Raw genomic sequence first — 57,333 nt, forward strand, 5'->3', positions numbered from 1 at the left:
CTCGGTCACGCGAACGATCACGACCGCGATCCAGCTCGAGGCGCGCCAGGGGCGGTTCGAAACGGCGATGATCCTCGGGGCGATACTCGTCGTCCTCGTGTTGCTGGTCAACGCGATCGTGGTCCGACTCGGCAGCGGAGGTGGGCGGTACGGATGACGCTCGAAGCGATCGACGTCCACCACAGCTACGGGTACGAGACGGTCTTCGAGGGCGTCTCGCTGTCGGTGACGCCCGGAGAGGTCGTCGCGATCATCGGCCCCTCCGGCGTCGGAAAGTCGACGCTCCTCCGACTGCTCGCGCTCTTCGACGCGCCCGACGACGGCGCGATCGTCTACGACGACGACCCCGTCTGGGAGGTCTCGGATCAGCGACGTCTCGAGTATCGCCGCCGGATCGGCATGGTGTTCCAGGACGCCAGCCTCTTCGACGCAAGCGTCCGTCGCAACGCCGAGTACGGGCTTCGCGTCCGCCAGTCGTGGCGCGAGCGCCTTCGCCACGAACTCGGGGGACTCGTCGGGAAGGAAAACGGCACCGGCGCCGCGGTCGACGCCCTCGAGACCGTCGGGCTTCGCGAGCAAGCCGAACAGGACGCCTCGTCGCTCTCGGGCGGCGAGGCCCAGCGCGTCGCCTTCGCCCGCGCGCTCGCGTACGATCCGGACGTCCTCCTCCTCGACGAGCCGACGTCCGACCTCGACCCGCGGAACACGGCCGTGCTCGAAGACGCCGTCCTCGAGGCCCGCGACCGAGACATCGGGGTCGTCATCGCGACCCACGACATGCACCAGGCCGAACGGATCGCCGACCGCGTCGGCGTCCTTCTCGGCGACGAAATCATCGAAGTCGGGCCGACCGAGCGGGTGTTCGAGGACCCCGTCGACGACCGAACCCGGAAATTTATCTCCGGAGAGCTGATATACTGAACGAACGCAGCCGATAAACGCCGCCAGACGGCGTTTCCCGAGGAGACCACCGATGACGATCGAACGAGATTACAGCCCGAAACTCGCCGTCGAGGACGTGACGATCGACCGCCGCGACGTCGAGATGCTCGACGCGATCGATCGCTACGGCTCGATGCACAAAGCGGCCGACGAGCTGGGCCGGTCGTACGCCCGCGTCCAGAACCGCGTCGTCGAGATCGAAGACGCCGTCGGACCGATCACTGAGCGCACGCGCGGCGGCAGCGGCGGCGGCGGCACCGAACTCACGCAGACCGCCCGCGAACTTCGCCAGCAGTTCGACCGTCACGACGCCGAACTCGACGGCGTCGCGCAGGTGACGGAGTCCGTCTTTTCCGGCACCGTCCGCGACCGAACCGGGGAACTCGCCACCGTCGAAACGCCGATCGGCCCGATTCTGGCGCTGGTTCCGGAGGGAGCGAGCAGCGTGCAGCTCACCGTCCGCTCCGACGCCGTCGTCCTCACCGACCCGAGCGAGGCGCCGCGGGCCGACGACACCAGCCTCCGAAATCAGTTCACGGGCCGAATCGAACGGCTCGAGCCGGGCGATGCGATCGCGAGAGTGACGGTTCGGCTCGGTGGTGACGAGGAACGCGACGGCGAGCAGACGATTCAGGCCCTGATCACGGCCTCGAGTGCGGAGCGGTTAGCCCTCGAGTCGGGGCAGTCGATCACGGTTTCGTTCAAGGCGACGGCCGCGAGGGGCGTTCCGGTCGATCCGGGTTCGGCGGAGTGAGGCAACCGCTTTTCTCCGGGTAGATTCTACTTCTCGGCTCGAACTCGAGAGGCGAGATGAGGACAGTTTCGACGCTGTGACTCGAGCGCTTGCTCGGCGGAAAACGGTACATCTGGATTTGAACGACGTTGAGACGGTCACGATCGCGACGCTCGCGGGCTGTGACCGTTCTACTTTACATTCAGGCCGCACGATTCGCTCGCGAAATTGTTCGCGAAGAAGTGTCCGTCTGGGATTTGAACCCGATGCAAATCCTCGCTTCGCTCGGATTTCCGTGCTTCAACTCCCAGAACGTGCGCGCTTCGCTCGCTCGCAAAAACTCGCTCGCTGTAGTGCTCCGTCTGGGATTTGAACCCAGGTCATCGGCTCGAAAGGCCGAAATGATTGGCCGGACTACACCAACGGAGCGCTTACGTCGTTCGCACACCGAGCCTCGACAGACGTCGTCTGTCTCGACAACGGAGCGTGCGTCGAACGCATTCAGTGATTGCTGGGGGCTAGTAAAAAACGTTCCGTTCCGCGGCCGCAGTGGTAGGGACTGGCGTGCTATAGTAACAACTGAAACTGTTCACACACCAATCGCACAGCGCTCGTGCGATTGGGTGTGCACTGACTTTCAGTGCACGCCTAATCGCCGGATAGCGTTGCGATTAGTGTGTAACTCGTTTCAGTGGCTACTATAGGAACCCTCCGTCACCGTCGAAATTCGACGACTCGCTCGAGCGAACCGTGCGGCGACTTCTCAACGCTTTTCACCCCGCACGACGACGCATCTGGCATGAAATACGTTCGATTCCGCGATCCGGCGGGTGCGATCCGACGCGGCGAGTACGAGAGCGGCCACGTCCACTTCGGCAACGAGAGCTACGCGCTCGACGACGACGCGATCGACGTCTTGCCGCCGTGTGACCCCTCGAAGATCGTCTGTATCGGCCGCAACTACGCCGACCACGCCGACGAGATGGGCTCGGAACTCCCGGATCGACCGATGCTGTTCCTGAAGGGACCGAACACGGTCGCGAGCCACGGCGACACGATCACGACGCCGGCCGGTAAGGACCGCATCGACTACGAGGCCGAACTGGCGGTCGTCATCGGCGAGCAGTGTCGCCACGTCCCCGTCGCGGACGCGATGGACGTCGTCGAAGGATTCACCTGCCTCAACGACGTTTCGAACCGCGAAGACCAGCAAGACGAGCGCAACTGGATCCGCGGAAAGGCCTTCGACGGCGCCGCGCCGATGGGGCCGCTGCTCGCGACTCCTGACGAGGTTCCCGAAGACGCCAGCGTCCAGTCGCGAGTCAACGGCGAACTCAAACAGGACGGCCACCGCGAACAGCTCATCTTCCCCATCCCGGAGCTGATCGCCGAGATCACGACCTACATGACCCTCGAGGAAGGCGACGTGATCGCGACGGGCACGCCCGAGGGCGTCGGCCCGCTCGAGGACGGCGACGAGGTCGAAATCGAGGTCGAAGGCGTCGGCACGCTCGAGCACACGGTCCGGATTCCCTGATCGGACCGGTTCAGTCTCGGGAAGACCGATCGTTTCGAACCTTTTTCGAATCACTCGCGCGAAGTCACCGGCATGACCGTTCGATTCGGTGCGGTGACCGTCGACTGGCTCGGCCTCGCGACGATCCGACTCGAGGGACGGACCGGCGCGGTGATCTATATGGACCCGGGACCGGAGGCGTACGACGTCCTCGAGGAGAGCCCGCGGGACGGCGACCTGATCCTCGTCAGTCACGACCACCACTACGATCCGGACTCGATCCGGCGCGTGGCCCACGAGGACGCCATCGTCGTGGTTCACGAGTCGATCGACGCCCGCGAGATCGATCGGGTCGACGAACGACCCGAGGACCTCCCCTACGAGGTCGAGCGCGTCCGCGCCGACGAGTCGTTCGTCCTCGGTCCGCTCGACCTGTTCACCACGCCCGCGTACAACGACCCCGCGGGGCCACACGTCGACGAGCGCGGCAAGCCCTACCACCCCGAAGGTCGGGGCTGTGGCTTCGGCGTGACCGTCGACGGCGTCACGGCCTTCTGGCCCGGCGACACCGACGTCCTCGAGTATCACGAAGAGCTACGCGTTGACCTCTTCCTGCCGCCGATCGGCGGGACGTACACGATGGATCGTCGCGAAGCCGCGGCCCTCGCCGAGCGACTCGAGCCGGATCTCGTTCTCCCCGTTCACTACGATACGTTCGACGAAATCGAGGTCGACGCCGACGCCTTCGTCGTCGACGTTGCAAACCGGGCGATTCCGGTCGTATTGGACGAACGCTGAGTCGCCGACGGTACTGCCGGTTTGTGAACGCTTTCACGGATCTCCATCGAGTAGTTGGCGTGTGAGCTTCCGTTCGCCCACAGCACTGTCACGGGTTTGGACGAACCCTTACTACCGTCGGTGGCTGCTGTGGGGGATCCTCGCCGCGTCGTTCCTGCTCGTCAGCATCTACCGACTGTCGACGGCGGTTATTGCGGGGCAGTTGATGGACGCGTTCGAGATCACGGGTGCAGAGCTGGGGCTGTTACACGCGGCGTTTTTCGTCATCTACTCACTGATGCAGATTCCGGTGGGCATCCTCGTGGACCGAATCGGTGCTCGGCGGACAGCGGCGGTGGGGGCCGTGGTGATGAACGTCGGTGCGGTCTGGTTCGCGCTCGCCGGTGGCTACGGCGGGGCACTCGCCGGCCGGTTTCTCATCGGACTCGGCGGCAGCGTGATCTTCGTCGCGATGCTCCGGTTTTGTGCGAACTGGTACCGAACCGACGAGTTCGCGACGATGAACGGACTGTGTTTCGCCGTCGGCGGTGTCGGCGGCATCATCGCGACGACGCCGTTCGCCGTTGCGGTCGACGTCGCGGGGTGGCGGACGGCGGTACTCGGGTTGGGCGCCGCGGGTCTCGTCGTCGCAGCCGCCACCTTCGTCTTCGTTCGCGATTCCGCCGAACGGGCCGGCTTGCCGGCTATCGACGGCGTTCCCGAGCAGTCGATGTTGACGATCCCGGAGGTCCGACAGTTCACGGCCCGCATCGTTACCGATCGCATGACCTGGGTTGTCTCGCTTCTGCTCTACTGTACCGGCGGGGTGAACCTGACGCTCGTGGGACTGTGGGGAATTCCCTACGTCGTTCAGACGTACGACGTCTCGGTGACGACGGCCTCGACGATCACGCTCTGTGGCGGCGTCGGTCTCGTCGTCGGACCGCCGGCCGTCGGTCGGCTTTCGGATCGCCTCGAGCGCGATACCGAATTTATCGTCGCCGGCACCGCCATCTACACCGTCGCGCTGGGGTTTCTCGCCGTCGCCGGTGATCCGCCGCTCGTGACCGTCGGTGCCGTGTTCTTCCTGACGGGCGCCCTGTTCGGTACGTTTGCGCTCACCTACCCGCTAGTCCAGACCCGGTACGACGAGCGAGCCAGCGGGATCGCGATCGGGGCGATCAACGGGGCCTCGTTTTTCGGCGCCGCCACGTTTCCGACGCTCATGGGGTGGGCACTCGACGCGTACTGGACCGGCGAGTTCATCGACGGCGCCCGCGTGTACACCGAAACCGGGTATCGAATCGCGTTCGTCATCGGGACCGTCGCCGGGTTCGTGGCGCTTTGCTGTGCCGTCTGGATTCACGTCACCGATCACGAGTAGCGACCGACCGGTAGCGAGTCGCGCCTGACCGCAATGTTTCGGCCGCTCCGGACGGCTTCGGCGGGAAACGCTGATTCGGCCAAACCTCCCGACCTCGGCCGCGGGAAATCGGCCCCACGTATTAGTGTCACTGCGACGAACAAGGTCGCATGGACGAGGACCCCCGCTCGAGTCGGGCGGGCGAGTCGCCACGCTACTGCTCGCAGTGTGGCTCCGCCCTCGAGTCGGCGATGAACTACTGTCCGAACTGCGGGACTCCCGTCGGCGCCGACGAGGGAACCGGCGTCTCGAAGACGCACTCGAGCGACGGCGAGCGATCGGCCGACGAAACGACCGACCGCGACCGCGACGTCCTCGAGTACCGGATCGCCGAGGCGATGCGAGACGGCTGGGAACTCGAGCACGATTTCGGCGACCACGCGGTGATGATCCGCCGGACGGTCGGCGATCTCGACGAACACGTGGCCGTCGCGATACTGACGATCTGGTTTACGATGGGGATGGGCAACGTCGCCTGGGGCGCGTATCGCTACTTCGGCAGCCCCGAGCGGATCGTCCTCCGTGCCGACGGTATCGAGGGGAAAATCGATGACGACGACGACGCCTCGAGATCCGTTCTTCTCGGACGAATCACCGCCGTGTTCTGCTGGCTCGTGGCCGCAGCCGTGGCTGCGGTCGCTGTTCAGTTCGGGGTGGCCGGGATCGGCTACCTGTTTCTCGCACTCGCCCTCGCGTTCGCGATCATGGGAACCGTTTCGCTCCCGTCGGTCAACCGCCGCCTCGAGGGCCGTCGATCGATCACGGCCAACGGTCGCGTTCGGTCGGTCGACGAGCGAACCGTCGTCGACTACGATCGGCCGTGTTCGGCCTGCGGAGCCGCTGTCGGCCGCGGGCTCGAGCGAACCTACCGCAAGGAGTTCTGTCTGCTCGGCGTCCCGCTCTCGCGTTCGGAGGGCCGAAACTACTACTGTCGGGAGTGTGCCACCGGTGCGGACGCGTCGGTTCGCTCGCGGACCGCAGAAGGGAAGTCCGCGGCTGATTTCGAATCGTCGCGGTCGCTCGAGACCGACGCGAATCGGAACCGGGAGACGGAAGCAGAGACGGAACGGGAGTCGTCGTAGTTCGATTCCGCAGGCGGTCTCCGGGTCGGGTGCTCATACCGGGTATCGAAGCGCGGTTGAACGACTGGGACTCGGTGCTCAGATTCCAGGCGACGGGACCCTTCGGCGCCGTACCGCCGATCCGAAGCGAGTGCCGGCGACGGAAACAGTAGCGGTGGTCGACGTCACGTCACGTCGAACGTGCGACGGACTCCGCTACGACATCGGCCGAATCACTCGTCGTCGGGATGGGCGATCTCGAGTTCGAAGTCGTCCTCGGGGAAGGCGACGCAAGTCAGCACCCAGCCGTCCTCGATCTGGTCGTCCTCGAGGTACTCGTTGCCATCGTGGGTGACGACGTCGTTGGCGTCGCCGTCGTACCTGGCGGTACAGTCTCCACAGGAACCGACCTCACAGGCGTACGGAATTTCGACGTCGGCGTCGAGTGCCGGCTGGAGGATGTCCTCGTCGGATGCGACCTCGACTGTCTCGTCTTCTTCGGGGAACTCGATCTCGTAGACGTCGGCGGCCTCGTCCGCGTCGTCGTTCTCGCCCAGACAGCCCGCGACTGCGACGGCGCCAGCGCCACCGACCGCGGCCAGCAACTGGCGCCGATCGGCCGTCGGCATGTCGCTCGGAACGGTGACTTTCGTGCGCGATCGGTCCGACGTCTCGTCTCCGGGGCAGGTCGGCCTGTCACTCATAGGCATTACCCACACCCATTTCGGTCATAAATGTTGTCAGTTGGTATACAAGTGCTGCTCTCGAACGGCTACAGCGCCTCGAGGAACGCGGGTTCGACGATACGGGGCTCGCGTGCCGCGTGGCTCATCGACTGGAACGCCGGGCTCGATAGCCGTCTAGATAACGTCCATCTCACTGAGTCGTTCGGGCAGATACGTGTCAGTCACGAAGTCCAGACCGTGAGACGCCAGCGACTGCTGTTCGGACTTCTTCTCGATCTCGAGTTGCAACTCGATCTGTTCCTCCCAGTAGTCGGTCTGGAAGCGGGGGTCCTCGAGTTCGCTTTCCAGGGCGTTGACGTCCGAGTCGGAGAGGGGATCGGTCGGCAGTTCGTACTCGACGATGTCGGCGGGCTGGATGCCGATGAACTTGGCTTCCGGCGTCGCGAGATACTCCGAGAGGTGAGCGGACTTGATCGAGCCGTAGGCGACCGAGCCGTAGATGCGGTACGACCACGGGTCGCCGTCCGTAAAGACGGTAACGGGCAGGCCGAGTTCGTCGTGGAGACGCTTGGTGATCCGTCTCGTGGCGCGGGCGGGCTGGCCCTTGAGGTGGACGATCAGGGCGTTGTACTCGTCGTCGAAGCCGTTCTCGACGAGTCGGTCCCGCATCCCACCGGTCTCGACGGCCAGGATGAAGTCGGCGTCCGTATCGAGGAACTCGATCGTGTCGGGGTTGTTCGGAATCTGGTAGCCGCCTTCGCCGACGTCTTCCTGGCAGTGGATCTCGCGTTCGCCCCGTCGCGTCTGCTCGCGGAGGTGTAACGGCCCCATGATCGTCGCGCCCGACTCCTCCGGGCGCATGTGGAAGTCCTCGCGGGTGACTCCCGAAACGATTTCGAGGTCCTCGACCATGCTGTTGGACTCGTCCTGATCGTTGAACTGGGCCTCGTCGTTGTCCCAGCTCTCCGAGAGGTAGTAGAGTTCACGCAGGGTCGACGAGCGGTCTTCCTCGAGTTGTTCGGCGAGGAAGTCGATGGTGTAGACGGCCTTCAGAAGCTTTCGGGCGCCGCGGACGGAGTTGGCCGACCGGGTCGATTCGCGGTCGCCGTAGACCCAGACTTTCTCGTCCTCGTCGTACTCGATGTTGTTCTTCGTCCGCGTGGGGACGGACATGTGGGGGATCTCGCCCAGTTCGAACTGGTCGTAAAACTGTGCCGCGAGATCGATCAACTGCTCTCGTGCTTGCTCTTCGTCTGCGCTCATTGTTTTACGGTAAGTTTCTCAGTTTCGACGCCCTTGACGTCCAGATCGAAGTCGGCGTCGTCGGCCACTTCGTACTCGAGCGTCGCGTCTTCGTCACTCGAGACGTCCGGTTCCCACTTGACGAACCACTCGCCGTCCATCTCGACGATCGTCGCGTCGTCGGGGAGGTTCGTCGGCTCGGCGGTGACGATGTCGGTGATCTCGAGTGATTCGTTCGTACTCGAGTTGTTCTCGACGACGATCGAGACGGCCTGTCCGTCGCCGTTCTGTTCGACCTCGCGCTCGACGAGGACGTTGTTCATGATGCGGGCGATAGCGTCGTCGATGTCGGGTTCGTCGCGGCCCGTAACCTCGGCGACCTTCGTCGCCATCTCGGGGAGGATCTTCCCGAGGACGTTCTGTTTCTTCCGGCGCTGTTGCATCGAGCGACGCTTGTTCAGGTAGCTCTTGAGTTCGCGGGCGGCCTCGCGAATCGCGAGTTCGATCTCGTCTTCGATCGCCGGCACGTTCGCGACGGCGTCTTTCGACTCGCTGGTGAAGGGGACGTTCGTCGAGGCGACGTGGATCATGATGACGGCCGGCCCCTTCGGCAGGCCGGAGCCGCCGGGCTGGTCGAGGCCGTAGTTGCGCCAGCCGATCGACTTGACGACGTCCGTCGTCGCACACGCGCCGCGCTGGTAGACCAGCGGGACGCGGTTTGCAAAGCGCATGACGTCGACGCCGCCTTCGGCCTCTAAGTCGCCGCCGTAGGCGATGCCGGCCTCGACGATGAACGGGTCGCCGCCGTGGACTTCGGCGTCGCGGGTCGCGGAGGCGTAGAAGTCGGCCTCGAACTCCTTTTCTAAGCCGGCCGAGATGAGGTCCGCCGAGATGGGCGCGAGACAGCGCGTCGGCGGCGCCATGATATCGGTCGCGCGCATCCCGTCGACGAGTTCGCTCGAGGCGTCGCGGTCGCCGTCGAGTTCGCGGACGAGCGGCGGGTCGTCGGGGACGGTCGCCATGACGGACCAGATCGCGTCGACGACGTTCTCGCGGGCGGTGTCGCCGAAGCTGACGTCGTCGTACTCCTCGGTGAGGTCCGCGGCGCGGTCGACGTGGTCCTCGAGTCGGCCGTGCGTGAGACGATGGCGGACGTTGCCGTCGCCGTCGTCATCGTCGCCTTCGAGTTCGTCTTCGAACTTCGCCGCGAGCCGCTCGGCGAAGGCGTGGATCACCTCGTCGTCCTTGCGCGTGCTCGTCGCCTCGTCGGCGAGGTCGTAGAGGTCGGCAACGAGCCGGGATTCGGCGGGGTCGTCGGCCGCGTCGGCTTCGACGGCGCCGTCCTCGTGGCTCGCGTGTCGCTTCGCTCCCGCTCGCCCGTCCGAGGACTCACTTCGTTCGTCCTCGCGGGCGTCGATCAACTCGAGCCAGACCGCGTCGACGGCGTTCTTGCGGACGGTGTCGCCGAAGGTCGTGTCGTGTTCGGCCTCGACGTCTTCGGCTGCCGTATCGACTGCCTCGAGCAGTTCGTGGTGGGCGATGCGGTCGGTGTCGGCGACCGCCTCGGCGATGGCCGCGGCGAAGGCGGCCGTCGCGTCGGCGCCTTTGTTCGACGTGGCGGCAGATACTGCGGCCTCGAGGTCGACGTTCTCGTGGTCGGAGGGCGGGCGCCAGCGCATCTCGCGGCCGTAGTGGCGGTCGCGGAACTCGTCGATGATCGAATCGGCGGTCTTCTTTCCGACGCGGGTGAACTCCTCCTGGAGGAACCCCGAGACGGTCTGGGAGTCCGTCGCCGTCAACATCTTCATCACGGTGCCGAGTTCGACGCCGTGGGGATGGGGACGGATCTCCTCGGTCTCCTCGGGGAGCTGGTCGGTCGCACGCTCGAACTTGAAGTGAGCCGTGGGTTCGCGCAGCTCAAGGCGGGCGTGGGGGTTGACGACCGCGGTGTGTTTGATGTAGTCGTGGAGTTGCTGGCGGGCGCGCATGTTCGCTTCCATCTCGAGTTCGATGCGCGTGCCGTGCGGGCGGTCCCAGGTAGTGGTCTCGTCGACGCTGATCTCGGGTTCGTTCTCGTCGGTGTCGACGATGAGTTCGAAGTACTGGGCCTCGCTCGCCCCCTGCGGGCGGCTCGTGATCTTCGCCGGCTTCCCGCTCGTCAGCTGGGAGTAGAGGACGGCCGCGGAGATGCCGATCCCCTGCTGACCGCGGGACTGTTCGCGCGCGTGGAAGCGAGAGCCGTAGAGCAGTTTCCCGAAGACCTTCGGCAGCGATTCCTTCGTGATCCCGGGACCGTTGTCCTCGACGATCAGGCGATAGTAGTCGCCAGCTTCCTGAATCTCGACGTAGATATCCGGGAGAATTCCGGCTTCTTCGGCGGCGTCTAAGGCGTTGTCGACGGCCTCCTTGACGGCCGTGACGAGGCCTCGAGCGCCGCTGTCGAAACCGAGCATGTGCTTGTTCTTCTCGAAGAACTCGGCGATGGAGATCGCCTGCTGGTTTTCGGCCAGCTCCTCGGCGATCCCCGGTTCGTCACCGAGTGTCGACTGAAACGACGTCATTGTCCCCCCATACTAACGGCGGGGCTAAAAGGTGTACGCTACCGCAGTGAAAGTGGACTCCGCTCGAGACGGTTCGCCGTCTGCCACTACTGACGAACGCACGCGCGGCCGTACCGTCGGAAAATCGCCACACGAGGCCGTGTGGGATCCCTCACCGCCATCCCGGAGGTGTAATATCGCTATCCAATTGCTATTTCCACACTTGATCGAGCTACATAGTTAGAAATTTAGCATATTAACTGTGGAATTAGCAGAGTTCCGAGACAGCAGTGGGAAAAAGCCAAATTATTGGAGTTCATCTGCGAAAGGGAGTGATGGATCTCGACGAGACGAACAAGGCCGTACTGTATCTCCTCCAGGAGGACGCGCGACGGATCACCACGCAGGAGATGGCCGACCAGATCGGCGTCTCGGCAAGCACGGTCCGAAACCGGATCGAGGAACTCGAGGAAAACGGAATCATCCGCGGCTACCATCCCGACGTGGACTACGACAAGGCGGGACTACAACTGCACGTGCTGTTTATCTGTTCCGCGCCGAACCCGGAGCGCGAGCGACTCGCCAACGAGGCCCGCGAGGTCAGCGGCGTCGTCACGATCCAGGAGGTACTCAACGGGAAAGACAACGTCCAGATCGAGGCCGTCGGAACCGACACCGACGATATCGCGCGGGTTAGCGACGAACTGAGCGCTCTCGGATTCGACGTCGTCAACTCGAAGATTCTGAAGAGCTTCCACAAACAGCCGTTCGACCACTTCGGAAAGCACCTCGTCGACGACGGTGGCGGCGATGAGTGACCGAATTGGGACGATCGAGTTCGATGCCAACCGCAGACGGTATCGGGTGCAGTACGATCCGGACGCCCTGGCACCGAGCGCCGCCGTCGTCGAGGTTCTCCAGACGATTTTCGACGACGAACGGGCGGACGAACCGCTCTACGACGTCGTCGATCCGGACGCGCTCGACCGACTCCTCGAGCCCCACCCGCGGCGCGACCGCAACGGCCACCGTTCGGTTTCGTTTCCGGTCCACGGTGCGGTGGTGACCGTGACGAGCGACGGGCGACTAACGATTCAATCGAACGCCGATGCCGAGTGCGGGTCGAACTCGGGCCCGTGAGCGCCGTCATACGGTTTACTGTAAGTCAGTTCCGGCGCAACAGCGACCCGCATGGCGGTTGCGCCGGTAAATCGTTAAGTAATCCGTATCACTCCTCGATAGGCGGCCAGTGCCACGCGTCGGCGCGCACGACACCGAGCAGCTTTCGCCGTCGTTCCGAACGGGTGGCAAGCGCCTCGGCGAACTCCTCGTCGGCGACGGTCGGGATCTCGTCCTCGCGAACGTGCGCTAACTCCGGCGCCGGCGGCACCTCGTCGGCGGGGTCGATAAACGCCGTCTCGAGCGTATCGAGGTAGCTATCGACGCTCGAGCGGGCGTCTTCGATCTGGGTTGGGTTTGGCTGTGCGTCCTCCGAAACCCCGTGGCGGAAGATCGTCAGCGCCTCGTCGAAGATGGGAACGGCTATCGCCGACGCTCGCGAGGCCCGTTCGCTGTGGTAGTAGTGGAGGATCGGGTAGGCCTTGTGCTGGTCGGCCAGCAGCGAGAGCCGGTCGGCCAGCGAGTTCATCGGGAGATCGATTCCGCGGAATTCCTCGTCGTCGCCGGCCCAGCTCGCGCGGACGAACGCTTCGCTTCGCTCGCCGAGTCCGGTGACGTCGCTCGCGAACGATCGCTTCTCGGAGACCGCGCCGAGGACGGTGAGGACGTAGGAGACGCCGAGCGTCACGAACGCCATTCCCGTCGCCGTCGTGAACGAGCTGGCGATCTCCCAGGTTCCGGTCGTCGGCGAGTAGTCGCCGTTCCCGTTGGTGAACATCGTGTAGGCGACGTAGTAGAACCGACCCGACCAGTCGGCGGGCTCGCCGGTCTGGGGGCTGATCAGGGCGGTTTGGCCGCCCGCGAACAGCAGCGTCCAGCCGAGCCACAGCAGCGCGATCCACATCGCGAGCGTGAGCGTGAGGATAAGCGGGCCCGCAGTGCTCAGCGTCCGTCGATCGCTGCTTACGGCCCGCAGCCCGCGCCACGTCACGGTCGTCAATCGCCCCGAGAGCGGTCCGGAGCCGCCGTCGACCCACAGCGTCGTCCAGAGGATGTCGACGATGACCGCGACGAGCACGACGATTCCGGCGACCAGATACAGCGGTTGCATTGCGTTCGGCTACGCCGCCGAGCCCCGTCAACGACGACCCGGTCACTGACACGGATTTTTGAGGGCGCAGGGGTCCGACCGGCGCCCTTTTAGTCGTGGCTCTCGTTTCGACGACGTTCACAGGTCCCTCATGAGCAACACTGCCCCCACTCCCCCCACTGACGTACTCGGCCTCGAAAGCCCCATCGAGGCCCTCCAGTCGAGCGACGAGTTCCGCGGTCCCGTCGAACAACTCGATGGCAACCACTGCAACGATCACTTCGCGCTCCTCTACGAGGACGAGGCCGAACAGTTCGCCGCCGCAGTTCCGTTCGTTCGACAGGGACTCGAACGCGGCGAACAGTGTCTGTACGTCGTCGCCGAGAACGCGCGCACCGACGTCGAGACCGCGATGCGCGAGGGTGGCATCGACGTCGACGCGGCACTCGAGACGGGCGCGCTCGCGTTCGCGACCATCGACGAGACGTACCTTTCGAACGGGACGTTCGACGCCGACGGGATGATGGAGTACTACGAGGCGGCCGTCAACGAGGCGGCGGCGGAGTTCGGCGCGTTTCGGCTGGCCGCCGAGATGTCGTGGATCCTCGAGGGGGACGTCACGACCGAGGAGTGTATGCGCTACGAAAGCAAGGTCAACGAACTGTTCGACGAGGAAGACGCCATCGCGCTCTGTCAGTACGACCTGACGGCCTTTTCGGCGGAGACGATCTGCGACGTCGTCCGGGTGCATCCGCACCTCATCTACGACTCCACAGTCTGTCACAACTTCTACTATATCCCGCCGGAGGAGTTTTGCGGACCGGAGCGACCGGCGCGCGAACTCGAGCGGATGCTCGGAACGCTACTCGGGCGGACGGAAGCGAAGACCGAACTCCGCGAACAGGAGCGGTTCCTGCAGCAACAAACCGAAATTACGTCGGATCCGAACCGGCCGTTCGAGGAGAAACTGCAGGCGCTGTTCGACCTCGGGAGCGACCGCTTTGGACTCGAGCTCGGGGCCATCGCCCGGGTCGACCCCGATTCGGACCGGTTCGAAATCGAGTATGCGAGCGACGACCACGACCGCTTCGAACCCGGCGTTGCGCTCCCGCTGTCGGAGACCTACTGCGCGGCGACGGTCGAGCGACGGAGCGACACCGCGAGCCTGACGGATCCGATCGACGCGGGCTACGAACACGTCACCGTTCACCGGAACTTCGGTCTCGAGGCCTATCTCGGCACCCACGTCGAGGTCGAGGGCGGCGCCGACCGGACGTTCTTCTTCGCGAGCGCCGAGCCGCGGAACCGAGGCTTCTCGGACGACGAGCACACCTTCCTCCGCCTGCTGGGCCAGTGGGTCCGCTACGAACTCGAACAACACCGCCGCGAACGCGACCTCGAGCGAACGATCGATCGGCTCGAGGACTCGAACGAACGACTCGAGCGGTTCGCGTACGCCGCCAGTCACGACCTCCAGGAACCCCTTCGAATGGTGTCGACGTACCTGCAGTTAGTCGACGGCCGCACGCGCGGAACCCTCGACGAGGAGACCCGCGAGTTCCTCGCGTTCGCCGTCGACGGCGCCGAACGGATGCGCGAAATGATCGACGCGCTGCTCGCGTACTCCCGCGTCGAGACGCGCGGAACGCCCTTCGAGACGGTCGATCTGAACGACGTCCTCGACGAGGTCCTCGAGGATCTCACCTTTCGAATCGAGGAGAGCGACGCCGAGATTATCGTCGAATCACTGCCCCAGGTCGAGGGAGACAGGAGCCAACTTCGACAGGTGTTTCAGAACCTGCTCGACAACGCGATCGAATACTGCGGCGACGAGCCGCCGCAGGTGACCGTCCGCGCCGAATCGAACGGCGACGTGTGCACTATCGAGGTTCACGATCGCGGAATCGGGATCGCTCCCGAGAACACGGGTCGCGTGTTCGAAGTATTCGAACGGCTACACGACCGCACGGAGTACGACGGGACGGGAATCGGTCTCGCGCTCTGTCAGCGGATCGTCGAACGCCACGACGGTCGCATCTGGGTCGACGCCGAACTCGGCGAGGGGGCGACGTTTTCGCTCTCGCTTCCGGCGGCGTGACCGTCGGTTCTGACAGGCCGAACGAACCGCCGTGTGCCACCGATTCGACCGTGAATTCGGGACAGTCGTTCCGGGAGATCGGAACGGTGGCCCACTCCTGGTTCGGTTTTAACCACCCCGCCCGATGTGTCCTCGAGGTAGCCTCGAACGAGTGAAACGTTACTTCGACTTTAGAAACGGCTAACCGAGTATCAATCAGACGAGTAACCGAATTATAAATGCCAGTTTGCTTTTCGATCATATCCCGACCGATTCATATACGATCACCACCTGGGGTCGATATGGCGAGCGACCGAGTACGCGCACAGTCGGTTCCAGATGGGATGCCGGTTCCGTTCGATTCGACGGACAAGGTAAGCCCAACAGAGACGACCCCCGCAGTCACGGCGTCGAATGCTACAGGCAGCTGGTTGGATGCACCACGTAAACCCACGCGGTTCCGATGACACGCTCGTTCAGCAACCGCGACCGAAGCCAGAGTCGAGACGAACGGGTCGACGTCCTCTTTGGGGCTCCGGACGACGACTACGCGCGACCGTTTACCGACGCACTCGAGGCGGCGGATACCTCGGCTCGAGTGACCGTCTCCAACGACAGCGAGGCGGTACTCGAGGCGATCGCTGGGGACATCGATGCGAACGAACATCCGCGACCAGACGTCGTCGTCGTCGATCTCGAACTCTTTCGTCCGGACAGCCTCGAGCGGCTCGCGGAGTGCAGAGCTCGCCCTGAGAACCGACACGTTCCGCTTCTCGTAATCGCGGACGGGGACGAAACCGACGTCGCTCGATCGTACGAATTCGGCGCGAACGCCTACGTGGAGAAGCCAGAGGAGCCAGCCGAGTTCGCCAGTTTCGCTCGATCGTTCGGCGATTTCTGGCTCTCGACCGTTCAGCTGCCAACCAGGGACTGAAACGGCGGAAACAGCCGGAAACAGGCGGTGACTCGGCGTCGGAACCGAAACTCCCGGACCGTCGTTATTCGCTCCCGTTCTCGACGATGTCTGCCAGCACCCTTCCGATCTCCTGGTTCGTCTCCGGACTGTAGTGGCCGCCCTCGCCGCGTTCGACGTACAGCGACTCCACGTCGTCGCCGGGGTCTAGATGCCGGGCCATGTCGACCGTCTCGAGGGTGTCGTATTTCTCGTCGAGTCGGTCGACGAGGTCGCCGTAGATCGGACCGTGTTCTGACTCGTACTTCGCGTAGCGAAGCTGCTGGACCATCGCGAAGACGGGCGTGAATCCCTGTTGTTCGGCGTAGTCGACGAACTCTTCGATGAGCGCGTCGAACAGCGGTTCGTGGGTGTCGAACAGCCGCTCGTGGTAGCGCACGCGGGGCTGTTCCATCCGCAGCGCCGACTGCGTCTGGGCCTCGTCGAAGTCGACTCCCGGAATCGAGCGGCCGGCGCGGCGTTCGAGTTCCTTACCCCCAGTGATCGCGGCGTACTTGAGATACTCCGGATCGTCGAAGAGATCCGTCGTGTAGGGAAACGACGCGTAGTGGGGCTTGAACCAGTGGTCGTAGTGGAAGTCGTACTCCCGGAGGAAGTCGGCTTTCGACTCGAGGTCGAGCAGGTCTTCTTTCTCGTCGACGGGGCTGTCGATTCGCTCGAGGTCGCCGTCTTCCAGGACGTACCGCGGCTTGACGGCGAGAATGTTCCCGAACTCCTGGTAGTGTTTCCAGACGGAGAGGATTCGGGCGATCGAGGAGGCGGTGACGACCATGAAGACGTAGTCGGTCTCCTCCTCGGGGTACTGGCGCTTGAGCCGCATCAGCGACTGGTCGAGCCCGTAGTTGCCGCCGCCGTAGTTGGCGACGTGGGTGTCGAGTTCCTCGGCCATGTAGTGCTGGAACGTCTCGTCGTCGTTGACCTCTCGACAGAAACAGTAGGAGTCGCCGTACGTCGAGACGGTGACGTCGGCGTCTTCCTCCCGGTCGTTAGCCGGGCAGACCCGACTCCCGTACTCGTCGGTCGAGTAGGTGACGACCGTCCGCACCTCCTCCCCCGGAAGGTGGTCGCCGGTGTCTTTTTGTTTCTCGCGGTTCGGCTGGGGACACCAGCCGAGTTCCGGGTCGAAGCTGCTGAACTTCCCCAGCAGTTCCCGATCGATTCCGGGAAACTCCTCGGTCGCGACGGCCGGGATCCGCTTGAGCGACTGATACGAGAGTGCCTCGATAGCGATCACCAGTACGACGATCGCGATAGCGAGCACAGCGAGTGGAAGCATTCGCTCGGCGCTACCACAACGGGCGATAAGTGAATTGTGGTGTATTCACGGCCTTCAACGTGTAAGACGCGAATAATCGGGCGATTCGGTTGTCCAGTTGATGCGTACAGCGACCGTCGTCGACGTCACCGAACGACCGTTACCGGGACCGCCGAGTGTCTGACGACGACCTCCGCGACGCTCCCGAGCAGGATCCGTCTGACCCCCGAGCGGCCGCGACTGCCCATGACGACGTGGTCGATCGACTCGTTCTCGGCGAACTCGATGATTTCCTGGGCGGGAGAGCCGATCCGCGTGCGGGTCTCGAGCGGAACGTCGCGCTCTCTCGCGATCGTCTCGGGGACCGTAAGCTGCTCGTCGACGTCCTCGAAGACCTCGTCGAGTGCGGCCCGGCTCTCCTCGTCGTCTGCGCTGTTGGGGATAAACGGCAGCGCGGTCGTGTCGACGACCGTCAGCGCGACGAACTCCCCGTCGGGAAAGAGGTCGATGGCGTACTCGAGAGCGTCGTGGGCGGGCTCGGAGTCGTCGAAGGGGACGAGGACGCGTGCTGGCATGGGTACGGTTCGCTATCGGTCCACAGCAACTTCAGTATACTACCGTCGCTGGCGTCGGTCGCCGCCGGTCACAGTGCGAGGTACGGTCCGACGCCGATGAGCACGACGCCGAGTGCGACCTTCAGGCGCTCGGGATCGATCAGGTGGGCGACTTTCCAGCCCATGATCACGCCCAGCAACAGCGGGAGGCCGATGACGACCGCCAGCGGGAGGATCACGGACCCCTGCAGCGCGTAGCCGCCGGCCGCGAACGCCGCGATGAAAATCGACTGTACCTGCGCGACGGCGACGGCGAGCAACATCGGGACGCCGACCAGTACCAGCGCCGGGACGGCGAGGACGGGTCCGCCGATCCCGAGCAGACCGCTGGCGACTCCGAGTCCGAACCCGAGCCCGCCGAGGGCGAACTGTCCCTCGCGCTCGAGCGGATCGAGATCGTACAGCGGGGTGAACCCGCGGCGTTCGCGATACAGAATAATGGCGCCGACGGCCATCGAAACGCCGCCCAGCAGAACCCCGAAGAGCGTCTGCGAGACGAACGCGTTGACGTAGGCGCCGGCGACCGCACCGAGGATGCTCGAGACGGAGAGAACGAGGGCGATCGCACGGCTCTCACCCGTTTGCATCTCGCCGGAGTGGAGGTAGGCTGCACTGCCGACGAGTCCGGTGACGATGAACGTCGCGTGGGCCGTCCCGGCGACCTCGCTCGCGGTGAGCGGCGTCAGCGAGTAGAGCGCGATGGTAACGAAGATCCCGCCCGGCCCGATCGTCGTGATTCCGATCCCGGCGAAAAACGAGAGGGAGACGAGCAACAGGACCAGCGCGGGATCGAACGGAAATCCGAGCATCGGTTCGTGACACTCAGTTGTCCCCGTCGCTTCCACTAACTCTTCTGATTTCGACGCTTTCGGGTCAGCTATTGATCAAATCCGAACGCACACTCAGTCGCTCGTCAGTAACCGACGACTGAAGCCACGAAGTCGTCAGTGAACGCTCCGTTTATCGTCGAAATGAAGAATCGCCGCGGGACGTTAGATCAGGTTCACGATCGACTGCACCAGCGATTCGGCGGTGAAGATCGACGTCACGAACATCATGACGACGATGGTGGCGAACACCGCCTGCTCGAGACGCGAGGGCTCGAGGTAGTGCCGGACGGCGAAGAACAGCGCCAGCGCCGTCAGCGGCAGTCCGATGACGCCGTTGACCGCGGGCATCATGAGCGCCAGACTAACCGGGGTGAATCCGGTAAACGCGAGGATCGGAATCGCGAGCAGGACCGAGAGGCCGATCAGGAAGTGAACGGTCCGTCGGAAGTGGACGTCGCCGAACTTCGTCGAGATGCCGTACGACTGGGGCACCATGAAGCCGGCGGCGAACAGCGTCCCGGTGGCGCTGGTGAACGAGGCCGCGCCGACGGCGAGGATGAAGGCGCCGAGCACCCACGAGCCGACCATGTCGACGAGCGGATCGGCGGGAGCCAGGAACGTCAGTTCGCCGTCCGGAGAGGCGATGGCAGCGGCGATAATAACCGTGAGGCTAAGCGCGACGACGGCCGCGAGCCCGACGGTGTGGTCCTTGCGGTACCGGGAGACGTCGGACCACGACTTCTCGTGTTGCATGCTCGTCTGGATGAAGAAGTTCGGGTAGTAGACCGTCGTCCCGAGCAGCGCGATGATCATCGTCATGTACTCGAACTCGTTGATGATGCCGGGGACGAAGCCGGTCGCCACCGCACCAACCTCGGGCCCGAGATTCGCCGTGATGACGATATACGAGGCGAAGATCGCGAGGACGAGCGCCGCGATGACGCCTTCGACGCGGCTGTACACCCGCAGTTCGACGAGTGCGATCCCCAGTGCGGCCGAGATGATGATCCCGACGTACAGGTTCGAAAGCGGCGTGAGATAGATGAGTGCCGCACCCGCGAGCGCGTAGTTCGCGACGCTCCAGAACTGCATGATGAACGATATCCCTAGCGAAAACGCCTTTCCCGCCCGCTCGCCGACGGCGGAAGAGATGTACGTCATCAGCGGCTGATCGACGGCCGCCAGTCTGGCCGACATTTCGTGCATGACGAGGCCGATGCCCAGTCCGAGCGGCATGACCCACAGGAGCGCGAACCCGTACAGCATCCCCGTTTCCGTCAGAATGTACACCGATCCGGCACCGAAAATATTGGCAGCGAACAGCAGTCCGAGACCGTACTGATGAATAGTCTCCTTTGCCTGCTCGGGAACGAAGTCGACCGTCGTGTTCGCTTCCGACATTAGGATCCCACCCACCCGGTCACGTCTTGATTCGAGGTCTCCGTGGTCGTTTCTGCGACCGTCGACGCGCGAATGGCCGGTGAATCAACCTCCATCAGTTCTTTCCTGTCTCGCATATCTGTCCAATCGACCGTCTCCTGTTTCCGGAATTGGCTTGAGATGGCAATCGTTGCACAGGCCGGCCGCGCTTTTTTACCGCCGTGATATCCCCGGCTGGCTGGCTGCAATAGGCTGCAGAACCGTTTACCAGCCGCCTCGAGTAGGATGTCTATGTCCAATCGACGAACGTTTCTCGAGCGGTTCGGCTCGGAGTCGGCGGCGACGGGCGTCATCGGAGCGAACGCGCCGACGCGCGACGGCATCGGCGCCGCCGAACAGAACGAGTACAGCCCGCGTTCGACGGGCGAGTTCGACTACCCCTGGCAGTTCGTCGGCCGCCGGTCGGCCGTGATGGCCCGCAACGGAATGGTCGCGACGAGCCATCCCCTCGCCGCCCAGACCGGGGCGCGAATCCTCCAGCAGGGCGGGAACGCGGCCGACGCGGCGGTCGCCGTCGCGGTCGAACTCTCGTTCGTCGAACCCCACATGACGAGCATCGGCGGCGACGTCGTCGCGCTCACGCACTTCGACGGCGAGTTCACAGCCCTCAACGGGAGCGGCTACGCGCCCGAGAAGGCGACCGTCGAACGCTACCGGGAACTGACCGACGAGACCGACGAGGACGGCACGCCCGTCGTCCCCTCCTACGGTCCGCTTTCGGTCACCGTTCCCGGCGCGGTCGACGCCCTCTACCGACTCGCGGATCGGTACGGATCGCTCGACTTTGCCACTCTGCTCGAGCCGACGATCGATCACGCCCGGCAGGGGGTGCCGGTCACCGAGTACATCGCCTCCCAGTGGGAGGCCGCCGCGCCGCCGGTCGCCCAGTTCGACTCCTTCCGGGAGACGTTCCTCGTGGACGGGGAGACGCCGCCGCCCGAGTCCGTGTTTACCAACCGGGATCTCGCCGACTCACTCGAGCGAATCGCTCACGAGGGGATCGAGACCATGTACGGCGGGCACCTCGGCCAGCGGATCGTCAACCGCGTCCAGGAACACGGCGGCGTCCTCGAACTCGATGACCTCGAGGCCTTCGAGAGCCGGTGGAACGAGCCGATCAGCACCGAGTACCGGGGTTACGAGGTGCTCGAGCACCCGCCCAATACGATCGGCGTCGTCGCGCTCGAGGCGCTGAACATCGTCGAGAACTTCGACCTGCCCGACGAGCCGACCGATCCCGACCGTCTGCATCGGCTGATCGAGGCGATCAAGATCGCCTACGCCGACGCCGAAGAGCACCTCGGAGACCCCGACGACGCGGAGATCCCACTCGAGGAGAAGCTCTCCGAGGAGTACGCGAGCGAGCGCGCGGCCGAGATCGGCGAGACGGTCGGCGACCGGGAGCCGAAAGCCGGCGACGCCTCGAACACCGTCTACCTGACCGTCGTCGACCGCGACGGCAACGCCGTCTCGCTGCTCGGCAGTCACTACAAGCCGTTCGGGAGCGGCCTGGTCGTCGACGGCTTCACGCTGCAAAACCACGCGACCTCGTTTACCCTCGAGCCCGACGATCCGAACGTGATCGAGCCGCGAAAACGTCCCTACCACACGCTCATTCCGGCGATGCTCGCCGAAGACGGCGAGTTCCGGGCCTCCTTCGGCGTGATGGGCGGTTCGACGATGCCCCAGGGGCAACTGCAGTTGCTGGTCAACATGCTCGATTCGGGACTCAATCCGCAGGCCGCCATCGACGCGCCGCGCTTTCGCTTCGAGGAGGGCCACGAGGTCGCCCTCGAGACGACGCGGCTTCCGAAGGACGTCGTCGAAGACCTCCACGAACGGGGCCACGAGATCCGCCTCGAGTCGGAGTACTTCGAACCCGACGCCCACCACTTCGGCGGCGCGCAGTTCATCTACCGCGCCGCCGACGGCACGCTGATCGGGGGCTCGGAGCCGCGACGAGACGGGCAGGCGATCGGGTTCTGATCGATCGGGCCGAGCGAGACGGTGCAACGGACGTCGCTACCCGACACCTGCATCTGCAGGGCCCGCCGACTTGCCGAAATCGCACGATACTGATACTATACTATGGTTCGACACGTGCTGGTGCCGATCGACGACTCGGACCCCTCCGGGGACGCGATCGACCACGCCCGAGCGCAGTACGACGACGCGACGATCACGCTGGTTCACGTCCTCGAGGCCGACCATCCCTACGGACCGCCGCGGTCGGACGCCGACATCGGCGGCTTCGAGGAGTACGTCCGCGAGTTTTACGAAGACAGGGGCGACAACAACGGCGTACTCGAGCGTGCGCTGACCCTGGCGGCGGACGATCCGAACGTTCGAACTGAGCTCCGATCCGGATCGCCCGACCGCAAAATCGTCGACCTCGCCGAGGAGTCGGACGTCGACCTGATCGTCGTCGGCAGCCACGGCCGAACGGGGGCGAGTCGCGTCCTGCTCGGCAGCGTCGCCGAGAAGATCGCCCGCCGGTCGCCGGTTCCGGTGACGATCGTTCGGTGAGCAGTTCGAACGCAACGGCGCGTTCAGCGACGCATTTTCGGCTCGGTAGCGGCGGAGACGCGAACGTTTATGGGTAGTTGATGTGTCGCCAGATACGATGCCGACGTCAGAGAAGCCGTCTTTGCAGCAGTCACTCTCACCGATAATTCCGGGGAAGACTGCTACTGTGGCGTTTCTCGCGCTCGCGTTCCTCGTGGTACAATACTTTCTCAGACGTCCGCTCGCGGGATATACGACCGACTGGTTCGAGACTGGATACCCGTTTACCGTACTCGATCAGTTGCTGGCGCTCGTACTGACGCCAGTTCACGCGATACTCGACGTCCTCTTTCATCCGTGGGCCCCCGACTGGGCGTTCGTCGTGCTCACGGTCTGTTACTTCTACGCGCTCTCCCTCGTCATCGCTCGAGTCGCTGAGGGGGCTCGCGCGCGAGCGCGTACACGTGACTTTTATTAGGGCCCGGCGGCTAACCGAAAGCAGGTTTTACATGTCCCAGGAAAGCGAGTACGGCGCCGGGCAGATCCAGGTTCTGGAAGGCCTGGAGGCCGTGCGGAAACGGCCGGCGATGTACATCGGATCTACGGATTCTCGAGGGCTCCACCATCTGGTCTACGAAGTGGTGGACAACTCGATCGACGAGGCGCTGGCCGGCTACTGCGACGACATCACCGTCACCATCCACGAGGACGATTCGGTGAGCGTCGCGGACGACGGCCGCGGTATCCCCGTCGACACCCACGACGAGTACGAACGCCCCGCCCTCGAGGTCATCCTGACGGTCCTCCACGCGGGCGGCAAGTTCGACAACAAGTCCTACCAGGTCTCCGGTGGACTCCACGGCGTCGGCGTGAGCGTCGTCAACGCCCTCTCAGAGCGGCTCGAGGCGGAGGTCAAACGCGACGGCAGCGTCCATCGCCACGCCTTCGAGGGCGGCGAACCCGTTGGCGACATGCAGGAGGTCCGCGAGATGAACGCCGACGAAGAAACGGGCACGCAGGTTCGGTTCTGGCCCGATACCAGCATCTTCGAGACCGAGGGCTTCTCGTTCTCGACGCTCTCGAACCGCCTCCGAGAGCTTGCCTTCCTCAACTCCGGCGTTCGGATCACCCTCCGCGACGAACGCGAGGAGACCGACGACGGCGACGTCGTCGAAGACACCTACGAGTACGAGGGCGGCATCCGCGAGTTCGTCAAGTACTTAAACGAGACGCGCTCGGCGATGCACGACGACGTCATCTACTTCGAGGACGAAGCCCAAAACATCCAGATCGAGGTCGCGATGCAGGCCACCGAGGAACTGCAGGGCTCGATCCACGCCTTCGCGAACAATATCAACACCCGCGAGGGTGGCACTCACCTCACCGGGTTCAAGACCGCTCTGACCCGAACGGTCAACGACTACGCGAAGGACAACGACATGCTCGGCGACCTCGAGACCAACCTCAAGGGAGAGGACATCCGCGAGGGGCTTACTGCGGTCATCTCGGTCAAACACCCCGATCCACAGTTCGAGGGCCAGACAAAGACGAAACTCGGCAACAGCGAGGTGCGAGGCATCGTCGAGAGCGCGATGCACGAAGGGCTGGGCACGTACTTCGAGGAACACCCCGACACCGCCCAGGCCATCGTCACGAAGGCCGTCGAGGCCGCGAAAGCCCGCAAGGCCGCCCAAAAGGCCGAGGAGCTGACGCGCCGAAAGTCCGCCCTCGAGTCGACCTCCCTGCCGGGCAAGCTGGCTGACTGCCAGACCAAAGACCCCGAGACGGCCGAACTGTTCATCGCGGAGGGTGACTCCGCCGGCGGCAGCGCCAAACAGGCCCGTGACCCCGAGTTCCAGGCCGTCCTCCCCATCAAAGGGAAGATCCTGAACGTCGAGAAACACCGGTTGGATCGCATCCTCGAGAACGACGAGATTCGGAACATGATCACCGCGATCGGCGCGGGGATCGGCGACGAGTTCGACGTCGAGGACGTCCGCTACAAGAAGATCATCATGGCGACCGACGCCGACGTCGACGGCGCCCACATCCGGACGCTCATGCTCACGTTCTTCTACCGGCACATGCGGCCGCTGCTCGAGGGTGGCTACGTCTACGCGACCCAGCCGCCGCTGTACCGCATCCGCTATCGCGGCGAGACCTACGACGCGATGACCGACACCGAGCGCGACGAGATCGTCGCGGAGAAGTGCGACGGCAATCCCTCGCAGGTCCAGCGGTTCAAGGGACTCGGCGAGATGAATCCCGAGCAGCTCTGGGAGACGACGATGAACCCCGACAACCGCATCCTCAAACAGATCACGGTCGAGGACGCGGCCGCGGCGGACAAGATGTTCTCGGTCCTGATGGGCGATGCGGTCGAACCGCGAAAGCAGTTCATCAAGGAAAACGCGCCCGAGGCGGAATGGATCGACATATAAGCTGGTGAGGTAGTTACATGAGTTCAGACGTACCCGATCCGACAGACGTAGAGGCACGAGCGGTAGAGAACGTCCGCATCGAGGACGAGATGGAGCAGAGCTACATCGACTACGCGATGAGCGTCATCGCGGGTCGTGCGCTCCCGCGGGTCGAAGACGGTCTCAAACCCGTCCACCGGCGCATCCTCTATGCGATGCACGAGATGGGCGTCTCCTCCGGTTCGTCCCACCGGAAGTCGTCCTCGATCGTCGGGGAGACGATGGGTGACTACCACCCCCACGGCGACCAGGCGATCTACGACACGCTCGTCCGGATGGCCCAGGACTTCTCGATGCGCTATCCGCTGGTCGACGGCCAGGGGAACTTCGGCTCGATGGACGGCGATCCGGCCGCCGCACAGCGGTATACGGAGGCCCGGATGTCGGCCATCTCCGAGGAACTTCTCGAGGACATCGACAAGGATACCGTCGACTTCTCCTCGAACTACGACGACCGCCTGCAAGAGCCCGACGTCCTCCCCTCGGCGTTCCCGAACCTCCTCGTCAACGGCTCCTCGGGGATCGCCGTCGGGATGTCGACGAACATCCCGCCGCACAACTTAGGTGAGGTCGTCGACGCGACGATCGAGTTGATCGACGATCCGGATGCGACGGTCGAGGATCTGATGGAGCACGTCAAGGCCCCCGACTTCCCGACCGGCGCGAACATCGTCGGCCGCGACGCCATCTACTCGGCGTACAAGACCGGCCGCGGACGCATCCGCGTCCGCGCCGAGTTCGAGGTCGAGGAGTGGAAGAACGGTCGCGAACGCATCGTCATCACGGAACTGCCCTTCCAGGCCAACAAGGCTCGCCTCGTCGAGCGCATCGCCGAAGACGTCAACGAGGGCCAGATCGAGGGCATCTCCGACCTGCGCGACGAGTCCGACCGCGACGGCGTCCGCATCGTCGTCGAGCTCAAACGCGGCGCGAACACGGAGATCGTCAAGAACCGACTGCTCGAGAATCACCTGGAGAAGACCTTCGGCGTCATCAACCTCGCGCTGGTCGACGGCCAGCCCCAGGTGCTCTCGCTCAAAGAGACCCTGGAGGAGTACATCGCCCACCGGCGCGAGGTCGTCCGCCGGCGCAGCGAGTACGACCTCGCCGAGGCCGAAGACCGCGCCCACATCCTCGAGGGACGGCTGAAGGCCGTCGAGAACGCCGAGGACGTCGTCGATCTCATTCGCGATAGCGAGACCCGCTCCGACGCGAAAGCGGCGCTCCAGGACGCCTACGGCTTCTCGCAGGATCAGTCCGATCACATCGTCCGGATGCAACTCGGGAGTCTAACGTCGATGGAGGCCGCCGAGATCGAAGACGAGTACGAGGACGTCACCGCCGAAATCGAACGCCTCAACGCCATCCTCGAGAGCGAACAGGAACTGCTCGAGGTCATCAAAGACGAACTTCGCGAGGTCAAAGACCAGTACGGCGACGACCGGCGAACCTCGATCATCGAAGACCAGGGGACGGTCACCCACGAGGACCTCATTCCCGAAGAGGAGGTCTTCGTCGTCATGACCGAGGACGACTACGTCAAGCGGATGCCGATCGAACAGTTCGACCCCCAGGGTCGAGGCGGCAAAGGCATCATCGGCGCCGACGTCAAGGAAGACGACCGCGTCTCGACGGTGTTCCGGGCGAACACCCACGACTTCCTGCTTTGCTTTACCAACCAGGGGAAAGTCTACCAGCTCAAGACCTACGAAATTCCCGAGATGGGCCGGACGGCCCGCGGGAAATCGGCGGTCAACATCCTCGACCTCGATCCCGGCGAGGATATCACGGCCATCGTCGACACCGACGCCTTCGGTGACGACGAGTACGTGACGATGGCCACCCACCACGGCTACGTCAAGCGAACCGCCGGCGAGGAGTTCGACAACATCCGTTCGACGGGGATCATCGCCGCCGACCTAGAGGAGGGCGACGAACTCGTCGACGTCGAGGTCACCGACGGAACCCAGGATCTGGTCATCGCCACCGAGGGTGGCATGACCATCCGATTCGACGAGGACGAAGTTCGGTCGATGGGCCGTAACGCCCGCGGCGTCAACGGGATCAAACTGCAAGACGACGACGCCGTCGCCGGCCTCGTCGCGACCGACGAAGCGGACGGACAGGCGCTGTTGACCGTCACGCGAAACGGGTACGGGAAACGAACCCGCCTCTCGGAGTACAGCAGGCAGTCCCGCTACGGCAAGGGGCTGATCGACATCAAGACGGGCGAGCGAAACGGGCGCGTCACGGCCGTCAAGGCGGTCGACGACGACGACCAGCTCGTGATCATGAGCGAACGCGGCCAGATCGTCCGCACGCGCGTCGACGAAATCTCCGAAGTCGGCCGCAACACGATGGGCGTCATCGTCATGGACGTCGAGGCCGGCGACGCGGTCGCCAGCGTCGACGACATTCCTGCAGCCGCTGCCGATGCGGCTGACGACGCTGCGGACGACGCCGACGAGAACTAACCGCAATCGATCTCCGTTTTCCCGTTCACAACGGCCCGGAGCGACGGGTTTGTGACTCGAGTCGGTCGACACGCTCCGATCGGTAGTGGGAGTGGTAGTGCGGTCGCTGAGTCAGGAGAGAGGGAAAAAGAAGAGAAGAGAAGAGAAACCGGTTAACTGAGAACCGCCGCGTCGGCGGTTAGTGAGCCGGCTCTTCGGACGGCGCGACCATGTCGTCGATGCGCAAGATGAGGATGTTGTTGGTGTCGTCCTTGCCGTCGACGCGGCCCTCGATGACGAGTTTCGACAGCGGCGTCGGGCCGACGATGACCTCGTCGTCCTCGGAGATACCCCCCATCGAGCCCTGCATGTGGATCTCGGCACGGCAGAGTTCGGGGTGGTGGACGCTCGAGAGGTCGATCTCCTCGACGATGACGTCCTCGACGGGTTCGCCCTCGTGTTCCAGCGGGACGGAAGCGGGGTCGTCCATCTGCTGGATTTCGAGGGCTTCGTAGGCCGCTGCGGTCGGCTTGTAGCCACCTTTCGGTCCGGGTACACCCTCGACGAGCTGGAGCGCTTTGAGGCTCTGCATCTGGTTTCGGATCGTTCCGGGGTTACGATCGACCTGTTCTGCGATGTCTTCGCCCTTGATCGCGGCCTCGGATTCCTTGTGCAGGTTCGTCAGCGCGCGCAGGATTTTCTTCTGGCTGGGGGTGAGTTCGATGGATGACATACTGAGTTGTTCGTAATTGATTTCCTTAAACCCGACGGGTGAGCCGAGCGGTAACGTGTGGAATATGACGTTAGAACCGGCTGTAGTAAGGCGTTTTGTTTCGATTCCGGAATCAGGACTCGATATTCGTTCGTGGTGGGTGACTCAGCCCGGAACTAGCCACCCCTCGAGGACGAGTTCGGTGAGCACGTCCTCGAGGAGGAACATGAGGACGAATCCGACCGAGAACGTCGCGGCGTTGATCCGGGTGAGGACGGCCTCGGCGTCGAACCGGATGAGGTCGGCGACTTCGATCAGCACCTGGAGGATCGCCCCGATCGCGATGGCGAAGAAGAGTGCGGCCAGCAGGTCAGATTGGCCGAAGCTACCGATCCAGCCCCCGAGAATAACGGGACCGCCGGCGATGAGTCCCATCGCCATAAAGTGGCGGAACGGCGGCGTTTCCCGTTCGCGGGCGACCGCAGCGACGATCGTCGGCCCCTCCATTACGTTGTGCATGACGAAGGCCAACACCAGTAACATCACTTGCGTCGGCTCGTCGAGGATGAAGTAGGTCCCGATACCGAGTCCCTCGCCGATGCTGTGGAGTCCGAGCGCGAGCGCGACGAGGTACGCGATCTCGAGGCCGCTCTTCTCGACCGAGGCCATCTTTCGCTGGCGCCACTCGCTCGCGAGGTACATGACGGCGAACGTGCCGGCAACACCCGCAACGCCGAGTCCGAGCGCGAGCGCCGTGTTCTCGGCGTCGCCGGCGTGCTCGAAGACGTCTTCGGTCATCTCGACGGCGATAAACGCGAGGACGCCGGCCGCAAGCGCCATGAATGCGTGGAGATACCGCGGATTAAGATCGCGAATAAACGGGAACCAGAGCATTCCGATCGCGACGGGAATAATGCCCGCAACCGCACCGATGATCGTCAGCATCCAGAGGATCTCGAGCGTGCTCGCTTCGGTCCCCATTGTGATACCGCTGAACGGAGAGGTGAGATAAATGAGTCCGAAGACCACGCCCAAAACGAGCACGGGACCGATCGCTAGCAGCCAGCGAGGCAGATCGTACATCGATCGATCGCTCATAGCGGACGATCACCGTCCGCCGACGAAACAGAAACTCGATCAGTCATTGCCGGAAGATTAGAGCGGTCTAAACTTATAGCTTTTCCACCGAACCGACGCTAGACGGAATCTAAACGTACTGAATGTCGGATACGGTGAACGAATATGAACCCGATTGTCAGCCGTCGACTTCCGCCGGCTGTGCGACGCGAACGTGGTGGGCGATCGACTCGGGAAGGGAAACGGTGCCGTCGCGACGACTCGAGCGCGCCGTGATCATGCCGAAGGGAGCGACCTCGACGATCTCGAGTTCGACGCCGGGTTCGACGCCGTGGTCGGCGAGGTAGGTGAGAACCTCGGCGTCGCGGTCGGCGACCTCCTCGACGGTGACGACGTCGCCTTCCTCGTACTCCGTGACGGACTTGCCGTCGGGCCGTTCGGGCCGTTCGAGGTCGGCGCTCGGGATCGGCGAGCCGTGTGGATCGACCGTCGGTTGGTCGAGAGCGTCGGCGACGCGAGCCTCGAAGTCCTCGCTGATGTGGTGTTCGAGGCGGTCGGCCTCCTCGTGGACTTCCGCCCAGTCGTAATCGAGGTGTTCGGTGAGGTAGGCCTCGAGCAGGCGGTGGTGGCGGACGACCTCGAGGGCGACGGTCTCGCCCTCGTCGGTCAGGGTGACGCCGCGGTACTTCTCGCGGTCGACGAGTCCGCGCTCCTCGAGTTTGTCGAGCATGCTCGTGACGGTCGGCGACGTGACCTCGAGTTCCTCGGCGATCGCGGACGTCTTGATCCGCTCGTCGGTCTCGCGTTGAAGCTGGTAGATCGCTTTGAGGTAGTCTTCCATCACGTCGCTCAGCATCATCGTACATCGCGTTTAGCCTCGTCTAACCCTAAATCTTCCGCCGCAGCGTCGTATTCGCACTCGGCGTCGAAACGACGGTCGACCACCACGGTCAAACCCCTCCGCGTGGGAGTCTCGTCCATGACGACCGTCAGAATCATCGGGGCGCCGATGGACTACGGAGCCGACCGCCGCGGCGTCGACATGGGCCCGTCGGCGATCCGATATGCTGAGCTGGCCGACGGGCTCGAGCAGGCGGGCATCGACGTGATCGACGCCGGCGACTTATCGATCCCGCGGGCCGAGGAGCGAGATCCCGACGCCGAAACGCCCGCTCGCGGAAACGCGAAGTTCCTCCGGGAGGTGGCAGACGTCAGCGATCGGTTGAGCGACCGCGTCGCGGGCGCGCTCGCCGACGACGAGTTCCCGCTGGTCCTGGGTGGTGACCACTCTGTCGCCGTCGGATCGATGCGCGGGGCCGCCCGCGAGGCCGACCTCGGGGCGGTCTGGTTCGACGCGCACGCGGACCTGAACACGCCCGAAACCTCGCCGAGCGGAAACGTCCACGGCATGCCCCTCGCGGCGGTCCTCGGGCGCGGCGCCTTCGACGAGATGGCGTGGGCCCACGCGCCGCGCGTCCGCGAGGAGTCGATCGCCTACGTCGGCCTCCGGAGTATCGACGAGCGGGAGCGCGAACTGGTCCGAGAAAGCGAGGTGACCGCGTTCACGATGTCCGATATCGACGCGCGCGGCGTGACCGCCGTCGTCGAGGACGCTCTCGACGTCGCGACCGACGGTACCGACGGCGTTCACGTCAGCCTCGATCTGGACTGGGTCGATCCCAAGACCGCACCCGGCGTCGGAACGCCCGTTCGCGGCGGCGCCACGTACCGAGAGGCCCACGCCGCGATGGAGATCGTCTCACGCTACCACGAACGAGACGGCGTCGTGCGATCGATGGACGTCGTCGAGGTCAACCCCATCTTAGACGAGGGCAACGAGACGGCGACGATCGCGGCGGAACTCACCGCGAGCGCGTTCGGCAAGCGAATTCTCTAGAACCCTCATACTTTGCAAACGGTACCGCCAGCGGAACAGTAAGCAGTGTCTACGTGTTGCGTGCAAACACGTACCACGTGCATGATCGTTCCAACACCTTTGTATCGGAGGGTTTCGGAATAGTAGGTATGACTGAGAACGTCGTCGTACTCGGGGCCGGTTACGCCGGTGCCGGGGCGATCAACAAGCTCCAGTCGGAGCTCGGGGGCAACGCACGGCTGACCTGGATTGCAGACGTCGACTATCACCTGGTTCTTCACGAAGCACACCGCGCGATTCGTGATCCGGACGTTCGGTCGGACATCACGTTCCCCGTCGACGAGATCGCAGATCCGTCGACCCGATTCATTCAGGACGAGGTCGTCGGCCTCGACGTCGACGAACAGGTCGTCGAACTCGCCGACACCGACGACGTCGACTACGACTACGTTCTCGTCGGGCTCGGCACTCAGACCGCCTACTACGGCATCCCCGGTCTCGAGGAACACTCCCTGACGCTCAAGAGTCTCGACGACGCCCTCGAGATTCACGAGGAAGTCGCGACCGCGAGCCAGGACGCCACCCGCAGCGAGCCCGCACAGGTCGTCATCGGCGGCGCCGGTCTCTCGGGAATTCAGACCGCCGGCGAAATCGCGGAGTTCCGCGACAACCACCGCGCGCCGATCGAGATCCACCTCGTCGAGGCGCTCGAGGAGATCTTCCCCGGCAACGACCCCGAAATCCAGCAGGCGCTTCGCGACCTGCTCGAGGACGCGGGCGTCCAGATCCACACGGACGACCCGATCACGGAGGCAAAAGCAGACGTCATCGAATTCGACGAAGGCGAACCGCTCGAACACGACGTGCTCGTCTGGACCGGCGGCATTACGGGCCGCGACGCGATGGGCAACGCCGACCTCGAGAACGAACACAACCGCGTCAACACGGCGGCTAACTTCCAGACCTCCGACGAGCGCGTCTTCGCCGTCGGCGACTCGGCGATCATCGACCAGGGCGACCAGCCCGCACCGCCGACCGCACAGGCCGCCTGGCAGGCCGCGGAGGTCGCCGGCGAGAACATCGCCCGCGCCATCGAAAACCGCCCGCTGAAGACCTGGGAGTTCGAGGACAAAGGAACCGTCATCTCGGTCGGCGAGAAGGCCGTCGCCCACGAGGTCAAGCCGGCGTTCGGCGTCTCCCTGCCCGTCGATACCTTCGGCGGCATCCCCGCGAAGAACCTGAAGAAGATGATCGCCGCCAAGTGGATCGCCAGCATCACCTCCTGGAACGAAGCGCGCAAGTCCTGGTCGTCGCTCTAACGCGAGCGCCCCTCGATTCTTCTCGATTTCTCTCGACTGCGGCCTGCCGTTTTCGATCGACGCTCGAGTCCTCCCGTCGAGAGACGGAGCAGCGACGGACGGCAACTCGGAGACGGTTGAGAACGCCGCGAGCGAACGGCGGACGACGAGTATCGAACGACGAACCGTCCGTCACCGAGACTCGTCTTCGGCGTCCGATTCGGGTTTGTCGTCACCAGCGGTCGTCGCGTCGCTCGAGCCCATCGGTTCAGCCGGGACGCCCGCGACGGTGGTTCCCGGCGGCACGTCCCGCGTGACGAGCGAATTCGCGGCGACGCGGGCCTCTGCACCGATCTCGACGCCGGGGAGGACGATCGCACCGGCTCCGATCATCGCACGCTCGCCGATGACGACCTCTCCCGTCCGGTACTCGTCCTGTAAGAACTCGTGACAGAGGATCGTCGCGTCGTAGCCGATGACCGCCTCCCGCTCGACAGTGATCAGTTCGGGCCAGAAGACGTCCGGCGTCGCCTCGAGCCCCCAGGAGACGCCGGGGCCGACGGTGGCACCGAGTCGACGCAAGAGGAAGCGCTTGAATCGAAGACTCGGAGAGATCCGGATCAGCCAGACGAGAACGTAGGAGACGGCGACCCGGAGAGGATGGCGAGCGCGTGGCCAGCCGGCCAGCGAGTTACCCGTGCCCGGAGTGGGATGCGTTCGAACGCGGTCATGTCGGGACTCGGTCTCGTCGGTCACTACCGGTGATAAGTTCTCTCGGTACATCAAACTGCCCGGTCGGGTCGACGACGACGTACGTCGAATTCGGCCTCGATACTGCCGATACTGATCGAGCTGTGACCAGTTCGAAGTATCACTGGTCTTTTTCCGGACACAATTGACGACAACCCAACCAGTTAGGCCCAACTGTTGTTCGGGACGGGAAGAATTGTGAGGTCGCAATGGCGCCCCAGCCAGACGTACTCCAACGGGACACGGTCTATTCACTGCTCGCCGACGACGTTCGCGAATATCTCCTCTGGCATCTCTCCGTCGTTGGCCGAGCGACGACGACAGAACTCGCCGACGGAATCGTCACCTGGAAACGACGATCAGCAACGGACGCAACGAGCACTCGTTCGATTACGATTCAACTGGTTCACAATCACCTACCGCGACTCGATCAGTACGACGTCGTCTCGTACGAACCACGTATCGGTGAAATCGAAACCGGGCGAAATTTCGATGATATCGAACCGTTCGTCGACCACCTCGAGCCCTCGATCGATCTCGAGGCAATTAGCGACTGAGTCGACGCGAGTCGCTCGTCAGCCGCCGATCACGCCATCAGTTGCGGACCGCTCGCCCGGGATACCGACCCGATCGCGAAACGTCGATCCGGAGATTCCACAGCGGTAGGCGGGCTTGTACATCATATTCTCCCCGCCAGCGCGGACGTCCCACTCCACGGCGACCGATTCGCGCAGATAGTACTGCGCCCGTTCGTTCCCCGATTTGACGTAGTACTCGCTCAGCCGAATCGGGTGGCGCTCGAACAGCCCACCGGGTTCGCGACCGTCGACGAGGACGACCGGCTTCTCGAGGTAGCACGCTCCGTCGCGAGCGCGTTTGGTGTGGGCGTTGTCCGGATGCGCGGCGAGAATCGCCTCGCGTTCGTCGCGGGACTGTTCAGGGGTGACGACATCGACCCTGTCGACCGTCATGTAGCCGATCAGGTAGCGGTGGGCGCGCTCGCCACCGGGACGGCGAAGCCCGGCGTAGAAGCCGACGACGTCGCCCGGCTCGAGTGTGCGGAGCCGAGAGACGTAGCCGCTAGTTCGGTGTTCGCCGTAGGTGAGCGCCGCGAAGTTCGGGTCGCGATGGAGGGGCCACTCGGCCAGTTCGTCGCCGGTGAGCGTTCGTTCGGCCTCGCCGATCGGCTGAGGTGTGATACGGTTCGTGAGGGCTGCCGCAGTTCCGTCGGTTGCGCGGAGCTCCCACGACCCGAGCGTTTCGGTTTCGTCGGTGTCGGCGGTTTTCTCGGGAATCGGGACGTACTCGAAGCGCCCGTCGTCGTACAGCGGCGCGAGAGTTCCGAGGTTCGTGCTGTCGGCACCGACACCAGCGAGGACGACCGTCATAGCCGCGTTTCGGCGACGACGGTCCTAAAGCCGCCGATATGCGAGCGAGAACGGCTCGATCAGCATCCGTCGTCGCCGACCGTGTCGTACGATGAACGAACTATTTTCAACTGGTTGAACAGTTCTTTCAGGTTCGAAATGTTGAAATAATACCTCGAAATACAGGTGGCTATGCCAGTACAGGGGGACCGGTCGCTCGCGATCTGTCGAGAGTGTCAAAGCGCACTCGCGGTGCGAATTCTCGCCGACGGATCGATTCGGCCGATCGGAACCGGCACGACGTGCTCCTGTGGGGGAGACGCGTTCGATGTCGTCGGCGAGCGAGCCGACGTCGAAACCGGAGGAACCGACGACGGGATCGCCACCGACGCGGACGACGGCCGACCACAGCCGCGAGCGTAACCAACGTCCACGTCGTCGTTCACAGGGCCGTAAGCGGCGACGCCGGCAATACCGAACTCGAACAGTTCGGCTCGAGAAACGCGGCTCGATCACCACTTCGTCGACTGCGAACTGTAGAACAGCGGGAGCAACAACACGAGAAACAGCGCCCCCATCGCGGCGATGGCAGTCCAGATCACCGAGAGCCACGTCTCTGAGACGACGCCGGCCAACTCGAGCGTCCAGAGTAAGCTGTAGCTCCCGACGATCAGGAGGGAGGCCACGTAGCAGCGCAGTCCCCAGCCGACGACGCGGTAGAGCGTGGTCTTCGTGACGCGCTGTGAGAGGGCACTCTCGAGGCCGAACATCAGCGCGATCCTCCTCGGTGAAACCCCGTGGACCGTTGGTCGCCCTCGAGGGACGTTCCGACTGACAAACACCGACCGACGGATCGGACGACGTCGTGGTGAGGGGCGTCGAGTACGGATCGCATGGGCCGAGCTCTAGGTGATCCTGTGACCGCTGTGACTTGAATCTACTTGCCGGTCGGCGGGTGGGGGCCGGACCGCCGGCCGTCAGCACCGGGCCAATCGCGGACAGGACGTGAGTGTGTGGCGGCGTCGGATCGGCGAGTCGTGCAAATCGGACGATGTCGAGTCTGTCAGACGTTGTCTTCCCCACCTAACCAACAGAATTAATGCCGGAGGTGTTGTCTTGCTAACTGGTTCCGGCAGTTCCCGTCAACCGAACGCCGGGATCATCCGTGTGGAGCGCCCAATCGTATTGCTGGTCAGATCGTGCCGATGGGGTGTACCCACGTTTTCACGGCGCGTCTCGAACCGGGGCACACAGCGATGACGCCGGCTGGACTCGTTTCGACTCGGTGTGGCGAGCGGACTCGCCGACCGGCGCTATGAACAGCGATGGCGGCCCGCGAGCACTCGAGCGAGACGGGAGCGGTTTTCCCGGCGATCACGGTCGCTCGAGGCGTTCAAGCAACCGTTGGAGGGGTTCTATCGGACGCTAATTATCGAAACTGAAACCGCGTGTCGGTGCCAGTTCGCGGACGATACCCCACCTATATGTACCAGACAATCACTGTGTTCGACAGCATCCGACTGCGGTGGCGAGAACTCGTATCGCGACGCCGTGACGACTGGTGTCCGTCACGCGAACGACGATCGGTGGTGCGAGACGTTCGATCCGATACTCGAGTCGACCGCCGCTCGTGGGTGCGTGACAACTATGGACTTGACACAATACAGAGCGAAACTGATCGGTAGCGAGGACGAACGAGCGGTAAGTCCGGTGATCGGCGTGATTCTGATGGTCGCCATTACGGTTATTCTGGCGGCGGTCATCGCGGCGTTCGTACTGGACATGGGACCGGAGGATCCGGATCCAACGGCCGTCGTGGACGTCGACAATAACGTCAACGATACGACGGTCGAGTTGCAGGGGACGACTGATGCCGATGGGGTTATCGTCTGGAACGCTTCAGAGGATGAGGTTCTTGGGACCAGTGACGATGCTATCTTGGATACGACTGGTGCATCAATGAGCTTCGACAATGATACCGATGGTGTCAATGATAGTACCGAAATAACGATCTACGCATATCGGGGCGAACCTAGCGAGGATTGGGAAAGTATAGAGGATCTCGACAATCTTGAGGCATACGCTATCGAAGAAGAGTTCACCTTCGAAGACGACAGCTAAATAAGGCGTCTTCTCCGTTTTTCGCAGTTATACCGCTAGCAGCGGACGAACGTATCGAGTACTCGAGTTGGATGCTAATCCCCTATTTCACTCGTCTGCCAAACCCTTCATAACTCTGTTCAATATCGTATCCTATCAAATACAATATTTGAGGTGATACACCGCTATAATTTCATGACGCGACTACAGCCTGTATCAGCCGTCCGATTATCGATATCGATATTTGCTTCGATACTCGTTCATGAGTGAATAGGTACACTATCAAATAATTTTAAATAGTCGGCATTCAGTGATAGCTAACAGCACCAGAGAGCGTGAGAAGACAATGCCGAGGAGCAGCCCAATCCCCCTCGAGTACAGCCGGGACGTCACAGTCTCGGAACGATTCTTCTCCCTGCTTGTGGGTGCGTGACAATAATATGGATTTACGTAACTATCGAAATAAATTGGTCGGCGACGAAGACGAGCGGGCAGTATCACCCGTTATCGGAGTAATTCTCATGGTCGCGATTACGGTTATCCTCGCGGCCGTGATCGCAGCGTTCGTGCTCGATATGGGCCCAGAGGGCCCGGAGCCGACGGCTGTGGTGGATGTTGATGAACAGAATGACACGACGGTAGTCGAGCTGCGCGGGACTACCGACGCCGATGGGATTCTTATTAAAGTCGACAATGGTAGTGGTAATGAGTTTGAGAGTATAATAGAAACCACCGGTGGCTCAGAAGGTATTGACCACAGTGGAAACGAATCGGCTACCGTCTACGCGTATAGCGGAGGCGGAGACAATATCGAAGGTCTCGATGATGTCGACGAGTACACCATCGCCGAGGAGTTCGACCTCGACTAACCTGAACTCCTATAGTAGCCACTGAAACGGTTTACACACTGATCGCAACGCTGTACTGCGATCAGGTGTGCAGTGACTTTCAGTGGCCACTATAGTTCACGCGTTTTTGCTGCAGTGCCAGACAATGGAAAACACTCGAGTCGCTACGTCCCTCGACCTCGAGAAACTATGAGAACAATTTTGAGAACGTTACGTCGTACTGCCATGATGAGTCGGTCACAAAAGCCGACGGTATCGCACCGTCGGTGCTCCCCATCCGTAGTGGTGTGTCGGCGGACGGGCGAATCGGCGATCAGGTAGTGACGTTGGAACTACTGATCGGTCGCGGGTAGATCCGACATCGCAGTCGGACGGATGCTGTCGGCACAGACAGTACTCCCTGCCCCGCTACCCGACGCATTCGTCCATCGAAGCCTAAGTGTACTGGCCGTCTCACGTGCCCATAGTTCTCAACGACGGACTCGTGGGGCATCCCCAGTGCGGTGCTTGAGCCGAGTCCACGCCACCGAAGTACTCGACCAGATTCCGAGCACGACGGGGGGAACTCGAGCGCGCTCGATCGTGCGAGGTCGCGTTCGGACCCGTTCTGGAACGCAACTCGGGAGCCTGAGCACGACAGACGACGAAGCACGTCTCCATCGCGATCGGCGGCGCGCGCGAGTCCGCGTCCCGCGAATACCGCCTCTGTATGACCAATACCAATATCCATCGGGATTATCTGGACGAACGCTCGTCCGTGCTCGAATACACAGAACCGCATGACTGCGGTGCCTCAAGGCGGGGTTGTAACGTCACAGCACGCCCCCTGATTCTCACGTCTGAAATCGACCGAGACGTCCCAGGCAGTTTGAACTTCATACTAACGAATACCTATATATAGTCGTACTCCACTGATCGCGATCAGCACCGGACGACGCTGAGAAGATGACGCCGAGGAACAGTCCACTCCCCCCTCGAGCGCCACGGGTGACGTTCACGAGCCCCAGTGCGTCTTCTCACCGTTTACAGGTGTGTTCACGGAACGAACCACAATCATGGATCTAACGAAATACAGAGACAAGCTGGTCGGCAGCGAAGACGAACGAGCAGTATCGCCCGTTATCGGAATTATCCTGATGGTCGCCATTACGGTTATTCTGGCGGCTGTTATCGCGGCATTCGTGCTGGACATGGGTCCAGAGGATCCGGATCCACAGGCTGTGATCGACGACGAACAGACTGGTGACGAGGTCGAAATTGAACTGCAGGGAACCACGGACGCGGATGGGATTATCGTCTGTAATGAGAGCGATGGGATAGTTAATGACGAGGAAGGTGTGCTGACTACGACTGGCGAATCACACGAATTCAACATATCCGATGGCGATACCATCCAGGTGATTGCTTTCAGTGGTGACGAACCCGATGTGTACGGTGAAGAAGACGTAGACGAACTCGGTCTCGACAACTACGCAATCGTAGACGAATTCGAGTCCGACGACTAACAGTCTGTAGAACCGCTATCCTAACGCTTTTCGCCGCTATTTCCACAGTCCCGTCCGCACCACGATACGTACCGCGCCGTTTTCACATACCAGTGTCGATGATGTCGGTTCTGTCGATCGTCCCCCTCGAGTCCAGTACACACCCACACTCCGTCGTGGATTGTTGCTAACTCGAGGGCTGTAAGTCCATCCGGAGAATTTCCAGATCACGGGAAGCGAACGCCACACTATATTCACGGCTGCCTGAACGTCCGGTGATGACTGCCGAAGAGATGGATCTCGAGGAAATGACGGCGTTTCTTCGAGACGCGAACACAGGCGTGCTATCGTTAACGAACGGCAGCGAAACCTACGCGGTTCCGGAGTCGTTCGCGTACGACGACGGAACGATCTACTTCCAATTCGCGAACCGAGATGGCAGCCACAAGATGTCGTTCGTCGGAACGACCGACGTCGCGACGGTGACCGTCTTCGCCGAGAACCCCGCGAGAAGCGTTATCGCCAGAGGGCCGATCGAGCGTGTGCCGGAACACGAAACGCTCGAGGCGACGAGCGCACTCGCAGAGAACGCGTCTATCCCGACGCTGAACGTCGTTCCAGACGTTTCCGTCGACGAACTTTCCTTCGAACTCTATCGCGTCGACCTGGAGTTCGTTACCGGACGACGGTTTCCCGAGTCTCGGTCGCAGACGGTGACCGAACTACCCGATATCTGTATTGGACACCTCGAGGACGCACTGCGTGACGACGATCCAGCGGAGAAGGACTACCACATTCGACAGGCGATGCAGGCGTGCTCTCCACTTCCCGACGACTAGTCGTCTCGGACGCCCGTATACAGTTCACCGCCGATCGGCACTGTGACCGTGGTTTCGGCCGCGACACTCACGTCTCGGGTGAGCGACCTCTCGATGGCCTTCTAGCCGAGATCCAAGAATGGTCCCTGCTCTGATCCCACGGATCAGTGTCGGCAGGTGTCCAATACGGACAATGGTGGGCGCGGTCGCTGTTGGCACCGTAACCGCGACAGAAGCGGTCGGAAACGTGCGCTCCGCAGTGTTTGCACGTCGAATCAGTGCCGGCCGACGGCCACGGCGCGACCGTCACGCCGACCACCTCTGAATCTCCTGTCCGCCAAACGGAATTACCTCAAACCCGAGAATTGGATTTTCGGCACGCTCAGAGGTATGAGCGGCTAGGAGTTGAACATTTGGAGAATTCGAAGTGGGACCGCCGAGAATTGAACTCGGGTCCTACGGACCCCATCCGCAGAGGATACCACTACCCCACGGTCCCGCATGTAGATGCATGGCCGTCTGCCGTTTAAGGGTATCGTTTCGAGAGCGCCACGACACGGTCTCGCGTAGCTCTCGAGTCCGCGTCTACACCAACACGCGCTCGAGGTCGACCACGACGCCCTCCGCAGCGTCCGCAGCCCCGACGAACTCGCCGAGACACACCGCCGCGTCGTTCGGCGTGTAGCACGCGACCAGTTGTCCCTCGGCGACGTCGTCGGCGACGTCGAGGACGCCCGGCGCGTACACCGGTGCGCCCTCGGCGACCTCGGCGGCCGCGCTCCGTGCGATCGTCACGCTCGGGAGGTCCTCGAGGATTCGCTCTGCCGGATCGACGACCTCGCGAAGTAGGTCGGCGTCGTCGTCCTCGCGCCAGAACGCGAGCGCGTCGAGGAATTCGTACGCCGAGTAGAGGTCGCGGTCGTCGAAGGGGGACGTCGCAGTCCGTCGCAGGTGGCCCATGTGGCCGCCGGTTCCGAGCGCCAGGCCGAGGTCGTGACAGAGTTTGCGGACGTAGGTGCCACTCTCGCAGCGAATCCGAAGCAAGAGCTGCCGATCGCTCGCCTCGAGAACGTCCAGATCGTAAATCTCGCGAACGCGCAGGCGTCGTGACACCGCGCTCTTGCGCGGGGGTTTCTGGTAGATCGGTCCCTCGAAGTCGGCGACGACCGATTCGGCGTCCGCGGGAACCGGAGCGTGACACTCGAGGACGGCAACGTACTCCTTGAAACCCTCGAGGAAGACCTGTGCTAGTCGAGTGGCCTCGCCGAGCATGACGGGAAGACAGCCGGTAACCTTGGGGTCGAGCGTTCCGGCGTGGGCGGCCTGTTCGATCGTTGCGTCCGTGCTCTGTGCAGTCAGCGTCTCGTCGACGGCGTCGCGGAGCCAGCCGCTAACCTGGTGGGAGGACGGACCAGGGGGTTTGTCGAGGTTGACGACGCCGAACGTGAGTAGTTCCTCGGGGGGTCGTTCTGCGGGCGGCCCGCGGAGTCGAGAGTGGTCGGTCATCCTCAGAAGTCGTACTCCGTCGGGACGGCGGCTTGCCCCTCGTCGCCGTCGCCGTCGTAGCGCTCGACGGCGGTGACGAACATATCCAGTACGGCGCCGGGCTCCCACCGGGCCGTGTTCACCGAGAGATCGTAGATCGTTAGATCGCGAATGTCGATACTGTAGTACTCCTGGTAACGCTTGGCTTCGCTGGCCTCCCGGGCTTTCGTCTCCTCGGTTGCTCGTTCCGGATCTTTGCCCTCTCGCTCGGCAATTCGGTGGCCGCGGACTCGTGGCGGCGCGTCGAGCCAGAACCGGAAGTCGGCCTGTTCGCCGGCCAGCCAGCCGGCCAGTCGAGACTCGAGGACCAGGTCGTCACCGTCGACGGCGATTTCTCGCAGTCGCCGGTCGAGATCTCGGTCGATCTGATCGTTTTCTTCGGCGAGTTTGTTGAACTCGAGGGGTGTGTAGCCGCGCTCGTCGGCGAGCTCTCGGAAGATGTCACCGCCGCTGACGTGCTCCAAGTCGAACCGCTCGGCGAGTAACTCCGCTGTCGTACTCTTCCCGCTACCCGGCGGGCCGGAGACGGTAAGTAACATATCCGAACTGCGCGGCGGCCGGTAAAATGGGTTTTGAATCGTTCGACGAACACCGACTGAAACGACACCGGACGCGGTGAGACAGACGCCCACCTCGAACGCCTCATACGGTTTACTGTCCGTCAGTTCCGACGCAACCGCGGTCCGGGCGGCGGTTGCGCCGGGACATCGGGACAGCAATCCGTATCAGTTGTGAGTCGATTTGCGAATCAGAATCGATCGGATACGGTCGCCCGACGTCAGGCCGTATCCGGCGACATGTCGATATTCAGAGACTTGCGCATCAGTTGCGAGAAGCCCAGCGAGCAGAGGAAGTACCAGATAATCCAGGCCGGCATCGGTCCGAGCACTCCCGACTGCCAGTTGGTCTCTCCGACGAGCGGCATGACGACGGTCTCGTCGACGCCGATCGACTGCACTTGCCAGTAGATCCACAGGAACAGCGGGATCGTAAGCAGCATAATCCAGACCATCGGCCGAAGCTGCTCTTTGAACATACCGAGGTTCTCGGCCATCGCCTCCATCTGCTCCTCGCGGATATCCTCGAGTTCGTTGTCGAGACGTTCGATTTCGGCCTCGCTGGCGCCGCGCTCCTCGGCTTCCTGTTTGCGTTCGCGGGCGTCTTTCTGTTTTTCTTGCATGGCCTTCATCCGCTCTTGGTACTTGGCCATGATCTCGGGGTTCATCATGTTCGCCTGCAGGAGCGCCGAGTACAGCCCCGTCAGCAGTGCAACTGAAAGAATCACTGCGTAGAAGGGAAGCGCCTCGTTCAGTGGTGCGAGGAAGAGATCCACTGTGGTCCCAACGGCTGTCTGGATCGAATCGAACCAGTACCCGGGCATGAGCAGGAGTGCGCTGACAGCGGCGATCTTGTCCCACTGAGACCACTTGGTCTCCTCAGCGTCGATATCGACATCGGTGTCGTAGCTCTCGACGTCCCCATCACCGTCGAGTGCCTCGTCGTAGGCCTCGCGGTCGGCGATTCGGAACCCTTCGTCGCCGTCGACTAGTACGCCTTTCTCGATCAATCGGCCCCACTGCCCGCTCGTCAGATCGTCGCGGACGTGGGCCCACTCGACCTCGCCACCGTTCTCGTCGGCCGCGTCTCGAATGGCCTCGAGCGCGTCCGACATGGCGGAATCCTCTCGGACGAGGTCGTTGATTTTCTCCGCTGTACGCGTCATCTGTGTTGGGCTAGGTACGTTCGGTATACAAGTGTTTATCTTCGATGGCGGTCCGAACGGCCGAACGGGCAGCGATACCGACGGTCGCGTTCGAAACCGCCACGAGACCGCCCCTTCTCACCCACTCTCGAGGAACGGGAGACCGCTGCGTCCCCAGAGCCGTCGCCGTCGTCAGCCGACGACGATGTAATCGGAATCGAGGTCGATCCCGGTGTCGACGGAACCAGACAAGTCGTCGCCGTCGTCAGCCGACGACGATGTAATCGGAATCGAGGTCGATCCCGGTGTCGACGGAACCAGACAAGTCGTCGCCGTCGTCCTGACTCGAGCTTCCGGGCCCGATCTCGGGAGCGCCGGAGCCGGTGGCGCTCCCCTCGAGGGACGGGTCGGCGGTCGCCGGCGCGTCGGCGTCGCTCCCGGTGCCGTGGTCGAACTCGGGCGTGGTCGACTCGCTGGCGTTCCCCTCGAGGCCGGGATCGACGTCGCCCGGCGTTCCGGCGTCACCGCCGCTGCCGCGGTCGATGTCGGTCGAATCGCCGCCACCGGGCATGATCGTGATGCTCGGTGTCCCAGGGTTTACATCCGCTCGATCGACTCGTACGTAGACGATGAGGTCGTTGAAGTTCGGGTCGCCGGAACCGGTGTTTTCCAGTGCGCTGTTCCAGAGCGCGTCGATATCGTCGTCGTCTTCCGTACAGTCGGAATCGGCCATGCCACACTCGGTTGTCGTCTCGAAGAGGAAGATAAACTCGTTGTCCTCGAGGTCGAGTTCACCGTCCGCCCAGAGGCTGTCGCGATCGATCGCCGGGTCCGATACGTCCGCGAGAATTTCGTCGACGCTCTCCTGTTCTTCGTTCCCCGGTTGGAGCGCCGGCAGTACGTTGTCGTCGGCGGTCCGGACCCGGAGATTCTGTTCTTGCTCATCGGCGGTCGCGTCAACCGGTTCAACGAGATAGTCCTCCGACGTGGCGTCAAACTCCTCACACCATTGGTGGAAACCTGTTCCGAAGCTGTTCGATCTCCGTACCTCTTCGCGGAGGTCACATCCGGCAGTGTCTCCAGGCAATCCATACGATCGCGATGCCAGCGTTAGCGTCGCCTCTTCGTCAATATCGACCGTCGTATTGTAGACGTGCATCCCTTTATTTTGCCAGGCAGGATACGTGTTGATATTGTTACCGCCCTCAGGATTGGTGAAGACGTGCTCCGTGTACGTCTCACCGCCGCGTTCCGTCAAGACTTCGAGAGTCATAGAGCCAAGTTGGTGATCATCGGGTTCGAGAATGCTTCTGGAGAGTCCGGAAACCTGTGAACTTAGCACCGAAATTTCAGCGGTCGCATTATCGATATTACCCAATCCAACGCGGCCTGGGTCTACACCTGCAGTAACAGTGAACGCCGTCGTTATCTCGTCGTCCTCAGTCGCGATCGTCGCCTCGTACTCGCCGTCGATGAGCGCGCTCTGGTTGAACTCGAGGTCGACCGTTCCGTTCTCGCCGAACGATCGCTCGACCTCGCTGGCGTCGATTTCGACGTCCTCGTAGGGGTCCTCCTCGAGTTCGTCGGGCAGGTCACCCAGGAACTCGAGATCGAAGTCGAGTGGTTGCTCGTCGTCCTCGATACCGGTGTTGTGGACGTTAGCACTGATCGTAACGGTCTCGTCGACGCTCGCGTTCCCGTCGGTCAGCGCGAAGTGACTTCCCGGTTGGCCGATGTAGAACGAGCCCGTCTCGTTCAGACTGCTGTTCTCGGCCTGTACGTCGTATTCGTAGACCGCCCCGTCTTCGAAGTCGTACTCGGCCGGATCGACGCCGAACGCGGCCGACGTCCGCTCACCGCTGTCGAGCGTGATCGCTTCGTCGATCTCGACGCCGGCTTCGGGGATCGTCAGTGTCGCCTCGCCCGTGACGTTATCGTACGAATACGTGCTCGCGATACCGGCGGTGACCGTGAACGGGTCGCCGTCGTTCCGGACGATTTGCTCCCTGTCGACGCTCGGATCGTCGACGCCCTCGTCTTCGACGACGACGAACGCCTCGTCGTCGCCGCTCGCTTCGCCGACGATCGTCCCCTCCCACACCGTTTCGTCGTCGATCTCGATCGTGACGGCGTTGCCCACCGGTGGGAGCGCCGTCCTATTCAGCGTCCACTCGAGCGAACTGTTGCCGCCGATATCGACCCCAATGCCCTCGACGGACGTCGAGAACGCGTTCCCGTCCGCGTCGGTCAGATCGTCGAGTGTGAGCGTCGCGGTCGCGTCGTCGACGTCCTCGAGGCCGATGTTCGTGGCGTCGGCGCTGATCGTCACCGTTCCGTCCTCGGTTTCGTTCTGCGCGACGTCCGCGTCGAACTGCGTCCCCTCCGCGCCGACGTAGAACGTCCCGGTTTCGGTCAGGCCGCCCCCGTCTGCGACGACGTCGTACTCGTAGACGGTTCCGGGTTCGAAATCGCCGTTCTCGAGGGCGACGTCGAACGTGACCGTTCCGTTCTCGGCGCTACCCAGCGTGATCGACTCGTTGATTTCGATACCGGCGTCTGGGATCCTGAGCGTCACGTCCCCGTTCTCGGTGGACGGATACGTGCTCGTGACACCGGCTCGAACGGTGAACGTATCGGAGTCGTTTCGGACGACTTGCTCTCGTTCGACGGTCGAATCGTCGACCCCCTCGTCTTCGACGACGACGAACGCGCCGTCGTCGCTGCTGGCTTCGCCCTCGACCGTGCCGGAAGCGACTTCCTCGCCGTCGATCTCGAGCGTAAACGCGTTCTCCCCTGCCGGTAGTGCGCTCGTGTTTATGCTCCACTCAACCGTTCCCTCTTCACCGTACTCGAGGTGCGGTGAACGAGTATCGGTGATATCGGGGTATTCGTCGAACGTCAGGGTTACGTCCCGTTCGCCGCCTTCGATACCGATGTTCCGCACGTCGAGACCGATCGTTGCGGTTCCCTCGTCGACGGTCGGTTCGACGAGTCCGTTCTGGGGACCTGTACTCTCGAATTCGATCCCGTCTTTCCCGTAGTAGAACGACCCCGGCTCGTCGGTTTCGTCCTCGTCGTCGACCGAAATCGTGTAGTAATACATTTCTCCGGGCGTGAGATCGTCGTAGAGTTGCTCGTTCCCTACGCCAGCGGAGAATCGAACACCGCTTCCGGAATCGGAGATCGACCGACTCTCACCGCTGTCGATAGACAGCTCGACGGTCTGACTGGCAATGACCTCGTCTGGATCACCATCCCATATCGAGACCGTGACGTTTGCGCTACTATCACCGTCCTCCCCACCGGTATTTCTGATCGTGCCATCGATCAAGAACGCCGACCGCTGCGATGGTGACTCGGACAAAACTGCCGGTTCAATCGGTTTTCCGTTCGTCTCCATGAGGCCCAGATCTTCCTCGATAACGAACGTCGGTGACTCCGTGACGTCCCGAACCTCTTCAATCGTCACTTCGACCGTGTCGTCTGCCTTGAGATGCTGAACAGCGACTTCGGGGTTCTCGTCGGCTTCGAGCGCATCCTCGAGATACGTGTACCACGCGTCGTGGTAGGAGCTCTCGATGCGGAACGCGATATCGCTCTCATTGTCACTGCACTCGTCCGCTGCCGCTCTGATATCGTCAGTTAGTTCGGTCGACTTGGTATGATCGGATTCCGCCGCCAGTTCCGAGCCACTGATCTCTCCTTCGTCGAGTTGCATGATGTGCAACTGCAACGAGTCGTCGTCGTAGCCGATCCGCGGCTCGGAAACAACCGACGTCTGATCACCGTCGCGTTCCCAGATCCCACCGCCTTGGTGGACAATCGTGCGATCTCCCTGATCGATTTCGAGTGCGCGAAGCTTGCCAGCTGCTTGACACGTGCTGTCTCCCACGTCATCGAATGGATCACCTTCGTCAGCATCGTACCACTCGACTTCGATCGATCCGTCGTCGACGATAGATACGTCATCACTCGAGGAAACGCCGAGTGACTGTGGACCGTCCGAGAGTGTCGCGGTCGAGAACGCGTGATCGATTTGATCCATTTGCATGTGTCCGCGCTCACGCTCGTTTTCACTCTCCAACGCATCAAATAACGGTCCAGCAGCCATGGCAACCAAGAGCGCACCTAATATAACCATCCCGAAAAGGAGTACGAAGCCAAGCACGGGTGGTCCACCACGCTCCCCACCAGAATCACGTTGATTCCTGATACGTCCCCATTTCATTTCCACATTATTATACACGCGATATTATATATTTTACTGACTGTGTTCAGATTGTAGCAAAAACACAATACCATAGAGCACGATCAAAATGTGTGTCGTATATTCATCAATAAGTTGGAGAAACTTACTATTCCACGATAATTAACACACACGTGCCCATTATTCTAACTCCCTATATGGGCACTTCCCGAGTAATTGCTTGATTGACCGAGTGTATTAAGTTAGTGACTGTATTGTAGCAGTGTATGAACGTGGCGAGTAGTAGGAGACAGTACTGGCAGTCAGAGCGTGGACAGTCGACACTGCTGGGAATCGTCCTGCTGCTCGGCATGGTAGCCGCGGGTAGTCTGGGCATCTTGTTGGTCGCTGGAGATGCAATCAATAGCGCAGAACAGCAGTCTGAACAAGAACGGATCGAACAGGCCTTCGTCAGTCTGAGCAACAGTATTACTTCCTCGACGTCATCGGGTGACGTCTCGCAATCGATGGAACTGCACGCTGGAGAACGAGGCGCGATCGCTCATCACGATTCGGCGACGTACGAGATATGGACTCAGAACTACAACGGAACTGAGAATAACACGATTGCAGAAGGTTCAATCGGGACCATCGAGTACGAGAGCGAAGACGGAACGAAAGTCGCCTACGAGGGTGGTGGCGTCTTCCGCGAAACGGGCGAACAAACGCAGGTACTCTCGGCACCGCCGCTCGACTACGAACACGAGACGAGTACGCTCTCGTTCCCGGTCGTGACGCTCACGGAAGAACAGACGATTCGATCGGGCGATGTTCAGATCAAACAGACGAATGTCGAGCCGGAACCGACCAATTACATCCAGAACGATCACGTCTTCGTCGAGATCGAGAGCGAGTACTGCCGCGGCTGGGAGGAGTACTTCACGACGCAAGCCGGTGACACGACCCTACAGGAGTCATGTTTCGACGGCGAGAACGAGGACGGCGTCGTAAAAGTCAGACTCGGCTACGACGATCTCGATAACGCATTCTCCGCTGGTGTATCTCTTCCATCAGACGACAATCTCAACGATGATAATAACGTATTTACTGACGTTGATACTGGAACACAGTACCAACCGCTAGATGGGACCGTGACGCAACTGGTATCTGATTTCGAGAACGGTTCAGCACAACACATTCAAGATGTCGATGAGAAAACCACAGGAGAATATTACGCAGATGAAATCGACGATATGGACGTTGAATTCAATCTTTCGGATGGGGATGCGACACTCGCAGTAGATGGCGATATCAGAGTACTTGATTCAGAGATAAGCGTTACAGATTGTGGTGAGGACGGCAATAATCAACTCCGAATTTACAGCACAGGCAATCTCGCTATGGGCGGTGATAGTATAATACAACCCGATTGTGATAGCGGAGATGTAGAAACGATACAGATATATGGAACATCTATGATGGGTATCGATTTTCAAGGCAATCCAACTTTTAAAGGGTTGATCTACGCTGCTAGCGATATTGATCGTACTGACGATGATTTCGACGGATGGCCAATGGACCAGGACGGTAGCAGAGATAATGACTATCAAGTGAATTTTCAAGGATCTAATGAATTTGATGGGGCGATTGTTGCAAATTCAATATATGTTCCCAACAATATGCCACACGGAATAAACGAAAGCGGTCTGGAGGATTCCAATATTGAACTGATTCCCGAAGGCTACGAACCCGCACCACCTCTTACCTACCTCAATCTCGCCGAACACGAGATTGAAATTAAAAACTGACTGATTCGTTCTTCTATACGGCGTCTTCAATCGTTTCCTTCACTTCTTCCCAGACCTCCTCGGGCGCCTGCTCCCCGTCGACGCGCTCTAAGTCGCCCTGCTCGTCGTAGAACTCGATCACCGGCTCGGTGTTCTCGCGGAAGACCCGCAGTCGTTCCTTGACCGTCTCCTCGGTGTCGTCGTCGCGCTGCTCGAGGCGGGCCTCGATTTCCTCGTCTTCCGGTGGGTTGTACTCGACGTGATAGATTTCGCCGGTTTCGGGGTCCATCCGTCGTCCCGTCAGTCGGTGGACGAGTTCGTCCTCACTGACGTCGAGGTAGAGCGCGAGGTCGAGGTCGGTCATTCCCTCGAGTTCCTCGGCCTGTTCTAAGTTCCGTGGGTAGCCGTCGAGGACGAAGCCGTCGGCCTGGTTAAGTGCTTCGTCGACGATGGCGTTGACGACCTCGTCGGGGACGAGTTCGCCCTGGTCCATGTACTCCCGCGGGGTATCGTACTCCGTATCCATATCGGAGATGTCCATGTCCTTGTTCGCGCGGAGTGCGTCGCCCGTGGTGATGTGGTCGACGTCGAACTCCTCGACGATGTTCGCGCTCTGTGTCCCCTTGCCTGCCCCGGGTGCACCCAGGATCAGAATTCGTGGCTGTGCCATGTTCGCCCGTTCACCGCCGTCACATAAAGGCTTAAAGAAACGACCACATCCGTTCCGGTATGACCAGATTCGACGCCACCGAACCGACGAAGCGGCGTAAGCTCTACGTCGACGCGATTACAGCGCATCGAGAGCGAGGAAGTGCGTTCCTGACCCTCGAGGCCGATACTAGCGCAACCGACGCGCCCGCTGACGAGACGTCGCTCGAAGACACGAACGCGAACCCCGCAGCCGAAAACGGCGACAGCGCGGCCACCGCCGACGGTGCCGACGCAGCGTCCGATCTGGGGGACCCCTGGCTCCAGTTCGGCGACGGAATGATCAACCTCGATTGCACCGATGCGGAACTCGAGTCACTCAAGTCGCTGCTCGGCGAGTTTCCGGCGTTCAAAATCGACGAAATTCATCGGCCGGACGACGCGGCAGGCGTCAACGTCAGGATCAGTGCGAAAGCGGATCCCAACCGAATTGCACAGTGTCTCGACGCAATATTCCTGCGCGTCTACGAACTCTCGGACGACGTTCGCGTCTGGGTCGTCGAACTCTGATTCGACGACCGCCGGTGGTATCGAACGGGCCGACCGCGTTACTCGATAGTGAGGCTTCCGTCCCCGTCGCCGTCGTCAGCAGCGCCTTCGTCCCACTCGAGTTCGAACTCGAGTCCGAGTTCGCCCGGACCGTCGGGCGCCGAACTCGAGGTTTCCCGCTCGGCTTTGATTTCGAACGTGGGGCGAGCAGGTGGCGACATCGTGACGGACTCGCCGCCTGCTTCGAGATTGATCGAGCCACCGGACTCGAGGCTATCCGCCACGGTTCGAAGGTAGTCGGCGATCTCGCTTCGGTCCATCTGCCGTTCGAACTTGAAGAGTACTTCTTCAGGCATAGTTGATCTTCGGGTTGAACGGTATAGAGAGTTCCGCCGGGTCGACGTCGGAGGTGACTGGAACTGCGGCGCGCGCGAACAATACGCAACCCGTCGGATGGTGGGAGTTCGATCACCAACGCTCGATGTTGGTTTTCGATCCGAACACGTTCGCTTCGACGGTGGAATCGAGTGTGAATCTGTGTGCAGACGAACACGATTTTCGAGAGACAACGATAGAAAAAAGTCGCTCGACGCTAACCGCGTGTTGAGGGACTGAGAGGAGATGGCAGACGCATATCTGGGACCGGTAATATCCGCCGTACTGGCGGACGACGAGACAGTTCCGTCGGGCCGGTTTCCAAATAGATAAGTGCCCCGGGCCATCATCCTCCGACATATAAGCGGTATTCAAACGAGGTGAATACAATTTACAGCGTACTTACGACCCCGATGCCGCTGCAGGCAGACACGCGTATCGACGTATTCGAGAGCATCTTCCTGGTGTTTCTTGGACTCGGTACGCTCGTCGGTGTCGTCGTAATCGCATACACCTTGTACAACGCGTACAAGTATCGCGATAACGGCGACTTGAAAACCGACGATTCGCTGCCCACGCTCGGGGAGTTACCGACTGGAGGAAAGGGTGGAAAGAAGCTGTTCTTATCGTTCGGCATCAGCGCGATCATCGTCATCTCGCTGATCATCTGGACGTACGGGATGCTCCTCTACGTTGAGGACCCGAGCGATGAGTTCGAGGAGGATCCGATCGAAATCGACGTACTCGGGAACCAGTTCGCCTGGTACTTCGAGTACGAAAACGGCGTCGAATCGATCAACACGATGACCGTGCCTGCCGATCATCCGGTTGCAATTGAGGTGACCGGCGGCGACGTCTGGCACTCCTTCGGGATCTCAGACTTACGCGTGAAAGCGGACGCGATCCCGGGTGAGTATGACGAGACGTGGTTCATGGCCGAAGAAGCCGGTGAAGAACACACGATCGAGTGCTTCGAGCTCTGTGGCGACGGCCACAGCGCCATGGACGGCACCGTCCAGGTCATGGAACAAGACGAGTTCGACGAGTGGCTCGACAACCAGCTGGCACTCGACATCGAAATCGTAACCGAAGACGAAGAGTCGGCTGCTGACGCCGTCGACGAACTCGAACTCGTCCACGTCGAGGACGGCACCGAGTACACGTTCGACGCTGACGACTTCGACGAGGAAGGCACGCTCGAACTCAACGAAGAGCTCGAGCAGGGCGGTGACTTCGAGCTGACGATCGCGTTCGATGAGGAGGTCACCTACGAAGACGAGGCGACTGACACGATCGAAGACTCGTTCTCCGTCACCAGCCCGTCGTCTGAGTCGTACACGATCGAGGCAAACGGTGACGAAACGGATGACGAAGATGACAACGACGAGGACGACGGAGGTGACGACGAATGAGTGACCTTCCACCGATGACGTCGGTCAAGCGCTGGCTGGTCACGACGAATCACAAGGACGTCGGGATTCTCTATCTCGCGACGTCGCTGTTCTTCCTGCTGTTCGGCGGTGTGCTTGCGTTGCTGTTCCGAGCACACCTCTGGGAAGCTGGTGGCACTGGGCTGCTCACGAGCAGCGAGTTCAACCAGGCCGTCTCGGCCCACGGGCTGTTGATGGTGTTCTGGTTCCTCTCGCCGATCGCATCCGGGTTCGCGAACTACTTCGTCCCGCTGCAGATCGGCGCAGACGACCTCGCGTTCCCGCGACTGAACGCCCTGAGTTACTGGTTCTACCTGTTCTCGGGGATCCTGATCGCGATCTCGTTCTTCCAGCAGGGTACGTACTCCGGTGGCTGGACGATGTACGCCCCGCTGAACGTGCCGACGTATACGCCTGCACTGGAAGCGACGACGGGTGGGAATACGGCCGTTCTCGCCCTGATGCTGTTCGTCTTCTCGATCACGCTCGGGACGGTCAACTTCCTCACGACCATTCACCGCTCGCGCGCTGAGGGACTCGGGCTCTGGAACATGCCGATGTTCACCTGGTCGTGGCTGCTGACGGTCTGGATGATGCTGTTTGCCTTCGCGGCGCTGCTGGCAGCACTGCTGTTGATGTCGATCGACCGGCTGTTCCTGACCCAGTACTTCATGACCGATCAGGGGTCGGGGCTGTTGTGGGCCCACCTGTTCTGGTTCTTCGGCCATCCGGAGGTTTACATCGTCTTCTTCCCCGCGCTGGGGATCATGTTCGAGACGTTCCAGACCTTTACCGGTCGCCGACTGGTTGGCCGCAAGTGGGTCATCATCGCGATGGTCCTCGTTGCCGTCCAGTCGTTCCTCGTCTGGATGCACCACATGTTCCTGACGACCATCAACCTGGAGATCACCACGTTGATGATGGCGACGACCATCGGGATCTCGCTGCCGTTCGACCTGATGGTCTTCGCGCTGATCTACACGATGGTCAAGGGACGCGTGCGGTTTACCACGCCGTTCCTGTTCAGCCTCGGAGCGCTCGTCCTGTTCATCCTGGGCGGGATCACGGGCGTCTTCCTCGGCGCCGTCGTCCTTGACTACGAGTTCCGCGGCACCTACTGGGTCGTCGCCCACTTCCACTACGTGATGGTCTCCGGTGTGACAGCCCTGATCGGCGGGCTCTACTACTGGTGGCCAAAGATCACCGGGAAGATGTACTCCGAGACACTGGGCAAGCTCAACTTCGCCGTCTACTTCGTCGGGTTCAACCTGCTGTACTTCCCGATGTTCCTCGCCTGGGAGACCCCACGTCGTGTCTTCCACTTCGACTCGAGCATGGAGGTCTACCACCAGGTCGCGACCGTCGGGGCGTTCATCCTCGGCGCGTCGTTCCTGATCATGTTCGCGACGTTCATCCACAGCTGGGTCAAGGGTCCCGTCGCCCCCGACAACCCCTGGGAGTTCTNATCATGTTCGCGACGTTCATCCACAGCTGGGTCAAGGGTCCCGTCGCCCCCGACAACCCCTGGGAGTTCTCCCGAACCGCCGAGTGGGCAATTACGTCGCCACCACCGCTCGAGAACTGGGACGGACGACCGTCCTACGCCAGCGGCCGCCTCGAGTTCGTCGACGACTCGAAGGCCGCAACTGACGGCGGTGTCGCTGCCGGTCACGGTGAAGCGACCGCAGCCGAACACGACCACGAAGAGCACGCCGACCACGCCAGCATCTGGCCGTTCGGCATCGGCGCCGGCCTCTTCACGTTCTTCCTCGGCCTGAGCGGTATGACGCCGTACATGGTCGAGTTCGCAGAGGAGCGCGGGATCAACGAACTCGACCACATCTCCAGCTTCGGCCACGCTGCCGAGCCGAGTATCATGTATCCGATCATCACGGTACTCGGCCTGGTGATTCTCGGCTACACGCTGTTCAAATTCGGCGTCGAGAAGTTCAACGCTCCGGAGATGCCGATCGCCGAGCGCTGGCCGTTCGAGGGCGTCGGCAACACCAAGTTCGGTGTCTGGGTGTTCCTGGCCTCCGACGTCGTCGTCTTCGGCGCCGCGATTGGGGCGTTCATCTTCATGCGCCTCCACATGGGCTGGGGCGAGTGGACGACAGTGCCGTTTGCCTCCTGGCCCGGCCTGCTCAACACCTACGTCCTGTTGACCTCGAGTTTCACGGTCATCCTCGCGCTCGTCTTCGCCGAGCGCAAGAACAAGAAGGGACTGCTCGGTGCCATGAGCGCGACGCTCTTGCTCGGACTGACGTTCATGAGCGTCAAGGCCTACGAGTACAGCGTCAAGTTCGCGGAAGGCGACTGGTGGTGGAACGGGATCGAATACTCGATCTACTTCGTCACCACGGGTCTGCACGCCCTGCACGTGATCCTCGGACTGCTCATTGCCATCTTCATGATCTACCGGATCGTGAGCGTCGATGCGTACCTCGAGGATCCCCGGCCGGTGGAGTTCTTCGGCCTCTACTGGCACTTCGTCGACATCGTCTGGGTGTTCCTCTTCCCGCTGTTCTACCTGATGTAGCGGTCTCCCGCTACGTCAACCGATTCTCGGTTTGCGTTTCTGACGACCACTCGCCTCGAGCGGTGGCTCGGCCGCCGTCAACAGAGCGAGGGCGTGGTCACTGACTTCTCCACCGTCCAACAGCGCCACGTCGTGCGGAGATTGACGCTATGGCGCTCGGTACGCTGGCGTCGCACCGAGCGCTGTCCGGCTCGCGAGTTTCGCTGCACCCCTCTCGAGAGCCGTGTCCGCCCGGTCACGTGGCGACGAATGCGTCGTCGACTCGAGTTGCCGATTCGGTGCCGGGGTCGGGAACGAACCAACTCGGACCGCCTCATCGGTCGCTTCGATCAGCCATGGCGACTGTATCTGACAGCGTTGATCGATCGTATGAGAAGCTATAAGTGACCGTCAGCCACATTCTACACCAATGGCTGACGTTCGGACGTACTCCATCATATACGTCGTACTGTTGGTGTTGGGGACCGCCAAGTTCGTGTTCTTCGAACTGGACCAAATATTCACCGAGCAGATGGCGATTACCGGCACAGTAATCCTTGCGGTTATCAAGTCGCTACTGATCGCCGGCTTCTACATGCACCTTCGTGAGGAGCCACGGTCGATCTCCTACATGATGACTATTGCAGTGTTCATGGTCTTCCTGCTCACCGTCGCTGCCGGCTACTCGATCCAGTAACCCGACCCAGTTCCACACCCGGTCGTCACGAACGAATTCCGCATTTGGTGTTCGACTGTCGACGGTTGTTTTCCAGGCGTTTGCGTTTGGCTCGAGCGACGCGTTTTCGATACCTGTGTGCCAAGCAATTCCACGTTCGGATCGATTGCCGTTCAGTTCATCGCGTGGGCCAGTCTGATCGGTAGCGGCGCTCGGCGCGCGGGCCTGGATCGAGACGACTCGAGGCCGACACGGCCAGAGCGGAGTCGCACGATACATGACGGTCTGGTCTGGTCTGGTTCCCACGAAAACAAAACACTCGGCGTGACGTCTAGCTGAGCGTATTCTCCTCTGTGCTGTACTCGGTGCATGGCTACCACGACTATCGAGGAAACCCACGTCTCGAAGGTGTTCGTCGCTGCGGATTACCGAACGGTCTGGGAGTACATCACCGATCCGATGAACGTCCCCGAATGCTACCCCAACTGGACGACGAGCGTTGCGCCGGAGAAGAGACATTACCGCGGGGTTGGTACCAGGGGAGATGAGTTCACGATGACGCCACATCTCGACGAGGAGTCTGGTGTGGTCGACTTCGAGATCGACGCTGGCAGCCCCGTCGAACGCCCACGTTCGCGACTGTTCGCTATCGACGAGCACCACTGCCTGCTGATTCACCTCGCGGTCCGCTGGGAGGGTGTCGATGACCACGGGTGGCAGGAACACAAGCGCGAAACTGACGAGGATCTGGGACGGATGAAACGACTCGTCGAGATAGACAGTTAGAGGTAATATTCGGTTCGAAGACTGCCAGTGAGGAGATATCGCCGTACACTGCGGCGTACACTCGTAGACTGACGTGCGGGCGTCCAGTTATTTTATGACACGGTTTCAAAACAGACCTTGATTTAGGGAGACTAAATCTATGAAAATAGTCTATCTAATAACTCACCAAATACTTCTTCCAACCGCCGAACAGCATCGGGGGTGATTCGTTGAGCAGCCATTGGTTCGACGATTCGAGATGCAAATACGGCAGCAGCAAGTTCCTCGTCATTCCCCAATCGATAATCAACGAATGGACCATCAGTCTCGATCATTGGTCCGTGTAATCGCTCAGAAAGTGCCCGCACCTGTGTTTTTCATCGACGGATCGGAACAGTTGTGGTTGCTCTTCGACGATCTCGAAGTTCACGTTTGCTTTGACGCGAGAGACAAACCAGCCGTCATTGGCGTCAATACGGTTGAACAGCCAGAAATCGTAGTAGCCAAGATCGAATAGCGCCAGCTACCCACTCTCCGGTGGGTAGCTGGCTCCGTTCGTGGGTGCTTGCGTCGGTTGTCTGGAATCGTGTCGGGAGCCCAGTTGTGAGCGATTCGGTGAGATGGAGTTTCGCACCGGCTCGGTCGTCATCGAGTGGTAGACGTCTCTGGCGTCTTGATAGAGCGAGATGATCGTAGCATCAACGATGAGGACGTCTCGAACGATTTCGAGACGTCCGGTAAGTTCGGTTTGGCCCGTGTCGAGATTCTCGATGGTATCATCGGAATCTCTCGAAGGAGTGCAACGAACCCCGGGTTGAGCCAGCCGTGAAACGTCGCATACGAGAGGTCGTCACAGTCTCCCATCTCAACGTAGCGTTCGAGAAACGTCTGAATGGATCGGTCAGATCCGGCAGCAAAGCCGAGAGAAAGCGTGTAAAACAGGGTGACGATGTCGAATTTCCGCTCTCGTTGAATGAGATTCGTTGCGCGAGCACGCTCGCGCAACTCATCAGATGTAAACGCTCTTTAAATGTGGTTCACGACTACTGAATCTGGTGGTCTGTGC

General features: G+C 61.8%; 50 protein-coding genes, 2 tRNA genes and 3 pseudogenes (2 of these 55 cut by a window edge). 30 read left to right on the forward strand and 25 right to left on the reverse strand.

Annotation, left to right across the window (positions count from 1 at the left end; translation table 11 throughout):
• The 3 genes in view from C493_RS08255 to C493_RS08265 are tightly spaced (at most 52 nt apart) and all read left to right on the forward strand, a layout consistent with a single transcriptional unit that may run on beyond the window.
• On the forward strand, positions 1-157 hold the 3' portion of the coding sequence (locus C493_RS08255; protein ID WP_007258976.1) for an ABC transporter permease. It extends 560 nt beyond the left edge of the window; the window shows 157 of its 717 coding nt (coding positions 561-717); its start codon lies beyond the left edge, outside the window; its stop codon occupies positions 155-157.
• Positions 154-921 carry an amino acid ABC transporter ATP-binding protein gene (locus tag C493_RS08260; RefSeq protein ID WP_007258977.1) on the forward strand — a complete coding sequence of 256 codons (768 nt, stop codon included), beginning with the start codon at positions 154-156 and terminating at the stop codon, positions 919-921. The genes C493_RS08255 and C493_RS08260 overlap by 4 nt, the downstream gene beginning before the upstream one ends.
• A gap of 52 nt (positions 922-973) precedes the next feature.
• Positions 974-1,696, forward strand: a complete 723-nt coding sequence (locus C493_RS08265; protein ID WP_007258978.1) for a TOBE domain-containing protein — start codon at positions 974-976, stop codon at positions 1,694-1,696.
• A gap of 333 nt (positions 1,697-2,029) precedes the next feature.
• On the opposite strand, the gene C493_RS08270 is transcribed toward C493_RS08265, so the two are convergent.
• Positions 2,030-2,104, reverse strand: a tRNA-Glu gene (locus C493_RS08270).
• A gap of 370 nt (positions 2,105-2,474) precedes the next feature.
• Between C493_RS08270 and C493_RS08275 the strand changes: the two genes are divergently transcribed.
• From C493_RS08275 to C493_RS08290, 4 genes are all read left to right on the forward strand, one after another.
• Complete coding sequence (locus C493_RS08275) at positions 2,475-3,212, forward strand: fumarylacetoacetate hydrolase family protein (protein ID WP_007258979.1); 738 nt, start codon at positions 2,475-2,477, stop codon at positions 3,210-3,212.
• Positions 3,213-3,284: 72 nt separating this feature from the next.
• A complete protein-coding gene (locus tag C493_RS08280) occupies positions 3,285-3,989 on the forward strand; it encodes an MBL fold metallo-hydrolase (RefSeq protein WP_007258980.1) in 705 nt (234 codons plus the stop codon).
• A 61-nt stretch (positions 3,990-4,050) separates the two neighbouring features.
• Positions 4,051-5,352 (forward strand): MFS transporter, encoded by a 1,302-nt coding sequence (locus C493_RS08285; RefSeq protein ID WP_007258981.1) that lies wholly within the window; start codon positions 4,051-4,053, stop codon positions 5,350-5,352.
• Between the two features lie 149 nt (positions 5,353-5,501).
• Positions 5,502-6,473, forward strand: coding sequence for a zinc-ribbon domain-containing protein (locus C493_RS08290; RefSeq protein WP_007258982.1), 972 nt, complete (start codon positions 5,502-5,504; stop codon positions 6,471-6,473).
• Between the two features lie 212 nt (positions 6,474-6,685).
• On the opposite strand, the gene C493_RS08295 is transcribed toward C493_RS08290, so the two are convergent.
• From C493_RS08295 to C493_RS08305, 3 genes are all read right to left on the reverse strand, one after another.
• Complete coding sequence (locus C493_RS08295; protein ID WP_007258983.1) at positions 6,686-7,156, reverse strand: 2Fe-2S iron-sulfur cluster-binding protein; 471 nt, start codon at positions 7,154-7,156, stop codon at positions 6,686-6,688.
• Positions 7,157-7,312: 156 nt separating this feature from the next.
• Positions 7,313-8,401, reverse strand: a complete 1,089-nt coding sequence (locus C493_RS08300; protein ID WP_007258984.1) for a DNA topoisomerase IV subunit A — start codon at positions 8,399-8,401, stop codon at positions 7,313-7,315.
• Complete coding sequence (locus C493_RS08305) at positions 8,398-10,941, reverse strand: DNA topoisomerase VI subunit B (RefSeq protein WP_007258985.1); 2,544 nt, start codon at positions 10,939-10,941, stop codon at positions 8,398-8,400. Before C493_RS08305 ends, C493_RS08300 begins: the two co-directional genes overlap by 4 nt.
• 314 nt (positions 10,942-11,255) lie before the next feature.
• Between C493_RS08305 and C493_RS08310 the strand changes: the two genes are divergently transcribed.
• Together C493_RS08310 and C493_RS08315 are read left to right on the forward strand one after the other, a co-directional pair.
• Positions 11,256-11,738, forward strand: a complete 483-nt coding sequence (locus C493_RS08310; RefSeq protein WP_007258986.1) for an Lrp/AsnC family transcriptional regulator — start codon at positions 11,256-11,258, stop codon at positions 11,736-11,738.
• A complete protein-coding gene (locus C493_RS08315; protein ID WP_049889252.1) occupies positions 11,731-12,060 on the forward strand; it encodes a HalOD1 output domain-containing protein in 330 nt (109 codons plus the stop codon). Before C493_RS08310 ends, C493_RS08315 begins: the two co-directional genes overlap by 8 nt.
• An 88-nt stretch (positions 12,061-12,148) precedes the next feature.
• On the opposite strand, the gene C493_RS08320 is transcribed toward C493_RS08315, so the two are convergent.
• On the reverse strand, positions 12,149-13,150 hold the full coding sequence (locus tag C493_RS08320) for a potassium channel family protein (protein WP_007258988.1): 1,002 nt from the start codon (positions 13,148-13,150) through the stop codon (positions 12,149-12,151).
• A gap of 130 nt (positions 13,151-13,280) precedes the next feature.
• Here C493_RS08320 and C493_RS08325 point away from each other — a divergent pair, with 130 nt between their 5' ends.
• Together C493_RS08325 and C493_RS08330 are read left to right on the forward strand one after the other, a co-directional pair.
• Positions 13,281-15,227 carry an MEDS domain-containing protein gene (locus C493_RS08325; RefSeq protein WP_007258989.1) on the forward strand — a complete coding sequence of 649 codons (1,947 nt, stop codon included), beginning with the start codon at positions 13,281-13,283 and terminating at the stop codon, positions 15,225-15,227.
• Between the two features lie 442 nt (positions 15,228-15,669).
• Entirely contained in the window at positions 15,670-16,140 is a 471-nt protein-coding gene (locus tag C493_RS08330; RefSeq protein ID WP_007258990.1) for a response regulator, read from the forward strand.
• Between the two features lie 64 nt (positions 16,141-16,204).
• Here the strand turns inward: C493_RS08330 and C493_RS08335 are convergent, their stop codons facing one another.
• From C493_RS08335 to C493_RS08350, 4 genes are all read right to left on the reverse strand, one after another.
• Positions 16,205-17,455, reverse strand: coding sequence for a hypothetical protein (locus C493_RS08335; protein ID WP_007258991.1), 1,251 nt, complete (start codon positions 17,453-17,455; stop codon positions 16,205-16,207).
• A gap of 125 nt (positions 17,456-17,580) precedes the next feature.
• Positions 17,581-18,009, reverse strand: coding sequence for a universal stress protein (locus tag C493_RS08340; RefSeq protein WP_007258992.1), 429 nt, complete (start codon positions 18,007-18,009; stop codon positions 17,581-17,583).
• A 68-nt stretch (positions 18,010-18,077) separates the two neighbouring features.
• Complete coding sequence (locus C493_RS08345) at positions 18,078-18,857, reverse strand: sulfite exporter TauE/SafE family protein (RefSeq protein WP_049889228.1); 780 nt, start codon at positions 18,855-18,857, stop codon at positions 18,078-18,080.
• Positions 18,858-19,040: 183 nt separating this feature from the next.
• A complete protein-coding gene (locus C493_RS08350; protein ID WP_007258994.1) occupies positions 19,041-20,279 on the reverse strand; it encodes an NRAMP family divalent metal transporter in 1,239 nt (412 codons plus the stop codon).
• 270 nt (positions 20,280-20,549) lie between these two features.
• Between C493_RS08350 and ggt the strand changes: the two genes are divergently transcribed.
• The 5 genes from ggt to gyrA all read left to right on the forward strand — a co-directional run bounded on the left by ggt (position 20,550) and on the right by gyrA (position 27,777).
• Positions 20,550-22,304, forward strand: a complete 1,755-nt coding sequence (gene ggt / locus C493_RS08355; RefSeq protein WP_007258995.1) for a gamma-glutamyltransferase — start codon at positions 20,550-20,552, stop codon at positions 22,302-22,304.
• A gap of 102 nt (positions 22,305-22,406) precedes the next feature.
• The gene (locus C493_RS08360; RefSeq protein WP_007258996.1) at positions 22,407-22,844 is read left to right on the forward strand and encodes a universal stress protein; all 438 of its coding nucleotides are present in this window, start codon (positions 22,407-22,409) and stop codon (positions 22,842-22,844) included.
• A 97-nt stretch (positions 22,845-22,941) separates the two neighbouring features.
• Positions 22,942-23,301: a hypothetical protein gene (locus C493_RS08365; RefSeq protein ID WP_241430889.1), complete on the forward strand. Its 360-nt coding sequence runs from the start codon at positions 22,942-22,944 to the stop codon at positions 23,299-23,301.
• A 31-nt stretch (positions 23,302-23,332) separates the two neighbouring features.
• Positions 23,333-25,264: a DNA topoisomerase (ATP-hydrolyzing) subunit B gene (gene gyrB / locus C493_RS08370; RefSeq protein ID WP_007258998.1), complete on the forward strand. Its 1,932-nt coding sequence runs from the start codon at positions 23,333-23,335 to the stop codon at positions 25,262-25,264.
• A gap of 17 nt (positions 25,265-25,281) precedes the next feature.
• Positions 25,282-27,777 (forward strand): DNA gyrase subunit A, encoded by a 2,496-nt coding sequence (gene gyrA / locus C493_RS08375; RefSeq protein ID WP_049889229.1) that lies wholly within the window; start codon positions 25,282-25,284, stop codon positions 27,775-27,777.
• 178 nt (positions 27,778-27,955) lie between these two features.
• Here the strand turns inward: gyrA and C493_RS08380 are convergent, their stop codons facing one another.
• The 3 genes from C493_RS08380 to C493_RS08390 all read right to left on the reverse strand — a co-directional run bounded on the left by C493_RS08380 (position 27,956) and on the right by C493_RS08390 (position 30,404).
• Positions 27,956-28,489 carry an Rrf2 family transcriptional regulator gene (locus tag C493_RS08380; RefSeq protein WP_007259000.1) on the reverse strand — a complete coding sequence of 178 codons (534 nt, stop codon included), beginning with the start codon at positions 28,487-28,489 and terminating at the stop codon, positions 27,956-27,958.
• A 144-nt stretch (positions 28,490-28,633) separates the two neighbouring features.
• Entirely contained in the window at positions 28,634-29,566 is a 933-nt protein-coding gene (locus C493_RS08385) for a ZIP family metal transporter (protein ID WP_007259001.1), read from the reverse strand.
• A 157-nt stretch (positions 29,567-29,723) separates the two neighbouring features.
• Positions 29,724-30,404 (reverse strand): metal-dependent transcriptional regulator, encoded by a 681-nt coding sequence (locus C493_RS08390; RefSeq protein ID WP_049889230.1) that lies wholly within the window; start codon positions 30,402-30,404, stop codon positions 29,724-29,726.
• 120 nt (positions 30,405-30,524) lie between these two features.
• On the opposite strand from C493_RS08390, the gene rocF reads away from it, so the two are divergent.
• Positions 30,525-31,442: an arginase gene (rocF, locus tag C493_RS08395; protein ID WP_007259003.1), complete on the forward strand. Its 918-nt coding sequence runs from the start codon at positions 30,525-30,527 to the stop codon at positions 31,440-31,442.
• A 128-nt stretch (positions 31,443-31,570) separates the two neighbouring features.
• A complete protein-coding gene (locus C493_RS08400) occupies positions 31,571-32,740 on the forward strand; it encodes an NAD(P)/FAD-dependent oxidoreductase (RefSeq protein WP_007259004.1) in 1,170 nt (389 codons plus the stop codon).
• A gap of 171 nt (positions 32,741-32,911) precedes the next feature.
• Here the strand turns inward: C493_RS08400 and C493_RS08405 are convergent, their stop codons facing one another.
• Positions 32,912-33,475, reverse strand: a complete 564-nt coding sequence (locus C493_RS08405; RefSeq protein ID WP_007259005.1) for an acyltransferase — start codon at positions 33,473-33,475, stop codon at positions 32,912-32,914.
• Between the two features lie 203 nt (positions 33,476-33,678).
• On the opposite strand from C493_RS08405, the gene C493_RS08410 reads away from it, so the two are divergent.
• A complete protein-coding gene (locus C493_RS08410; protein WP_007259006.1) occupies positions 33,679-34,026 on the forward strand; it encodes a DUF7344 domain-containing protein in 348 nt (115 codons plus the stop codon).
• An 18-nt stretch (positions 34,027-34,044) separates the two neighbouring features.
• On the opposite strand, the gene C493_RS08415 is transcribed toward C493_RS08410, so the two are convergent.
• A complete protein-coding gene (locus C493_RS08415; protein WP_007259007.1) occupies positions 34,045-34,857 on the reverse strand; it encodes an Nmad3 family putative nucleotide modification protein in 813 nt (270 codons plus the stop codon).
• A gap of 171 nt (positions 34,858-35,028) precedes the next feature.
• Between C493_RS08415 and C493_RS23225 the strand changes: the two genes are divergently transcribed.
• Complete coding sequence (locus C493_RS23225) at positions 35,029-35,259, forward strand: hypothetical protein (protein WP_007259008.1); 231 nt, start codon at positions 35,029-35,031, stop codon at positions 35,257-35,259.
• A gap of 89 nt (positions 35,260-35,348) precedes the next feature.
• Here the strand turns inward: C493_RS23225 and C493_RS08425 are convergent, their stop codons facing one another.
• Entirely contained in the window at positions 35,349-35,606 is a 258-nt protein-coding gene (locus tag C493_RS08425) for a hypothetical protein (RefSeq protein WP_007259009.1), read from the reverse strand.
• A gap of 877 nt (positions 35,607-36,483) precedes the next feature.
• Here C493_RS08425 and C493_RS22170 point away from each other — a divergent pair.
• The 4 genes from C493_RS22170 (at position 36,484) to C493_RS08445 (ending at position 40,107) form a co-directional block, all read left to right on the forward strand.
• Positions 36,484-36,957, forward strand: coding sequence for a type IV pilin (locus C493_RS22170; protein ID WP_086009959.1), 474 nt, complete (start codon positions 36,484-36,486; stop codon positions 36,955-36,957).
• A 419-nt stretch (positions 36,958-37,376) separates the two neighbouring features.
• Positions 37,377-37,805, forward strand: a complete 429-nt coding sequence (locus C493_RS08435) for a type IV pilin (protein ID WP_058864996.1) — start codon at positions 37,377-37,379, stop codon at positions 37,803-37,805.
• Between the two features lie 1,034 nt (positions 37,806-38,839).
• Positions 38,840-39,289, forward strand: a complete 450-nt coding sequence (locus C493_RS08440) for a type IV pilin (RefSeq protein WP_007259012.1) — start codon at positions 38,840-38,842, stop codon at positions 39,287-39,289.
• Between the two features lie 257 nt (positions 39,290-39,546).
• Positions 39,547-40,107: a pyridoxamine 5'-phosphate oxidase family protein gene (locus C493_RS08445; protein ID WP_007259013.1), complete on the forward strand. Its 561-nt coding sequence runs from the start codon at positions 39,547-39,549 to the stop codon at positions 40,105-40,107.
• A gap of 169 nt (positions 40,108-40,276) precedes the next feature.
• On the opposite strand, the pseudogene C493_RS24280 reads toward C493_RS08445, so the two are convergent.
• The 6 genes and pseudogenes from C493_RS24280 to C493_RS08470 form a co-directional block, all read right to left on the reverse strand.
• Positions 40,277-40,405: pseudogene (locus tag C493_RS24280) on the reverse strand (DUF7563 family protein); the annotation flags it as partial.
• A 109-nt stretch (positions 40,406-40,514) separates the two neighbouring features.
• Positions 40,515-40,585, reverse strand: a tRNA-Pro gene (locus tag C493_RS08450).
• A gap of 86 nt (positions 40,586-40,671) precedes the next feature.
• Positions 40,672-41,592 (reverse strand): RNA-guided pseudouridylation complex pseudouridine synthase subunit Cbf5, encoded by a 921-nt coding sequence (locus C493_RS08455; RefSeq protein WP_007259014.1) that lies wholly within the window; start codon positions 41,590-41,592, stop codon positions 40,672-40,674.
• Between the two features lie 2 nt (positions 41,593-41,594).
• Positions 41,595-42,170, reverse strand: a complete 576-nt coding sequence (gene cmk, locus C493_RS08460; RefSeq protein WP_007259015.1) for a (d)CMP kinase — start codon at positions 42,168-42,170, stop codon at positions 41,595-41,597.
• Between the two features lie 239 nt (positions 42,171-42,409).
• The gene (locus C493_RS08465) at positions 42,410-43,354 is read right to left on the reverse strand and encodes a DUF106 domain-containing protein (protein WP_007259016.1); all 945 of its coding nucleotides are present in this window, start codon (positions 43,352-43,354) and stop codon (positions 42,410-42,412) included.
• Positions 43,355-43,598: 244 nt separating this feature from the next.
• Entirely contained in the window at positions 43,599-47,561 is a 3,963-nt protein-coding gene (locus C493_RS08470; protein ID WP_449289425.1) for a DUF7289 family protein, read from the reverse strand.
• Between the two features lie 245 nt (positions 47,562-47,806).
• Here C493_RS08470 and C493_RS08475 point away from each other — a divergent pair, with 245 nt between their 5' ends.
• Positions 47,807-49,327: a DUF7289 family protein gene (locus C493_RS08475; RefSeq protein ID WP_007259018.1), complete on the forward strand. Its 1,521-nt coding sequence runs from the start codon at positions 47,807-47,809 to the stop codon at positions 49,325-49,327.
• Positions 49,328-49,340: 13 nt separating this feature from the next.
• Here the strand turns inward: C493_RS08475 and C493_RS08480 are convergent, their stop codons facing one another.
• On the reverse strand, positions 49,341-49,976 hold the full coding sequence (locus tag C493_RS08480) for an adenylate kinase (protein ID WP_007259019.1): 636 nt from the start codon (positions 49,974-49,976) through the stop codon (positions 49,341-49,343).
• Between the two features lie 59 nt (positions 49,977-50,035).
• On the opposite strand from C493_RS08480, the gene C493_RS08485 reads away from it, so the two are divergent.
• Entirely contained in the window at positions 50,036-50,524 is a 489-nt protein-coding gene (locus C493_RS08485; RefSeq protein ID WP_007259020.1) for a hypothetical protein, read from the forward strand.
• Positions 50,525-50,562: 38 nt separating this feature from the next.
• Here the strand turns inward: C493_RS08485 and C493_RS08490 are convergent, their stop codons facing one another.
• Complete coding sequence (locus C493_RS08490) at positions 50,563-50,859, reverse strand: amphi-Trp domain-containing protein (protein WP_049889233.1); 297 nt, start codon at positions 50,857-50,859, stop codon at positions 50,563-50,565.
• 432 nt (positions 50,860-51,291) lie between these two features.
• Here C493_RS08490 and coxB point away from each other — a divergent pair, with 432 nt between their 5' ends.
• The 4 genes and pseudogenes from coxB to C493_RS08515 all read left to right on the forward strand — a co-directional run bounded on the left by coxB (position 51,292) and on the right by C493_RS08515 (position 56,288).
• Positions 51,292-52,290: a cytochrome c oxidase subunit II gene (gene coxB, locus C493_RS08500; RefSeq protein ID WP_007259022.1), complete on the forward strand. Its 999-nt coding sequence runs from the start codon at positions 51,292-51,294 to the stop codon at positions 52,288-52,290.
• Positions 52,287-54,847, forward strand: a pseudogene (locus C493_RS08505) (cbb3-type cytochrome c oxidase subunit I). The gene coxB and the pseudogene C493_RS08505 overlap by 4 nt, the downstream one beginning before the upstream one ends.
• A gap of 409 nt (positions 54,848-55,256) precedes the next feature.
• Complete coding sequence (locus C493_RS08510; protein WP_007259023.1) at positions 55,257-55,523, forward strand: cytochrome C oxidase subunit IV family protein; 267 nt, start codon at positions 55,257-55,259, stop codon at positions 55,521-55,523.
• A 348-nt stretch (positions 55,524-55,871) separates the two neighbouring features.
• Entirely contained in the window at positions 55,872-56,288 is a 417-nt protein-coding gene (locus tag C493_RS08515) for a hypothetical protein (RefSeq protein WP_007259024.1), read from the forward strand.
• A gap of 137 nt (positions 56,289-56,425) precedes the next feature.
• Here the strand turns inward: C493_RS08515 and C493_RS23020 are convergent, their stop codons facing one another.
• Together C493_RS23020 and C493_RS22180 are read right to left on the reverse strand one after the other, a co-directional pair.
• A complete protein-coding gene (locus tag C493_RS23020; protein ID WP_161606889.1) occupies positions 56,426-56,602 on the reverse strand; it encodes a hypothetical protein in 177 nt (58 codons plus the stop codon).
• A 71-nt stretch (positions 56,603-56,673) separates the two neighbouring features.
• A pseudogene (locus C493_RS22180) lies at positions 56,674-57,333 on the reverse strand (IS4 family transposase) (its annotated part continues 11 nt past the right edge of the window); the annotation flags it as partial.

It is taken from the genome of Natronolimnohabitans innermongolicus JCM 12255 (genome assembly GCF_000337215.1).
GTDB lineage: Archaea > Halobacteriota > Halobacteria > Halobacteriales > Natrialbaceae > Natronolimnohabitans > Natronolimnohabitans innermongolicus.

Coding starts and splice junctions, on each gene's coding strand:
- C493_RS08260 (WP_007258977.1), top strand. CDS start 154: ATGACGCTCGAAGCGATCGACGTCCACCACAGCTACGGGTACGAGACG.
- C493_RS08265 (WP_007258978.1), top strand. CDS start 974: ATGACGATCGAACGAGATTACAGCCCGAAACTCGCCGTCGAGGACGTG.
- C493_RS08275 (WP_007258979.1), top strand. CDS start 2,475: ATGAAATACGTTCGATTCCGCGATCCGGCGGGTGCGATCCGACGCGGC.
- C493_RS08280 (WP_007258980.1), top strand. CDS start 3,285: ATGACCGTTCGATTCGGTGCGGTGACCGTCGACTGGCTCGGCCTCGCG.
- C493_RS08290 (WP_007258982.1), top strand. CDS start 5,502: ATGGACGAGGACCCCCGCTCGAGTCGGGCGGGCGAGTCGCCACGCTAC.
- C493_RS08295 (WP_007258983.1), bottom strand. CDS start 7,156: ATGAGTGACAGGCCGACCTGCCCCGGAGACGAGACGTCGGACCGATCG.
- C493_RS08300 (WP_007258984.1), bottom strand. CDS start 8,401: ATGAGCGCAGACGAAGAGCAAGCACGAGAGCAGTTGATCGATCTCGCG.
- C493_RS08305 (WP_007258985.1), bottom strand. CDS start 10,941: ATGACGTCGTTTCAGTCGACACTCGGTGACGAACCGGGGATCGCCGAG.
- C493_RS08310 (WP_007258986.1), top strand. CDS start 11,256: ATGGATCTCGACGAGACGAACAAGGCCGTACTGTATCTCCTCCAGGAG.
- C493_RS08315 (WP_049889252.1), top strand. CDS start 11,731: ATGAGTGACCGAATTGGGACGATCGAGTTCGATGCCAACCGCAGACGG.
- C493_RS08320 (WP_007258988.1), bottom strand. CDS start 13,150: ATGCAACCGCTGTATCTGGTCGCCGGAATCGTCGTGCTCGTCGCGGTC.
- C493_RS08325 (WP_007258989.1), top strand. CDS start 13,281: ATGAGCAACACTGCCCCCACTCCCCCCACTGACGTACTCGGCCTCGAA.
- C493_RS08330 (WP_007258990.1), top strand. CDS start 15,670: ATGACACGCTCGTTCAGCAACCGCGACCGAAGCCAGAGTCGAGACGAA.
- C493_RS08335 (WP_007258991.1), bottom strand. CDS start 17,455: ATGCTTCCACTCGCTGTGCTCGCTATCGCGATCGTCGTACTGGTGATC.
- C493_RS08340 (WP_007258992.1), bottom strand. CDS start 18,009: ATGCCAGCACGCGTCCTCGTCCCCTTCGACGACTCCGAGCCCGCCCAC.
- C493_RS08345 (WP_049889228.1), bottom strand. CDS start 18,857: ATGCTCGGATTTCCGTTCGATCCCGCGCTGGTCCTGTTGCTCGTCTCC.
- C493_RS08350 (WP_007258994.1), bottom strand. CDS start 20,279: ATGTCGGAAGCGAACACGACGGTCGACTTCGTTCCCGAGCAGGCAAAG.
- ggt (WP_007258995.1), top strand. CDS start 20,550: ATGTCCAATCGACGAACGTTTCTCGAGCGGTTCGGCTCGGAGTCGGCG.
- C493_RS08360 (WP_007258996.1), top strand. CDS start 22,407: ATGGTTCGACACGTGCTGGTGCCGATCGACGACTCGGACCCCTCCGGG.
- C493_RS08365 (WP_241430889.1), top strand. CDS start 22,942: ATGCCGACGTCAGAGAAGCCGTCTTTGCAGCAGTCACTCTCACCGATA.
- gyrB (WP_007258998.1), top strand. CDS start 23,333: ATGTCCCAGGAAAGCGAGTACGGCGCCGGGCAGATCCAGGTTCTGGAA.
- gyrA (WP_049889229.1), top strand. CDS start 25,282: ATGAGTTCAGACGTACCCGATCCGACAGACGTAGAGGCACGAGCGGTA.
- C493_RS08380 (WP_007259000.1), bottom strand. CDS start 28,489: ATGTCATCCATCGAACTCACCCCCAGCCAGAAGAAAATCCTGCGCGCG.
- C493_RS08385 (WP_007259001.1), bottom strand. CDS start 29,566: ATGAGCGATCGATCGATGTACGATCTGCCTCGCTGGCTGCTAGCGATC.
- C493_RS08390 (WP_049889230.1), bottom strand. CDS start 30,404: ATGATGCTGAGCGACGTGATGGAAGACTACCTCAAAGCGATCTACCAG.
- rocF (WP_007259003.1), top strand. CDS start 30,525: ATGACGACCGTCAGAATCATCGGGGCGCCGATGGACTACGGAGCCGAC.
- C493_RS08400 (WP_007259004.1), top strand. CDS start 31,571: ATGACTGAGAACGTCGTCGTACTCGGGGCCGGTTACGCCGGTGCCGGG.
- C493_RS08410 (WP_007259006.1), top strand. CDS start 33,679: ATGGCGCCCCAGCCAGACGTACTCCAACGGGACACGGTCTATTCACTG.
- C493_RS08415 (WP_007259007.1), bottom strand. CDS start 34,857: ATGACGGTCGTCCTCGCTGGTGTCGGTGCCGACAGCACGAACCTCGGA.
- C493_RS23225 (WP_007259008.1), top strand. CDS start 35,029: ATGCCAGTACAGGGGGACCGGTCGCTCGCGATCTGTCGAGAGTGTCAA.
- C493_RS08425 (WP_007259009.1), bottom strand. CDS start 35,606: ATGTTCGGCCTCGAGAGTGCCCTCTCACAGCGCGTCACGAAGACCACG.
- C493_RS22170 (WP_086009959.1), top strand. CDS start 36,484: ATGGACTTGACACAATACAGAGCGAAACTGATCGGTAGCGAGGACGAA.
- C493_RS08435 (WP_058864996.1), top strand. CDS start 37,377: ATGGATTTACGTAACTATCGAAATAAATTGGTCGGCGACGAAGACGAG.
- C493_RS08440 (WP_007259012.1), top strand. CDS start 38,840: ATGGATCTAACGAAATACAGAGACAAGCTGGTCGGCAGCGAAGACGAA.
- C493_RS08445 (WP_007259013.1), top strand. CDS start 39,547: ATGACTGCCGAAGAGATGGATCTCGAGGAAATGACGGCGTTTCTTCGA.
- C493_RS08455 (WP_007259014.1), bottom strand. CDS start 41,592: ATGACCGACCACTCTCGACTCCGCGGGCCGCCCGCAGAACGACCCCCC.
- cmk (WP_007259015.1), bottom strand. CDS start 42,170: ATGTTACTTACCGTCTCCGGCCCGCCGGGTAGCGGGAAGAGTACGACA.
- C493_RS08465 (WP_007259016.1), bottom strand. CDS start 43,354: ATGACGCGTACAGCGGAGAAAATCAACGACCTCGTCCGAGAGGATTCC.
- C493_RS08470 (WP_449289425.1), bottom strand. CDS start 47,561: ATGAAATGGGGACGTATCAGGAATCAACGTGATTCTGGTGGGGAGCGT.
- C493_RS08475 (WP_007259018.1), top strand. CDS start 47,807: ATGAACGTGGCGAGTAGTAGGAGACAGTACTGGCAGTCAGAGCGTGGA.
- C493_RS08480 (WP_007259019.1), bottom strand. CDS start 49,976: ATGGCACAGCCACGAATTCTGATCCTGGGTGCACCCGGGGCAGGCAAG.
- C493_RS08485 (WP_007259020.1), top strand. CDS start 50,036: ATGACCAGATTCGACGCCACCGAACCGACGAAGCGGCGTAAGCTCTAC.
- C493_RS08490 (WP_049889233.1), bottom strand. CDS start 50,859: ATGCCTGAAGAAGTACTCTTCAAGTTCGAACGGCAGATGGACCGAAGC.
- coxB (WP_007259022.1), top strand. CDS start 51,292: ATGCCGCTGCAGGCAGACACGCGTATCGACGTATTCGAGAGCATCTTC.
- C493_RS08510 (WP_007259023.1), top strand. CDS start 55,257: ATGGCTGACGTTCGGACGTACTCCATCATATACGTCGTACTGTTGGTG.
- C493_RS08515 (WP_007259024.1), top strand. CDS start 55,872: ATGGCTACCACGACTATCGAGGAAACCCACGTCTCGAAGGTGTTCGTC.
- C493_RS23020 (WP_161606889.1), bottom strand. CDS start 56,602: ATGATCGAGACTGATGGTCCATTCGTTGATTATCGATTGGGGAATGAC.